47 protein-coding genes and 1 tRNA gene (2 of these 48 only partly in view) are annotated in these 57,671 nt (G+C 72.6%); 17 read left to right on the plus strand and 31 right to left on the minus strand.

Features of this window, described 5'->3' with window-relative positions; genetic code table 11:
- On the plus strand, positions 1–587 hold the 3' portion of the coding sequence (locus ACE4Q9_RS15055; RefSeq protein ID WP_397984745.1) for a glutamate decarboxylase. Its footprint begins 820 nt before the window's first position; only the last 587 of its 1,407 coding nucleotides appear in the window; its start codon lies off the left edge, out of view; the stop codon is at positions 585–587.
- Between the two features lie 55 nt (positions 588–642).
- Here the strand turns inward: ACE4Q9_RS15055 and ACE4Q9_RS15060 are convergent, their stop codons facing one another.
- The 3 genes from ACE4Q9_RS15060 to ACE4Q9_RS15070 all read right to left on the minus strand — a co-directional run bounded on the left by ACE4Q9_RS15060 (position 643) and on the right by ACE4Q9_RS15070 (position 3,658).
- Positions 643–1,185 carry a DinB family protein gene (locus ACE4Q9_RS15060; RefSeq protein ID WP_397984746.1) on the minus strand — a complete coding sequence of 181 codons (543 nt, stop codon included), beginning with the start codon at positions 1,183–1,185 and terminating at the stop codon, positions 643–645.
- A gap of 112 nt (positions 1,186–1,297) precedes the next feature.
- Positions 1,298–2,758: an aldehyde dehydrogenase family protein gene (locus tag ACE4Q9_RS15065; protein WP_397984747.1), complete on the minus strand. Its 1,461-nt coding sequence runs from the start codon at positions 2,756–2,758 to the stop codon at positions 1,298–1,300.
- Positions 2,759–2,833: 75 nt separating this feature from the next.
- Entirely contained in the window at positions 2,834–3,658 is an 825-nt protein-coding gene (locus tag ACE4Q9_RS15070) for a helix-turn-helix domain-containing protein (protein WP_397987223.1), read from the minus strand.
- Positions 3,659–4,003: 345 nt separating this feature from the next.
- Between ACE4Q9_RS15070 and ACE4Q9_RS15075 the strand changes: the two genes are divergently transcribed.
- Positions 4,004–4,501 (plus strand): ATP-binding protein, encoded by a 498-nt coding sequence (locus tag ACE4Q9_RS15075; protein WP_397984748.1) that lies wholly within the window; start codon positions 4,004–4,006, stop codon positions 4,499–4,501.
- Between the two features lie 87 nt (positions 4,502–4,588).
- On the opposite strand, the gene ACE4Q9_RS15080 is transcribed toward ACE4Q9_RS15075, so the two are convergent.
- Positions 4,589–4,858, minus strand: a complete 270-nt coding sequence (locus ACE4Q9_RS15080; protein ID WP_397984749.1) for a DUF397 domain-containing protein — start codon at positions 4,856–4,858, stop codon at positions 4,589–4,591.
- Positions 4,859–5,354: 496 nt separating this feature from the next.
- Between ACE4Q9_RS15080 and ACE4Q9_RS15085 the strand changes: the two genes are divergently transcribed.
- Positions 5,355–5,846, plus strand: a complete 492-nt coding sequence (locus ACE4Q9_RS15085) for a hypothetical protein (protein ID WP_397984750.1) — start codon at positions 5,355–5,357, stop codon at positions 5,844–5,846.
- Between the two features lie 169 nt (positions 5,847–6,015).
- Positions 6,016–6,534 (plus strand): DUF4232 domain-containing protein, encoded by a 519-nt coding sequence (locus ACE4Q9_RS15090; RefSeq protein ID WP_397984751.1) that lies wholly within the window; start codon positions 6,016–6,018, stop codon positions 6,532–6,534.
- Between the two features lie 24 nt (positions 6,535–6,558).
- On the opposite strand, the gene ACE4Q9_RS15095 is transcribed toward ACE4Q9_RS15090, so the two are convergent.
- Positions 6,559–7,698, minus strand: a complete 1,140-nt coding sequence (locus tag ACE4Q9_RS15095) for a DUF2786 domain-containing protein (RefSeq protein ID WP_397984752.1) — start codon at positions 7,696–7,698, stop codon at positions 6,559–6,561.
- A 114-nt stretch (positions 7,699–7,812) separates the two neighbouring features.
- On the opposite strand from ACE4Q9_RS15095, the gene ACE4Q9_RS15100 reads away from it, so the two are divergent.
- Together ACE4Q9_RS15100 and ACE4Q9_RS15105 are read left to right on the plus strand one after the other, a co-directional pair.
- Complete coding sequence (locus ACE4Q9_RS15100; protein ID WP_397984753.1) at positions 7,813–8,556, plus strand: Clp protease N-terminal domain-containing protein; 744 nt, start codon at positions 7,813–7,815, stop codon at positions 8,554–8,556.
- A gap of 48 nt (positions 8,557–8,604) precedes the next feature.
- Positions 8,605–10,311, plus strand: a complete 1,707-nt coding sequence (locus ACE4Q9_RS15105; RefSeq protein ID WP_397984754.1) for a bifunctional 3'-5' exonuclease/DNA polymerase — start codon at positions 8,605–8,607, stop codon at positions 10,309–10,311.
- Positions 10,312–10,633: 322 nt separating this feature from the next.
- On the opposite strand, the gene ACE4Q9_RS15110 is transcribed toward ACE4Q9_RS15105, so the two are convergent.
- Both ACE4Q9_RS15110 and ACE4Q9_RS15115 read right to left on the minus strand, forming a co-directional pair.
- Positions 10,634–13,810: a BTAD domain-containing putative transcriptional regulator gene (locus ACE4Q9_RS15110; protein WP_397987224.1), complete on the minus strand. Its 3,177-nt coding sequence runs from the start codon at positions 13,808–13,810 to the stop codon at positions 10,634–10,636.
- Between the two features lie 660 nt (positions 13,811–14,470).
- Positions 14,471–15,364, minus strand: coding sequence for a glycosyltransferase family 2 protein (locus tag ACE4Q9_RS15115; protein WP_397984755.1), 894 nt, complete (start codon positions 15,362–15,364; stop codon positions 14,471–14,473).
- 311 nt (positions 15,365–15,675) lie between these two features.
- Here ACE4Q9_RS15115 and ACE4Q9_RS15120 point away from each other — a divergent pair, with 311 nt between their 5' ends.
- Positions 15,676–16,161, plus strand: a complete 486-nt coding sequence (locus tag ACE4Q9_RS15120; protein WP_397984756.1) for an aldo/keto reductase — start codon at positions 15,676–15,678, stop codon at positions 16,159–16,161.
- Positions 16,162–16,412: 251 nt separating this feature from the next.
- Here ACE4Q9_RS15120 and ACE4Q9_RS15125 read toward each other — a convergent pair.
- The 11 genes from ACE4Q9_RS15125 to bldG all read right to left on the minus strand — a co-directional run bounded on the left by ACE4Q9_RS15125 (position 16,413) and on the right by bldG (position 33,202).
- Positions 16,413–16,486 (minus strand) — tRNA-Thr (locus ACE4Q9_RS15125).
- 108 nt (positions 16,487–16,594) lie between these two features.
- On the minus strand, positions 16,595–18,205 hold the full coding sequence (locus tag ACE4Q9_RS15130) for an alpha/beta hydrolase (RefSeq protein ID WP_397984757.1): 1,611 nt from the start codon (positions 18,203–18,205) through the stop codon (positions 16,595–16,597).
- A gap of 224 nt (positions 18,206–18,429) precedes the next feature.
- Positions 18,430–19,635 carry a DNA polymerase III subunit delta' gene (locus tag ACE4Q9_RS15135; RefSeq protein ID WP_397984758.1) on the minus strand — a complete coding sequence of 402 codons (1,206 nt, stop codon included), beginning with the start codon at positions 19,633–19,635 and terminating at the stop codon, positions 18,430–18,432.
- Positions 19,636–19,781: 146 nt separating this feature from the next.
- Positions 19,782–23,144: a dTMP kinase gene (tmk, locus tag ACE4Q9_RS15140; RefSeq protein WP_397984759.1), complete on the minus strand. Its 3,363-nt coding sequence runs from the start codon at positions 23,142–23,144 to the stop codon at positions 19,782–19,784.
- Between the two features lie 113 nt (positions 23,145–23,257).
- Positions 23,258–26,092, minus strand: a complete 2,835-nt coding sequence (gene topA / locus ACE4Q9_RS15145; RefSeq protein ID WP_397984760.1) for a type I DNA topoisomerase — start codon at positions 26,090–26,092, stop codon at positions 23,258–23,260.
- 268 nt (positions 26,093–26,360) lie between these two features.
- Complete coding sequence (locus ACE4Q9_RS15150) at positions 26,361–26,558, minus strand: hypothetical protein (RefSeq protein WP_397984761.1); 198 nt, start codon at positions 26,556–26,558, stop codon at positions 26,361–26,363.
- A gap of 407 nt (positions 26,559–26,965) precedes the next feature.
- Positions 26,966–28,486: a methyltransferase gene (locus ACE4Q9_RS15155; protein WP_397984762.1), complete on the minus strand. Its 1,521-nt coding sequence runs from the start codon at positions 28,484–28,486 to the stop codon at positions 26,966–26,968.
- 154 nt (positions 28,487–28,640) lie between these two features.
- Positions 28,641–29,273 (minus strand): small secreted protein, encoded by a 633-nt coding sequence (locus tag ACE4Q9_RS15160; protein ID WP_397984763.1) that lies wholly within the window; start codon positions 29,271–29,273, stop codon positions 28,641–28,643.
- A 217-nt stretch (positions 29,274–29,490) separates the two neighbouring features.
- Positions 29,491–31,902 (minus strand): sodium-translocating pyrophosphatase, encoded by a 2,412-nt coding sequence (locus ACE4Q9_RS15165; protein WP_397984764.1) that lies wholly within the window; start codon positions 31,900–31,902, stop codon positions 29,491–29,493.
- 317 nt (positions 31,903–32,219) lie between these two features.
- The gene (locus tag ACE4Q9_RS15170) at positions 32,220–32,657 is read right to left on the minus strand and encodes an ATP-binding protein (RefSeq protein WP_397984765.1); all 438 of its coding nucleotides are present in this window, start codon (positions 32,655–32,657) and stop codon (positions 32,220–32,222) included.
- 203 nt (positions 32,658–32,860) lie between these two features.
- Positions 32,861–33,202: an anti-sigma factor antagonist BldG gene (gene bldG, locus ACE4Q9_RS15175; protein ID WP_010986038.1), complete on the minus strand. Its 342-nt coding sequence runs from the start codon at positions 33,200–33,202 to the stop codon at positions 32,861–32,863.
- Positions 33,203–33,283: 81 nt separating this feature from the next.
- Between bldG and ACE4Q9_RS15180 the strand changes: the two genes are divergently transcribed.
- A complete protein-coding gene (locus ACE4Q9_RS15180) occupies positions 33,284–35,878 on the plus strand; it encodes a DEAD/DEAH box helicase (protein ID WP_397984766.1) in 2,595 nt (864 codons plus the stop codon).
- Between the two features lie 12 nt (positions 35,879–35,890).
- Here ACE4Q9_RS15180 and ACE4Q9_RS15185 read toward each other — a convergent pair whose 3' ends face one another.
- From ACE4Q9_RS15185 to ssd, 7 genes are all read right to left on the minus strand, one after another.
- Complete coding sequence (locus ACE4Q9_RS15185) at positions 35,891–36,307, minus strand: Rv3654c family TadE-like protein (RefSeq protein ID WP_397984767.1); 417 nt, start codon at positions 36,305–36,307, stop codon at positions 35,891–35,893.
- Between the two features lie 80 nt (positions 36,308–36,387).
- Complete coding sequence (locus ACE4Q9_RS15190) at positions 36,388–36,726, minus strand: TadE family type IV pilus minor pilin (protein ID WP_397984768.1); 339 nt, start codon at positions 36,724–36,726, stop codon at positions 36,388–36,390.
- Between the two features lie 22 nt (positions 36,727–36,748).
- The gene (locus ACE4Q9_RS15195; protein WP_397987225.1) at positions 36,749–36,886 is read right to left on the minus strand and encodes a DUF4244 domain-containing protein; all 138 of its coding nucleotides are present in this window, start codon (positions 36,884–36,886) and stop codon (positions 36,749–36,751) included.
- A gap of 128 nt (positions 36,887–37,014) precedes the next feature.
- A complete protein-coding gene (locus ACE4Q9_RS15200) occupies positions 37,015–37,797 on the minus strand; it encodes a type II secretion system F family protein (protein ID WP_397984769.1) in 783 nt (260 codons plus the stop codon).
- 34 nt (positions 37,798–37,831) lie between these two features.
- Positions 37,832–38,677 (minus strand): type II secretion system F family protein, encoded by an 846-nt coding sequence (locus tag ACE4Q9_RS15205; RefSeq protein ID WP_397987226.1) that lies wholly within the window; start codon positions 38,675–38,677, stop codon positions 37,832–37,834.
- Between the two features lie 7 nt (positions 38,678–38,684).
- On the minus strand, positions 38,685–39,914 hold the full coding sequence (locus ACE4Q9_RS15210) for a TadA family conjugal transfer-associated ATPase (protein ID WP_397984770.1): 1,230 nt from the start codon (positions 39,912–39,914) through the stop codon (positions 38,685–38,687).
- A gap of 56 nt (positions 39,915–39,970) precedes the next feature.
- Positions 39,971–41,068: a septum site-determining protein Ssd gene (gene ssd / locus ACE4Q9_RS15215; RefSeq protein WP_397984771.1), complete on the minus strand. Its 1,098-nt coding sequence runs from the start codon at positions 41,066–41,068 to the stop codon at positions 39,971–39,973.
- 601 nt (positions 41,069–41,669) lie between these two features.
- On the opposite strand from ssd, the gene ACE4Q9_RS15220 reads away from it, so the two are divergent.
- A complete protein-coding gene (locus ACE4Q9_RS15220; protein ID WP_397984772.1) occupies positions 41,670–42,500 on the plus strand; it encodes an HAD family hydrolase in 831 nt (276 codons plus the stop codon).
- Between the two features lie 396 nt (positions 42,501–42,896).
- On the opposite strand, the gene ACE4Q9_RS15225 is transcribed toward ACE4Q9_RS15220, so the two are convergent.
- Positions 42,897–43,721 carry an oxidoreductase gene (locus ACE4Q9_RS15225; protein WP_397984773.1) on the minus strand — a complete coding sequence of 275 codons (825 nt, stop codon included), beginning with the start codon at positions 43,719–43,721 and terminating at the stop codon, positions 42,897–42,899.
- 101 nt (positions 43,722–43,822) lie between these two features.
- Between ACE4Q9_RS15225 and ACE4Q9_RS15230 the strand changes: the two genes are divergently transcribed.
- Positions 43,823–44,878 carry an ATP-binding protein gene (locus ACE4Q9_RS15230; RefSeq protein WP_397984774.1) on the plus strand — a complete coding sequence of 352 codons (1,056 nt, stop codon included), beginning with the start codon at positions 43,823–43,825 and terminating at the stop codon, positions 44,876–44,878.
- Positions 44,879–44,946: 68 nt separating this feature from the next.
- On the opposite strand, the gene ACE4Q9_RS15235 is transcribed toward ACE4Q9_RS15230, so the two are convergent.
- Complete coding sequence (locus ACE4Q9_RS15235) at positions 44,947–46,218, minus strand: hypothetical protein (RefSeq protein ID WP_397984775.1); 1,272 nt, start codon at positions 46,216–46,218, stop codon at positions 44,947–44,949.
- A 358-nt stretch (positions 46,219–46,576) separates the two neighbouring features.
- Between ACE4Q9_RS15235 and acs the strand changes: the two genes are divergently transcribed.
- The 5 genes from acs (at position 46,577) to ACE4Q9_RS15260 (ending at position 52,018) form a co-directional block, all read left to right on the plus strand.
- Entirely contained in the window at positions 46,577–48,535 is a 1,959-nt protein-coding gene (acs, locus tag ACE4Q9_RS15240; protein ID WP_397984776.1) for an acetate--CoA ligase, read from the plus strand.
- Positions 48,536–48,739: 204 nt separating this feature from the next.
- The gene (nhaA, locus tag ACE4Q9_RS15245) at positions 48,740–50,182 is read left to right on the plus strand and encodes a Na+/H+ antiporter NhaA (RefSeq protein ID WP_397984777.1); all 1,443 of its coding nucleotides are present in this window, start codon (positions 48,740–48,742) and stop codon (positions 50,180–50,182) included.
- A gap of 99 nt (positions 50,183–50,281) precedes the next feature.
- A complete protein-coding gene (locus tag ACE4Q9_RS15250; protein WP_397984778.1) occupies positions 50,282–50,770 on the plus strand; it encodes a phage holin family protein in 489 nt (162 codons plus the stop codon).
- Entirely contained in the window at positions 50,767–51,699 is a 933-nt protein-coding gene (locus ACE4Q9_RS15255) for an alpha/beta fold hydrolase (protein WP_397984779.1), read from the plus strand. The genes ACE4Q9_RS15250 and ACE4Q9_RS15255 overlap by 4 nt, the downstream gene beginning before the upstream one ends.
- Before the next feature lie 139 nt (positions 51,700–51,838).
- Positions 51,839–52,018 carry a hypothetical protein gene (locus ACE4Q9_RS15260; protein ID WP_079174927.1) on the plus strand — a complete coding sequence of 60 codons (180 nt, stop codon included), beginning with the start codon at positions 51,839–51,841 and terminating at the stop codon, positions 52,016–52,018.
- Positions 52,019–52,034: 16 nt separating this feature from the next.
- Here ACE4Q9_RS15260 and ACE4Q9_RS15265 read toward each other — a convergent pair whose 3' ends face one another.
- From ACE4Q9_RS15265 to nth, 3 genes are all read right to left on the minus strand, one after another.
- Positions 52,035–53,234 (minus strand): MarP family serine protease, encoded by a 1,200-nt coding sequence (locus ACE4Q9_RS15265; protein WP_397984780.1) that lies wholly within the window; start codon positions 53,232–53,234, stop codon positions 52,035–52,037.
- A gap of 122 nt (positions 53,235–53,356) precedes the next feature.
- Positions 53,357–54,052, minus strand: a complete 696-nt coding sequence (locus tag ACE4Q9_RS15270) for an NUDIX hydrolase (protein ID WP_397984781.1) — start codon at positions 54,050–54,052, stop codon at positions 53,357–53,359.
- A 55-nt stretch (positions 54,053–54,107) separates the two neighbouring features.
- Positions 54,108–55,214, minus strand: coding sequence for an endonuclease III (nth, locus tag ACE4Q9_RS15275; protein ID WP_397984782.1), 1,107 nt, complete (start codon positions 55,212–55,214; stop codon positions 54,108–54,110).
- A gap of 324 nt (positions 55,215–55,538) precedes the next feature.
- Here nth and ACE4Q9_RS15280 point away from each other — a divergent pair, with 324 nt between their 5' ends.
- Together ACE4Q9_RS15280 and ACE4Q9_RS15285 are read left to right on the plus strand one after the other, a co-directional pair.
- Positions 55,539–56,213: a Crp/Fnr family transcriptional regulator gene (locus ACE4Q9_RS15280; protein WP_014674022.1), complete on the plus strand. Its 675-nt coding sequence runs from the start codon at positions 55,539–55,541 to the stop codon at positions 56,211–56,213.
- Between the two features lie 118 nt (positions 56,214–56,331).
- Positions 56,332–57,162, plus strand: a complete 831-nt coding sequence (locus ACE4Q9_RS15285; protein WP_397984783.1) for a nucleotidyltransferase domain-containing protein — start codon at positions 56,332–56,334, stop codon at positions 57,160–57,162.
- A gap of 35 nt (positions 57,163–57,197) precedes the next feature.
- Here ACE4Q9_RS15285 and ACE4Q9_RS15290 read toward each other — a convergent pair whose 3' ends face one another.
- Positions 57,198–57,671, minus strand: the 3' portion of a protein-coding gene (locus ACE4Q9_RS15290; protein WP_397984784.1) for an MBL fold metallo-hydrolase. The gene runs 357 nt beyond the window's last position; 474 of the gene's 831 nt are visible here — the last part of the coding sequence; the start codon falls outside the window, past its right edge; it ends in the stop codon at positions 57,198–57,200.

The raw sequence follows: 57,671 nt of genomic DNA on the forward strand, positions 1-57,671 counted from the left end.
CCATCAACACCTCGGGGCACAAGTACGGACTGGTGTATCCGGGTGTCGGCTGGGCCCTGTGGCGGGACGCGGAGGCGCTGCCCGAGGAACTGGTCTTCCGGGTCAACTACCTGGGCGGCGACATGCCGACCTTCGCCCTCAACTTCTCCCGTCCCGGCGCGCAGGTCGTCGCGCAGTACTACACCTTCCTGCGCCTGGGCCGCGAGGGCTTCCGCGCGGTCCAGCAGTCCACCCGTGACGTGGCCCGCTCCCTCGCCGACCGCATCGAGGGCCTCGGCGACTTCCGGCTGCTGACGCGGGGCGACGAACTCCCGGTCTTCGCGCTGACCACGGCCGACCATGTCACGGCGTACGACGTCTTCGACGTCTCCCGCCGCATGCGCGAGAGCGGCTGGCTGGTCCCGGCGTACACCTTCCCGGCCAACCGCGAGGACCTCTCCGTGCTGCGCGTCGTCTGCCGCAACGGCTTCTCGCACGACCTGGCCGACCTCTTCCTGGCCGACCTGACCCGCCTCCTGCCGGAACTGCGCGGTCAGCAGCAACCGCTGACACGTGACAAGGGGGCGGCGACGAGCTTCCACCATTAGGAGAGCAGGGCCCCACAGGGGGGGTACGACGGCCGCCGTACCTCCCGGTCTCCGGTCAGCCCCCCGCCCGCGCCAGGGCCACCAGCTCGAACGCGGTCTTCCCGTCGAGGGACTCCCGGATGATGTCCGCGTGGCCGGCGTGGCGGGCGGTCTCGCGGATCAGATGGAGGCAGAGCCAGCGCAGGGAGACGCGGCCTTCCGGCGGGAACCAGGGGTCCGGCGGGAGCGGGAAGGTGTCGTCCAGGCTCGGGGCGGAGCGGATGAACTTCTCCGTCTCGGCGGCGATCCGCTCCCAGTGGGCGAGCTGCGAGGCCACCGTCTCCTCGCCGACCAGCTCGAAGCTCTCGTGCCAGTTGGACTGGTCCCGGCGCACCGGCGGCTCCTCCTGCCGGGCCCGCGCGAGCCACATCTGCTCCACCTCGGCGGCATGCTTGAGCAGCCCGCCCAGCGACAGCTCGCTCGCGCTCGGCCGGGTGCGGGCCTGCTCCTCGCTCAGCCCGAGCACCGACCGGCGGATGCCGGCGCGCTGCTCCTCGATGAACGCCAGCAGCGCTCCCCGCTCGTCGCCCCGCTCCTCCGCGGGCACATGCGTGACCATGACCGGCCGCCTTTCCTCGGTTCGCCGGGGCCCTCGCCCCGACACCGGAAAGCTACGGGCCCTCTAGGCCACATCCTGTCCTAAAGGGCCCGGCGGTACGCGGAAGGGGAAATCAGAACGGGAAGCCGCTGCGGCCGTGCTGGACGGAGATCCACTTGACCGTGGTGAACGCCTCCAGCGTCGTCTCGCCGTTGAGCCGGCCGACACCGGAGTGCTTCTCGCCGCCGAAGGGCACGATCGGCTCGTCGTGCACGGTGCCGTCGTTCACATGGAACATGCCGGTGTCGATCCGCTTGGCGAAGGCGACGCCCCGCTCGATGTCCCCGGTGTGGACGGCGCCGCTGAGGCCGTAGGGCGTGTCGTTGACGATCCGCACCGCCTCCTCCTCGCCGTCGAAGGGGACCAGGAAGACGACCGGTCCGAACACCTCCTGCTGGAGCAGCGGGGAGTCGGCGGAGACGCCGGTGAGGACCGAGGGCTCGACCAGGTTGTTGGTCGTGCCGCCGCGCACCAGCGCCGTCGCGCCCTCGGCGAGCGCCTGCTCGACCACGCCCGAAAGGGCGTTCGCCTGTGCGGAGTTGATCACCGGGCCGATGACGGTCTCCGGGTCGCGCGGGTCGCCCACCTTGAGGGTGCGCACCTTGGCGACGAACTTCTCGGTGAACTCGTCCGCGACCGAGCGGTCCACCAGGACCCGGTTGGCGGCCATGCAGACCTGCCCCTGGTGCACGAACCGGCTGAAGACCGCCGCGTCCACCGCGTAGTCGAGGTCCGCGTCGTCCAGCACCACCAGCGCGCTGTTGCCGCCCAGTTCGAGCACCGAGCGCTTGAAGTTCGCGGCGCAGACGGTGGCGACGTGCCGGCCCACCTGGTCGGAACCGGTGAAGGAGATGACCTTGGGGACGGGGTGCTCGATGAACGCGTCGCCGATCTCGGCGATGTCGGTGACGACGACGTTGAGCAGCCCGCCGGGCAGCCCGGCCTCCTCGAACAACTTGGCGATCAGGGTGCCGCCGGCGATCGGGGTGTTCTGGTGCGGCTTGAGCACCACGCCGTTGCCGAGCGCGAGCGCCGGGGCCACGGACTTCAGCGACAGCAGGAAGGGGAAGTTGAAGGGGCTGATCACGCCCACCACGCCCACCGGCACCCGGTAGACGCGATTCTCCTTCCCCTCGCCGGGAGACGGCAGGATCCGGCCCTCGGCACGCAGCGCCAGATGGATGGACTCGCGCAGGAACTCCTTGGCGAGGTGCAGCTCGAAGCCGGCCTTCACCCGCGTGCCGCCCAGCTCCGCGATGATCAGGTCGGCTATCTCCTGCTCGCGGTCCTCGACGAGTCTGAGCACCCGCTCGAACACCGTGCGCCGTGCGTACGGGCTGGTGTCGGCCCATGCCTTCTGGGCGCGCTCGGCGGCCCGGTAGGCCTGGTCGACCTCCTCGACGGTGGCCACGGTGATCGAGGCCAGCTTCTCGTCGTCGTACGGGTTGAAGTCGATGACGTCCCAGGAACCGCTGCCCGGTCGCCATTCGCCGTCGATGTACTGCTGGGCCAGGTCGCTGAAACAGGACGACATGTGATCCCTCAATCGCTAGCGGAGCCGGATTCCGGCCACGGTCTGAGTCTGATCAGGCGTCATCCTACTTGCGGGTCAGGAGAGTTGAAGTAGTCCCCTCAGAACATCCCGGCTCTCGTCGGGACCCGGACTGTCCTGCTGCAACTCCTTCAGAGCCTGTTCGTACTGGGCGACGTCCTCGCGCTTGTCGAGGTACAGCGCACTGGTCAGCTGCTCCAGGTAGACGACGTCGGAGAGGTCGGACTCGGGGAAGCTGAGGATGGTGAAGGCGCCGCTCTCGCCGGAGTGCCCGCCGAAGCTGAACGGCATCACCTGGAGCCGTACGTTCGGCCGCTCGGAGACGTCGATGAGGTGCTGGAGCTGGCCGCGCATCACCTCGCGGTCGCCGTAGGGGCGTCGCAGGGCGGCCTCGTCCAGGACGATGTGGAACTCGGGGGCGTTGTCGGAGAGCAGGTACTTCTGGCGCTCCAGGCGCAGCGCGACCCGCCGTTCGACGTCGCCGGCGCTCGCGCCCTTCATGCCGCGCCGGACCACCGCGCGGGCGTACTCCTCGGTCTGGAGCAGGCCGTGCACGAACTGCACCTCGTAGACGCGGATCAGGGTTGCGGCGCCCTCCAGGCCCACGTAGGTGGGGAACCAGTTGGGCAGGACGTCGCTGTAACTGTGCCACCAGCCCGCCACGTTGGCCTCGCGGGCGAGGGACAGCAGTGACTGGCGCTCCGCCTCGTCCGTGATGCCGTACAGCGTCAGCAGGTCTTCGACGTCCCTCGTCTTGAAGCTCACCCGGCCCAGCTCCATCCGGCTGATCTTGGACTCGGACGCCCGGATGGAATACCCCGCCGCCTCGCGCGTGATCCCCCGTGCTTCACGCAGTCGCCTGAGTTGCGAGCCGAGCAGCATCCGCCGCACCACCGATCCGGGCTCTCCCGCGCTCACCTTCGCCAGCCTCCCCAACCGTCTTCAGGGCCCGCAGTCTGCCACTAAAACGCTCCGGGCAGTACTCGTACGGTTACGGAAACGGAGAGATCGGGCCCGTTTCCGGCAGGCAGGGCGAGGGCAGAGGTCCGGACCACTGGCGGGAACTGTCATGAAGATGGCAGAAAAAATGGCCAAGAAGTGGTACGGGCCTATCCATTTCGGTCGCGTGCACGTGCATCTGCCCTTGCATCTGCCCTTCCCATCCGAAACCATGGTCTCGCGCCACCGCTGCATCGCAACGACCGCGAATTCCCGGGAGTGCCTCGCATGGGAACGAATGGATCGACCATGCTCAAGCCGTTACGGCAGGGCCTTCCGCCATTGGACCCCGCGGCCGTGTCCAGCGCCGCGTCCTGCGCTCTGCCTGCGCGGTACGAAGCGGTGCGCGAGGCCCGGCGGTTCACCCGTGACACCCTCGACAAGTGGGGTGCGGGCGAGCGCTTCGACGATGTCTGCCTGGTCGTCTCCGAACTCGTCACCAACGCGCTGCGGCATGCGCTGCCGGGCGGGCGCGGCTGCCCCGGGGAGCAACTCGCCTCGGTACGGCTGCACTTGATGCGCTGGGACGAGCGGCTGGTCTGCGCGGTGCGGGACCCGAGCCACGAGACGCCCGCGCCGCGGGACTCCGACGACTTCTCCGCGGAGTCGGGGCGGGGCCTCTTCCTGGTCGACTCCTTCGCGGACAGCTGGGGCTGGCAGCCGCTGGCCGGTCCGCTGGAGGGGAAGGTCGTCTGGGCGATGTTCCGCGTGGAACAGCCTGCCTGAACGTCTACGCGCGTCGCCGCGGGGGCGCCGCGCCTCGGACCGAGCGAGGGGTCGGGCACACGCTGCCTGGTGCCGGCCCCGTACCGCTCAGCCGGCGATCAAGTGGTCGAACTCGCCGTCCTTGACCCCCAGCAGCATCGCCTCTATCTCGGCCCGCGTGTACACCAGGGCCGGACCGTCCGGGAAGCGCGAGTTGCGCACGGCCACGTCACCGCCCGGCAGCCGCGCGAACTCCACGCAGGACCCCTGCGAGTTGCTGTGCCTGCTCTTCTGCCAGGCCACTCCGTCCAGCTGCGTGGCAGCCATGCCGTTGTACACGTCGTACCCCCCGAACACGCCGTCAACGTCGCGGTCCACAGGTCGCTCCCCGGTGTGCACTGGCTGGTGAGGCCATAGATGCGGTGGTCAACTGACCTGGATCATAACCTCCGCCTCACGTGCAACCGCACGAGCAGATGCACGTGCACGGCGAGTGGTCCCGTCGTTACAGCCTTGACGCGCGCTTTACCTGACGATGCCCGGCCGTATGCCGCCGTTTCCCCGCAGCCGTCCCGTTGCCTGCCCCGGAGCGGCCGTCGCATGCCCTTTCCGCCTTCCGCCCATGATCACCCATGCCGTCGGCCGGGCCGGAGCGCCGAGCCGGATTCCTCCTGGGCCCGGATCCCTCCTGCAACAGAAGAGGCGTGTTCCCCCGCCCTTCCTGTTCCAGCCCGGACGGGGAAGTCCCGGCGCACGGAAGGCCCCGGCAGAGGGCTGCTGATAGCTTGCTGCGGGCCGTCCGGCCGAGGGCGGCGGACGCATACAGCTTGGGGAGCCTGACGTGACTTCGGCGACTGCTTCGACCACTACACGGGTGGCCACTACACGGGTGCGGATCGCGGCCCTGGCCGCGGGTCTGGTCGGCGCGCTGGCGCTGACGGCGTGCGGCGGCGGTGGCGGCGACACCCACCCCGCCACGAGCCCGTCGGGCGCGGCGGACACCGGCTCCGCGCCCTCCTCGTCCGCCGGCGGCTCCGGGGTGAGCGGCGCCTCCGGCAAGCTCCAGGGCAGCTGGCTGGCCACCCGCGGCGGCACCATCGTGGCCCTGGTGATCAACGGCAAGCAGGCCGGGATCTTCGCGACCGGCGGGACGGTGTGCAGCGGCACCGCGGGCGACGAGTCCGGCATGCAGATGATCCATCTGACCTGCGCCAAGGGCAGCAAGGACCGCACCACCGGGATGGTCGACTCGGTCGACGGCACGTCCATGAAGGTGACCTGGTCGGGCAAGGTGGGCCAGGAGACGTACACCAAGGCGGAGGGCGGCAAGCTGCCGTCCGGACTGCCGACCGCCGCCACGCGGTGACGCCTTCTTCCCGGCGTTGACGCCCCGTGCGCCGCGGTGGCGCCCCCGCGGCGCGGTGCGGTCCGCCGGGAAGCACCTGAAGCGGTGATTCGCGAGGGGTGCGCGAACGATGCCGCCGTCCAGGCGCGATGATGCTGGAGCACCGTCACGACCTCGATGGGACCTGCTCATGCGCGCCTTTCCGCTCACCGTCACCGCCGTTGCCGCCGCCCTGCTGCTGACCGCCTGCGGGGGCGGCGGGAACAGCGGCAGCGGCGGCAAGAACAGCTCGGCCTGCCAGCTCGGCGGGGTGTCCCTCCAGGTCGGGGCGGCGAGCGTGGCGCCGGCGGCGGGCGACACCGGCGAGGTGCCGGTCAGCATCACCAACCAGAGCAAGACCTGCACGCTGGAGGACTTCCCGGGCGTCACCCTGAGCAAGAGCGGCGCGAGCGCGAAGCTGCCCGCCCAGAAGGGCGCGAAGGCACAGACGCTGAAGCTCGCCAAGGGCGACGCCGCGTCCTTCACCATCACCTACGTGCGCGGCAAGGACGGCGACGCCACCAGCCTCGCGGCCACCGAGCTGAAGATCGCCCTGCCGGGCGGCGACACGGTGCAGAGCTTCCCCTGGAAGTACGGCCCGATCGCCGGCCAGGGCTCGGCGACCAAGCCGAACGCCTCCGTCAGCACCTTCCAGCAGGCCGGCGACTGAGCCGCGGGGCGTCCGGTCCGCGCCTCACCCCAGCCGTGGCCGCGCCCTGACCTGGGCGCGGTCGGCGGCGGCCGCGCCCTCCGTCCAGCCGGCCTCGTCGCTCACCCCGCGCAGCCGGGTGGTGGTGGTCTCGGGGAACATCCGCTCCAGGCGGCCGGTGACGGCCGTCTCGCGCGTGGCCAGCACGGGCAGCAGATCCCGGCTGACCTGGCTCTCGGCGGCGGCCGCGAGCCGGGCGCCGACCCGGTGGGCGTAGGCGGCGAGGAAGGACTGCCGGAAGGTCTTGGTGCGCTTGCGTCCGGCCGCCCGCTGGCCCGCCTCGGCCTTGGTCATGGCGTGCGTGGCCTGCACCAGCAGCGAGGTGTAGAGCAGTTCGACGGCTTCCAGGTCGCCCTCGAAGCCGACGACGGTGGAGAAGCAGAGCGGTTCGTTCCACACCGCGCGGCAGTGGTTCGCGGTGGCCACGGCGTCCAGCAGGACGGCCTTGGCCTGTTCGTACGGCGGCTCGACGCCTATCCGGCAGGCGCCGGGCGCGTCCGGTGCGGGAGCCGCGGCGGCGAGCAGCGCCTCGTCCACGCTGTGCCGGGCCATCAGCTCCTGCGCCTTGGCGGTCAGGGCCTCGGCCTCCTCCGGGTAGCCGGTCGCCTCGGCCTTGGCGAGCAGCGCGCGGATGCGGCCGAGGAGCCGGGCGGCGGCGGGGTCGTGCGGGCGGCGGGTCTCCTCCTCCAGGGGTTCCAGGGTGGGCAGGCGCAGCAGCAGGCGGTACAGCTCTAGGACTGCGGTGGCATGGGAGAAGCGGTCGGTTCCGTGCGCGGGGCCCTCGGGCAGTTCGTCGAGCTGGGCGGTCCAGCGGCGCCCGCGCGGCCGGTCACCGCCGGACTGGGCCCGGATCAGCGCAGCGGCCAGGTGCACATGCGGCGGCTCCAGCTCGCGCCGCACCAGCCGTACGACGTCGGCGGGCGCCCAGCCGCGCCGCCACGCGGTCGCCACGAACTCCTCGCCGCGCCGGGCGAGTTCGGCGTCCGCGGCGGGGTCGGCGGCGAGCAGGGAGGCGCCGGTGTCGAGGCCGGTGTCGGTGTCTTCGTAGAGCGCGGCCCGGAAGGCCCGCTCGACCGTGCTGGCAGAACTGGTCACATCGCCGATCGTGCCACGCCCCGCCGACATCACGCCCAGAGGCGTCCACAGCCTGTGGATAAGTCTGCGCCGCCGTCGCGACCGCACCCGACCCACTGTCAACCATCGGTTGACAGTGAAGGGGGCGCAACCTACGGTTGACATATGGCGACCAACCCGAACATCACGGCATCCGTGCGCCTCGACGACCTCATCGAGGCCATCAAGAAGGTTCATCCCGAACCCCTCGACCAGCTCCAGGACGCGGTGATCGCGGCCGATCACCTCGGCGATGTGGCGGACCATCTGATCGGGCACTTCGTGGACCAGGCCCGCCGCTCGGGCGCGTCCTGGACCGAGATCGGCAAGAGCATGGGCGTGACCCGGCAGGCGGCACAGAAGCGGTTCGTACCCAAGGAGTCCGCCGACCTCGACCCGAGCCAGGGCTTCAACCGCTACACCCCGCGCGCGCGGGACGCGGTCATGGCCGCGCACAACGAGGCGGTGGCCGCCCGGAACTCGGAGGGCCGGCCCGAGCACCTGGTCCTCGGGCTGCTGTCCGAGCCGGAGGGCCTCGCCGCGAAGGCGATCACCGCGCAGGACGTCCCGCTGGACGCCGTACGCCAGGCCGCGACCGCCGCGCTGCCGCCCGCCGCCGAACAGGTCCCCGACCTCGTCCCCTACGGACCCGAGGCCAAGAAGGTCCTGGAACTCACCTTCCGCGAGGCCCTGCGGCTCGGGCACAACTACATCGGCACCGAGCACCTCCTGCTGGCCCTGCTGGAGCACGAGAACGGCACGGGCGTCCTCAGCGGGCTCGGCATCACCAAGGCCGCGGCCGAGGAGTACGTCGACAAGGTCCTCGCACCGTTTATCGAGAAGCGCGCGCAGACCCCCACCGAGGGCTGAAACCGCAGGTCACAGCGATTGTCAGTGGCGCCTGCCACACTCGCAGTCATGGCCGACCGGTGGGCACTCGCTCCGGCCGAGGACGGTGGCGTGGACGTCGCCCCCCTCGGCCCGGACGGGCTGCCCGCCGGACCGGTGCGGCGGGAGAAGAACCCCGCCGGGGCGGTGCGGAGCCGCCCGGAGGTGACGCGCTGGGTGTGGCGGTCGACCGCCGACGTCTACCCGCGTCTGCTCGCCACGGGGGTGCGAGTGGAGCGGTGCTACGACATCGAGGCCGCCGAGACCCTGCTGCTGGGCCACGAGGGGCGGTACGGCGAACCACGCTCGGCCGCCGCCGCCCTGGCCCGCCTCCGGGGCGGCCCCGTGCCGCCCGATCCTCCCCAGCGGGCGGCCGAACCGGGCGCACAGTCCCCTCTGTTCGAACCCTCCGGCAGCGCGCTCCCCCTGGCCGACCTCCTCGCCGTCTACGCCGACCAGCAGCGGCGGCACGAGAAGGCGGCCGACCCGGCGCGGATGCGGCTGCTGACCGCCGCCGAGTCCGCCGGCACCCTGGTGGCCGCCGAGATGAACCGGTCCGGGCTGCCCTGGAGCGCCGAGGTCCACCGTGAGTTGCTGCGCGACCTGCTCGGCGAGCGGTATGCGGGCGGGGGCGAGCCGCGCCGCCTCGCGGAGCTGGCGGACGAGATCTCCGCGGAGTTCGGCCGCCGGGTCCGCCCCGATCTGCCGGCCGATGTGATCAGGGCCTTCGCACAGGCCGGGATCAAGGTGAGGTCCACCCGCCGCTGGGAGCTCCAGTCCGTCGACCACCCGGCCGTCGCACCGCTCCTCGAATACAAGAAGCTGTACCGCATCTGGGTGGCCCACGGCTGGTCCTGGCTTAAGGACTGGGTGCGCGAGGGCCGCTTCCGCCCCGAGTTCCAGGCCGGCGGCACGGTCACCGGGCGCTGGGTGACCCATGGCGGGGGCGCCCTCCAGATCCCCAAGGTGATCCGGCGGGCCGTGGTCGCCGACCCCGGCTGGCGGCTGGTGGTGGCCGACGCCGACCAGATGGAGCCGCGGGTGCTGGCCGCGATCTCCCGCGACCCCGGCCTGATGGAGGTCGCGGGCCGCGAGAGCGATCTCTACCAGGCGGTGTCCGACCGCGCCTTCTCCGGCGACCGCGACCAGGCCAAGCTGGCCGTGCTGGGCGCGGTCTACGGCCAGACCTCCGGCGACGGCCTGAAGAACCTCGCCGCGCTGCGCCGCCGCTTCCCGAAGGCCGTCGCCTATGTCGACGACGCGGCGCGGGCGGGCGAGGAGGGCCGGCTGGTGCGCACCTGGCTGGGCCGCACCTGCCCGCCGGCCGCGGGCACCGGCGAGGACACGGCGGAGGAGGCGGGCATCCCCGTAGGGCCCGCGGAGGACGAGGCGGAGACACCGGCCGACGGCCAGGCCGCCTGGGTGCCGGGTTATGCCTCGACCAACTCCCGTGCGCGGGGCCGCTTCGCGCGCAACTTCGTCGTCCAGGGCAGCGCCGCCGACTGGGCCCTGCTGCTGCTCGCCGCGCTGCGCCAATCCTGCGCCGGGCTGCGGGCCGAGCTGGTCTTCTTCCAGCACGACGAGGTGATCGTGCACTGCCCCGCCGAGGAGGCCGACACCGTGGTGGCCGCCATCCGCGAGGCAGCCACCCTCGCCGGCCGCCTGACCTTCGGCGAGACACCGGTGCGGTTTCCCTTCACGACGGCGGTGGTGGAGTGCTATGCGGACGCCAAGTAGGGCGGGACGCGGGGCGGCTGCGGGCCCACGGTGTGGCGTCCGGCCGCCATCCGACGTACGGGCGCCTCCGGCGTGCGGACCTGTGCCGGATGACCGCGTGTCACTGCAGGGGTATGAGCGGGTTGACCGGCCGCCGCTGGGTGGGGCGGTGCGGGGCTCGTGGGAGCTGATGCCCGAGGACCTGCCGCCGCGTGGGCCGGCTCGGGACGACCGACCGCCGGCGCGGGCGGACGCGGGCCGGATTCGGGCGAACGCCCTCCGTCGCATGGGCCGCTGGGCCCCGTGTGGGGCCACGGCGAACAGGCACCCGTCGTACGGCGGTTCACTCGGCCAGGAGTTGTCGCAGCTCGGTCACCACGGTCTGTTCGTCGGTGCCGGTCAGCGCGGTGAGGGCGGTCTGCCAGGCGGTGCGGGCTTCCGGGTGGCGGCCCTGCGCGTGCAGCAGCAGGCCGTGCTGGTGGCGGGCCAGGCCGCCCGTGTAGCGGTCGGCGCGGGCGTCGGCGCGGCGCAGCAGCTCGCCGCACTCGCTGTACGCCCGCTCGTCCTCCCCCAGTTGCCGCAGCGCGCGGACCAGACCGAGCCGGGTCCGCGCCTCGCCGTGCCAGTCGCCGTGGCCGCCGAGGATGCCGAGGCTCTGCTCGAAGTGCCGTGCGGCGGCGGCCGGTTCGCCCAGGGCGAGGTGGGCGTAGCCGATGTTGCAGTGCGCGAAGTGGCGCACGATGGCCGCGCCGGCCGCCTCCCCGAGCGCCAGCGAGCGCCGGTGCTGCTCGATCGCGGCGCGCGGATCGGTGTGTTCGTACAGATTGCCGAGATGGCTGTGGGTGATGGCCTCGCCGACGGGGTCGTCCAGCAGCCGCGCGTAGGACAGGCTCTGCCGCAGCGCCTCCTCGGACTCCGCGAACCGGCCGAGCCCCTCCAGCAGCAGCCCCCGGTCGTTCAGGCAGCGCCGGACGCGGCTGGGCACGCCGAGCCGCCGCCAGCTCTCCAGGCAGCGGTCGGTCAGAGCGAGAGCGTCGTTGTACCGGCCGGTCAGGAAGTGCAGGCCCGCGAGATCGCCGAGCGCGTACGCCTGCGCCTCCGGGTCGCCGAGTCGCCGCGCCGCCCCGAGCGCGGCCCGCCCGAGCACCTCCATCTCCGCGACCCGGCCGCTGCGCTGCACATACGGGAACAGCAGGCGGACCAGCACCGAGAGGTGGGCCAGCCCGCGGGGATCGGCGGAGTCGGCGTTGCGCGCCACCAGCGCGACCACGTTCTCCAGTTCCGTCTCGCCCCAGGCGAACGCCTGCCCGGCCGATTCGAAGGACGCCAGCGCGGCCACCTCCGCGGCGTGTTCCGCCGGCTGCGCGGAGGTCGGCCGCCGCCGGTCGTCCAGATCGAGGCCGGGCTCGACGATGGCGACGAGCACGCGCTCGGCCACGGCGGCGTACCAGCGCAGGGCGACGAGGTCGGGGGACGCGTCGTCGTCGCGGGTACGGGCGTGAGCCCCGTCGGCGGTGGCCGTGGGCGGGGCGGAGGCAGCGGTCGTACGGGACTCGGCCCCGCCGTCGGCCAGTTCGCGGGCGAACTCGCGGACCAGGTCGTGCGGAGTGCAGCGGCCGTAGGCCGTCTCCTCCAGGAGGGCCACGTCGACGAGGCGGTCCAGGGCGGCCTCGGCGCGGCGCGCGTCGATGCCGGTCAGGCGGGCGAGGAGCGGGGCGCCGTAGGCCGGCAGGTCGAGCGCGCCGATGTGGCGCAGGAGGAGGGCCGCGTCCCGGTCGGCCTCGCGCTCGGCCGCGGCGAGGGCGTCATGGGCGACGGCGAGGGAGCGCCGGACGCTGAGGTCGTCGTACTCCAGTTGCCGCAACCGCCCCCCGCTGGCGGCAAGTTGACCGGCGAGCACGTCAGGGGTGAGCGCGCGCCGGGCGGCGAGCCGGGCCGCGACCACGCGCAGGGCCAGCGGCAGTCCGCCGGTCAGCTCGACCAGGGCGTGGCCGGCGTCCAGCCCCGGCCGGCCGCTCAGCGCGCGGAGCAGGGCCGCGCTGTCCTCGCCGGTCAGCGGGGTGAGCGGGAAGCGCCGGGCGCCGTCGAGGGTGGTCAGCGGGGAGCGGCTGGTGACGATCACCGCGCAGCCGGGGCCGGCCGGGAGCAGGGGCCGTACCTGGGCGGCGTCGGCCGCGTCGTCCAGGACCAGCAGGACGCGGGCTGGGGCGAGCAGAGAGCGGAGCAACGCGGCGGCCGCGTCCGGGAGTTCGGGTACCTTGCGGGGCTCGACTCCCAGGTCGTGCAGCAGGGCGGCGAGCGCCTGCGCGGGGCCGAGCGGGGGCATGCCGGGGGTGGCACCGTGCAGGTTGACGTAGAGCTGGCCGTCGGCGAAACGTTCCCGCAGCTCATGGGCGACGTGCAGGGCGAGGGCGCTCTTGCCGACCCCCGCCATGCCGGAGACCACGGCGACGGCCGGCCCCGGCGCGGGCGGCTCGGTCAGCGCGTGCCGCAGGGCGCGGTGGACGGAGGTGCGGCCGGTGAAGTGGGCGGGGACGGGTGGGAGTTGGGCGGGGGGTGGGGGAAGTTGGGGGGTGTGGGGTCGGGGTGGGGGTGACGGCAGTGGCGAGGGTGACGGGGGTGGCGGGGGTGCGTCGCCTTCGCGGGCGTCCTGGTGCGAACCCACGGAAGTGACCGGGTTCGGCTCGTTTCCGTCCCCGTTCCCGTCTCCGTGCCCTTCGTCCTGCCGGTCTGCGTGCCCTTCGTCCTCCCGGTCGGCGTTCCCTTCGCTTTCTTCGTCCTTCCTGTCGTGCTCGTCATCCTCGTCGTCCTCGTCATCCTCGTCCTCTTCGTCCTCCACGGGCCTCGCGTCACCACCGTCGCTCCCGCGCAGCACCTCGACGTGGGCCTCGCGGATCGCGGGGCCGGGTTCGACGCCGAGTTCCTCGATCAGGCGGGCGCGCAGATCGCGGTGGACGGCGAGGGCCTCGGCCTTGCGTCCGGTGCGGTGCAGGGCGAGCATCAGCTGACGGTGGTACGCCTCGCGGAGCGGATGCTCGGCGACGAGGGCCGACAGCTCGGGGACGAGTGCCGTCAACCACGTTCCGCCGAGGGCGAGTTCGGCGTCGTACCGCCATTTCAGCAGGATCAGCCGCGCCTCCTTGAGGCGTGGCACCAGGGTGCTGCCGGCGAGGTCGGGCAGTCCGCTGAGCGGGGTGCCGCGCCACAGCGCGAGCGCGTTCGTGCAGGACCGTACGACGGCCGGCCAGTCCTGCCGGGCGTGGGCGGCGCGCGCGTCGGCGACCAGGGAGTCGAACACGTCCACGTCCAGCTCGCCCCGTTCGACGCGCAGCAGGTAGCCCGGCGGCACGGACCTGAGCCGTTCGGGATCGTCCAGGAGCCGGCGCAGCCTGGTGACGTGGTTGTGCAGCGACGCCTGCGCGGAGGCCGGCGGCGCCCCGCCCCACAGCGCGTCCTTCAGCGACTCCACCGACACGACCCGGCCGCGCTCCAGCAGCAGCGCGGCGAGGAGGGCGCGCATCTTGGGGCTGCCGATGGCGCGGACAGCGGCGTCGGGGGTCGCGCGGCCGAGGGCGGGACGGTCGGAGGTGGTGCGGTCGGTGGTGGCGCGGTCGGAGGTGGCGCGGTCGGAGGTGGTGCGGTCGGGGACGGCGTACGGCCTTTCGTACGCCCCCGCCCCGCTCGGGTCGTCGCACGACGGGCGGTCATAGAGGACCAGTGGACCCAGCAGTCCGAACCGCAGCTCGCGCCGTCCTTTCACGCCGCTCCACTGCCTTCCCGCGCGGTCGGGGCCGACCGTGCTCCGCGACGGGCGCCTGCCCGCCGTACTCCTGGCGGAAATCCGCCCGGACGGCGACGATTTCCCGCCATCTTCCGCGACCGGCCATCCGCCCGATCATCGGCCTTCCACCGCTGGCGGTGGGCGAGTTCCGGTCATCTGCCTTGCCGGTCGCCGACCCGCCATTGGCCACATGTTAGCGATCCGTTGGTGAGACTTGATGTGATCATTCCATCGGAGCCGTCCGACGGCGCGCGCGTCAGTCGCGTAACTCGGGGGAGTGTCGCCGCAGGTCGGGTCCGGGGACGTGGGTGGTCCCGGTCGGCGGAGGTGACCGACCGGGACCCCGTCCCGCCCCCGCGCCCGCGCGTACGCCCGCGTGCGCCTCGGATCACGTGCCCCTCAGATCACCGGCGGGCGCCCCAGCCGGGTCAGGCGCCACACCGTCCGCCAGCGCATCGGGCGGCGCTCACCGGCCGGCTCGCGCACCCCCTCCACGAACCCGCCGAACCACGCCTTGAGCCCGGCCGCGGAACGGGTGCGGGCGAGGGTGAGCAGCGTCCACACCCCGAGGTGCACCGGGATCAGCGGCAGCGGCAGCCGGCGCCGTACGAGCCAGACGCGGTTGCGGGCGTTGACCCGGTAGTAGATGGCGTGCCGGGCCGGGGAGGTCTTGGGGTGCTGGAGCAGCAGTTCGGGTGAGTAGCGGATCTTCCAGCCGGCGTCGGCGGCGCGCCAGGCCAGGTCGGTCTCCTCGTGTGCGAAGAAGAACTCGGCCGGCCAGTCCCCGGTCTCGGCCAGCATGGCCATGCTCAGGGCGTGCCCGCCGCCCAGGAACCCGGTGACGTAGCCGCCGCGCAGCGGGTCGGAACGGCCGATCCTGGGCACGTGCCGCTGCTGGGTCTCGCCGTGCTCGTCGGCGATGCGGAAGCCGACGATGCCGAGGCGCGGGTCGGCGGCATACAGGTCCCGTACCCGACGCAGCACGTCGGCGTCGACGAGCAGCCCGTCGTCGTCCAGTTCCACGACGACGTCGACGTCCCCGAACTCGCGCAGCCGGGCGAGGGCGACGTTGCGGCCGCCCGGGCAGCCCAGGTTCTCCGGCACGTCGATGGTAGTGACCTCGCCGGGCAGGGAGAGCCGGCGGGCGAACTCGGGGAGCCGGCAGCCGTTGCCGACGATCACGATCCTGGCGGGGGCGAGGTCCTGCTTGGCCACGGACTCCAGGAGGGCGTCGACCTCGGCGGGCCGGTTGCCCATCGTCACCACGGCGACGGCGATCCTCGGCTCCACCACGTCCCACACCCCATCCGGCCGGCAGCGGCGGCGCGTTCCTGACCGCGCGCCGCCCATCGTTCACCAAGATGTTGTCCCACCTCCGCTGGTTCGCCCTCCACCCATCGCCTTTACATCCTTTTTGCGGCGCTTTGCCGGGTGCGGAGAAATCGGAGTTCCGGGCATGACCGAGGGGAGGGGGCGGGGTGGCGGGTGGTGGGGTGTCGGGGTGGCGAATCGGTGAGTCGGCGTCAAGGGCCGGTGCGGTGAGCCCTTTCGGCCTCACTGGAGTGGGGCCGGTGTCCAGGTTACGGTGATCATCATCTCGCGGCGTGTCGCCGGAACCCTCGCCCGAGCCCTGGCCGCATACGGCCGGGACACCTCCGGTCGACGGCAGGCCCGAGCACCTCAAGCGTGCCTGTGAGGGCTCGCTCAAGCGGCTCGGCGTCGAGGCGATCGGCCTCTACCAGCTGCGCAAGCCCGACCCGGCGGTGCCGTTCGGCGATTCCGTCGGCGCGCTGGCCGAACTGGTCACCGAGGGCAAGATCCGCAAGGCCGGTCTCTCCAATGTGACCGTGGACCAGGCCCACGAGGCCCGCGCGATTCTGGGCGACGACCTGGTCTCGATGCAGAGCGAGTTCTCCCCCTCGGTCCGCGACAGCGAGCCCCAGCTGCGCCTGTGCGCCGAACTCGGCATGGCCTTCCTCCCCTGGAGCCCGCTCGGCGGCATCTCCCGCAGCTCTCTGGACGACCCCTCGGCGCCGACGCCCCGCCACGGTTCGCCGGATTCCATGAGCTGGCCGCGGAGAAGGGCGTGAGCCCGCAGCAGATCTGCCTGGCCTGACATCTGCACCCCTCCCCCACCGTCATCGCGATCCCCGGCTCCAGCCGCCCCGAGACGATCCGACCCGCCAGCTCCTTGGAACCTCGTCTTCGCCCTGGAAGGCGGCTCCTGACTCCCCCTCCGGCAGGGCGACCGCCCTCTCCCCGGCACTCGGCCAGGCGACGTGGCACCCCTCGAAACAACAAAAAAGCCAGGTCACGGATTATGTGACCTGGCCTTTGCCGGAGCCGCTTTCGGGATTCGAACCCGAGACCTACGCATTACGAGTGCGTTGCTCTGGCCATCTGAGCTAAAGCGGCGTGCTGCGTGCACCTAGGGTGCGGTCGGCAACGTCGGTAAGTCTACACAGTTTCCGGGGGTGCTTCGTACCGGCCCCGGGAGCGGAGGACCGGGGCCGGTACGAAGGTCTAGGGGCAGCGTTTGCCGGTGGGGGGCGGGGTGCCGTGGAGGAGGTAGGTGTCGATGGCGGAGTCGACGCAGGTGCTGCCGCGCAGGAAGGCGGTGTGGCCGTCGCCGGCGTAGGTCAGGAGGTGGCCGGAGGAGAGCTGGCCGGCCAGGGACCGGGCCCAGCGGTAGGGGGTGGCCGGGTCGCGGGTGGTGCCGACGACCACGATCGGGGCCGCGCCCCGCGCCGTGATGCGGTGCGGCTCGCCCGTGGCCCGCACCGGCCAGTACGCGCAGTTCAGCGAGGTCCAGGCCAGGCCCTCGCCGAAGACCGGGGACGCTTTCTCGAACGCGGACTGCGCCTGCCGCAGCTGCTCGGGGCCGGTGAAGGCGGGCGGCAGGTCAAGGCAGTTCACCGCGTTGTTGGCCATCATCAGGTTGCTGTAGTGGCCGTCGGCGTCGCGCTCGTAGTAGCTGTCGGAGAGGGCGAGCAGCGCCGCGCCGTCGCCCTTCGTCGCCGAGGTCAGCGCCGCACGCAGCTGCCCCCAGGCGCCCTCGTCGTACATCGCCGCGATCACGCCGGTGGTGGCCAGCGCCTCGCCGAGCTTGCGGCCGTCGCGGTCGCCCGTCGGGGCGGGGTGGCCGTCGAGCTTGCGGAAGAAGCTCCTGAGGTGGTCGGCGGCCTGTTTCGGCGTCGTACCCCTGCGTCCGAGCGGGCAGTCGGTGCGCCGCAGGCAGTCCTCGGTGAAGGCCTGGAACGCCGTCTCGAAGCCCTCGGCCTGCTCCAGGTTCACCGTGCGGGAGTCGAGGGAGGGGTCCAGCGCGCCGTCCAGGACCACGCGGCCCACCCGGCTCGGGAAGAGGCCGGCGTAGGTCGCCCCGAGGAAGGTGCCGTACGACGCCCCCACGTAGTTCAGCTTCGGGTCGCCCATCGCCGCGCGGAGGATGTCCATGTCACGGGCCGCCTCGACGGTGGACACGTGCCGCAGCAGCCGCGCCGAGCGCGCCCCGCAGGCCTGCGCGAACTTCTGGTCCGCCGCGACCACCGCGTTCTGCTCGGCCCGGTCGTCGGGGGTCACGTCGGTCTGCGTGTACGTGTCCATCTGACGGTCGTCGAGGCACTGGACGGGCTCGCTGCGGGCGACGCCGCGCGGGTCCATCGCCACCATGTCGTAGCGGGCGCGGACCTCGGCGGGGTAGCCGAGACCGGCGTACTGCTGGAGGTAGGCCACCGCCGAGCCGCCCGGTCCGCCCGGATTGACCAGCAGCGAACCGAGCCGCTTGCCGCCGCCGGTCGCGGCCTTGCGGGACACCGCGAGCCGTACGTCGCCCGCACCCGGCCGCTCGTAGTCCAGCGGCGCCCGCATCGTGGCGCACTGGAAGCCGGGGGCGCCGCAGTCGCGCCACGTCAGCCGCTGCGTGTAGTACGGCGCCAGCGCGGCCGGGATCGCGCGCGGCAGCGGGGCCAGGTCGGGGACGCTCGCCGCGCCGGTCCGCGCCGACGCCGCCGAGGACGGCCTGATCGAGCTGCTGCCGGGGGAGCACGCGGACACGAGGAGGGCCGCGGTCACCAGGGCGGCGGCCGTGAGCCGTGCCGTGGTCCGGGAGCGGGGCGGGGAGGACCTGGTCTGCATCCCGTGAGAGTAACGCTGGGCGATGCGGTGGACGCGGGGAGTTCCGATTGTCGACCCCGTACGGGGGACGGGGTGGCCATGCGGCCGGTTTCAGCCCGCCCGGAGTGCCATCGCCAGTCCGCTGCCCACAGTGCCGACCTCAGGACGCCCGCGTGCCAACGTCAGCCCGCCACCCACGTCAGTACGCCCGCAGTGCCGTCGTCAGCACACCCCCAGCGCCAGCGTCAGCCCGCTCGCAGCGCCATCGTCATCGCCTCCACCGCGAGCAGCGGCGCCACATTGCGGTCCAACGCCTCGCGGCACGCGGCGATCGCCTCGATGCGGCGCAGGGTGGACTCCGGGGTGCTGGCGCGGGCCAGCTGGTCCAGGGCGTCCTGCGCGTCGGCGTTGGCGATCGCCACGCGGGAGCCGAGCTGGAGGGCGAGGACGTCGCGGTAGAAGGTGGTGAGGTCGCCGAGAGCCACGTCCAGGCTGTCGCGCTGGGTGCGGGTCCTGCGGCGCTTCTGCATGTCCTCCAGGTCCTTCATCACGCCCGCCGTGCCGCGCGGCAGCCGGCCGCCCTGGGCCGCGCCGAGCGCCGCCTTCATCTCCTCGGCCTCTTTGCCGTCCGTCTCCTCGGCGAGCTGCTTGGCGTCCTCGGCGGCCGCGTCGACCAGTTCCTGGGCGGCCCGCAGGCAGGCGCCGACCTCCTCCAGGCGCAGCGGGAGTTTCAGGACGGCGGCGCGGCGCTCGCGGGCCGCCGGGTCGGTGGCCAGGCGCCGGGCGCGGTCCACATGCCCCTGGGTGGCGCGGGCCGCGTCGGCCGCGGCTCCCGGGTCCACGCCGTCGCGTCGTACGAGCATGTCGGCGACCGCGGCCACGGACGGAGTGCGCAGGTTCAGGTGGCGGCAGCGGGAGCGGATGGTCGGCAGGACGTCCTCGATGGAGGGGGCGCACAGCAGCCAGACCGTGCGCGGGGCGGGCTCCTCGACGGCCTTGAGCACGGCGTTCGCCGATTTCTCGTTCAGCCGCTCGGCGTCCTCGACCAGGATGATCTGCCAGCGGCCGCCCGCCGGCGCGGTGAACGACTTGCGGACCGTGTCCCGCATGTCCTTCACCAGGATCTCGGCGCCGACCGCGGCGACCGTGGTGACATCCGCGTGGGTGCCGAGCAGCGCGGTGTGGCAGCCGTCGCAGAAACCGCAGCCGGGGGCGCCGCCGAGGGCACGGTCGGGGCTCACGCACTGGAGGGCGGCGGCGAAGGCCCGCGCCGCCTGGTTGCGGCCCGCGCCGGGCGGTCCGGTGAACAGCCACGCGTGCGTCATCCGGGACGACTCCGGCGGCGGCTCGTCGGCCGCGGCGGCGGTGACCAGGGCGTCGGCGTCCCGCGCGGCGGCGCCCAGCACCTCGCTCACCTTCTCCTGCCCGACGAGGTCGTCCCACACGGTCATGGGTCACGCCGCCCTTCCGTCACACTCCGCGTTCCGACCTCCATTGTGCGGGCGGGGTCTGACAACCGGGACCACACCGGGAACGCCGAACGGCGCCCGCCCCCGCTCCGGCAGGGCGCGAGCGCCGCTCTCGACGGGGACCGGGGTCAGCCCCGGCGCCTCCTGCGGGGCTCGTCCTGGTCGTCGTACGACCCCAGCAACTCGTCGGCCAGCGACGGCAGATCGTCCAGCGGGGTCTCCTCGGCCCAGTCCGGGCGCGGGCGGCGGCGGGCGCTCTCGGTGCCGGGCTGGGGCATCTCGCGGGTGCGGTCCTCGGAGCCGTCGGGGTCCGCGGGCCGCTCGTCGCGGAAGAAGCCGCGCGGCATCCGGTCGGCCGGGGCGTCGTCGCGCACGGGCGGCAGTACGGCCGTCTCGTCCGCGCCGAACTGCGGCAGAACGGCGGTCTCCTCCGCGGCGCTCGCGGGCACCTGCGGCAGTACGGCGGTCTCCTCGGCGGCGCTCGCCGGCACCTGCGGCAGTACAGCCGTCTCGTCCGCGGCACCCGCGACGGCGGGCGGCTGGGGCAGCTCGGCGGTCGTCTCGGCCTCGGAGAACGGGTTCCGGGCGCCGCGGGCGGACGGCTCGTCCCGGCCGGGCGAGACGACCGGTGTGGGCACCGTCTCCTCCACGCCCCGGCCCGCCCCCTCGGCACCCCGGCCCGGCGCCTGCGCACCGCTGCCCGTCTCCGCCGTACCGCGGCCCGGCGACACCGCCGGAGTGGCGACCGTGGCCGCGTCCGAGGTCACGCCGGGGGCCTTCGGCTGGGGGCCGCCGGGCCTGCGGGCCGCCGCGTCGGCGGCCGCCGCGGCCTCGGCGGCACGGCGGCGTGCCTCCTCCGCACGGAGCAGGGCCTCCTCCGCCTTGCGCTGCGCCTCCAGCCGCCGGGCCTGCTCCTCGGCGCGCTCCTTGGCCAGCCTGGCCTCCTCCTCGGCGCGGATCCGGGCCTGGCGGGCCTCCTCCTCGGCGCGCAGCCGGGCCTCTTCCTCGGCCTGCTCGCGGCGGCGCTCCTCCTCGGCCCTGCGGCGCGCCTCCTCCTCGGCGCGGGCCTTCTCCTCGGCGAGCAGCCGCTGCCGCTCCTCCTCGGCGCGCCGGGCCGCCTCGGCCGCCCGCTGCCGGGCCTCCTCCGCCTGCCGCTCGGCCTCGCGGCGCTGCGCCTCCTCCAGCTCGCGGCGCTTGCGCTCCTCCTCCTCGGCGCGCAGCCGGGCCAGCTCCTCCTGGCGCTCACGCTCCAGGCGCTCCTCCTCGGCCTTGCGCGCGGCCTCTTCCTCGGCCTTGCGGCGCGCCTCCTCCTCGGCCTTCCTGCGCGCCTCCTCGCGGGCCTCGATCTCGGCCTGGGACAGCGGCAGCACGGTGTCGAGGCGGTGCCGGATGACGGTGGTGACGGCCTCGGGCTCCTGCCCGGCGTCCACCACCAGGTAGCGGCCGGGGTCGGCGGCGGCCAGGGTGAGGAAACCGGAGCGCACGCGCGCGTGGAACTCCGCGGGCTCCGACTCCAGCCGGTCCGGCGCCTCGGTGAACCGCTCGCGGGCGGCCTCCGGAGCGACGTCCAGCAGCACGGTCAGGTGCGGCACCAGACCATCGGTCGCCCAGCGGTTGATGCGGGCGATCTCGGTCGGGGACAGGTCGCGACCGGCGCCCTGGTAGGCGACGGAGGAGTCGATGTAGCGGTCGGAGATCACCACCGCGCCGCGCTCCAGGGCGGGGCGTACGACGGTGTCGACGTGCTCGGCGCGGTCGGCGGCGTACAGCAGCGCCTCCGCGCGGTGCGACAGACCGGCCGAGGAGACGTCCAGGAGGATCGAGCGCAGCCGCTTGCCCACCGGGGTGGCGCCCGGCTCGCGGGTGAGCACGACCTCGTGGCCCTTGGCGCGGATCCACTCGGCGAGGGCCTCGGCCTGGGTGGACTTGCCGGCGCCGTCGCCGCCCTCCAGGGCGATGAAGAAGCCGTTCGCGGCCTGCGTCTCGACCGGGTCGTCGCCGCCGAGCAGCGCGTCCCTGAGGTCCTGGCGCAGCGGGATGCCGGAACGGTCGTCGACCTTGGCGAGCACCAGCGCGGCCACCGGCAGCAGCAGCGCGCCGACCAGCATCAGCGTGAACGAGGCGCCGCCGTGCGCGAAGACGAACCGGCCGTTCTCCAGGCGGTGCCGGCCGATCAGCCCGGCGATCACCGGGGCGATCACCGCGCCGAGCGCTATGAAGACGCGGACGACGGCCTGGAGGTGCTCGGTGACCCGCGCCCTGCGGTAGTCCTCGGTCTCCTGGTCGAGCAGCGCGTGCCCGGTGTTGGCCGCGATGCCCGCGCCGAGACCCGCCAGGGTGAGGATCAGCACCACCGTGGTGACGTCCGGCACCAGCCCGGCGGCCAGCAGCGCGATGCCGGTGAAGGCGATCGCCAGGGCCAGCAGCCGGCGGCGGGACAGCGAGGGCAGCAGCGCGGGGGCCGTACGGATGCCGATGGCGACGCCACCGGTCAGGCCGAGCACCAGCAGGCCGAACAGGACCGGGCCGCCGCCCAGGTCGGTCGCGTGCAGCACGCACACGGAGACGGCGGCCGCGATGACACCGGCCACGGCGGCGCAGGCGGGGACGAGCAGCGGGATCGCGCCCGTGCGCCCCTTGTCGACACCGGCGCCGGTGCGCGGCCGGCGCAGGCCCTCCAGCGGTGACCGGGGGCGCGGGGTGCGCGTGCCGGGCAGCTCCAGGGCGGTCAGCAGGGAGAGGGAGGCGGCGAACAGGCCCGCCGCCACGTACGACGCGAGGGCCGCGTGGTGCTGGTCGAACCACGGCACGCCGGTGGCCAGCAGGTTGTTGAACAGGGCGGCGACGACCAGGACGGCGGCGGCCAGCGGTACGGCGAGGAAGGCGGTGCGCAGCGCGAGGCGGCGCAGGGCGTCCATGTGGTCCGGCAGCGGCCGCACGGTGGCGCCCTCCGGCGGCGGGGCGGGCAGCAGGGCCGGCGCCGCGCTCTCCCGGCACACCGTCCACAGCCGCTCGGCGACGCCGGTGACGAAGGCGGTGACCAGCAGCACGGCCGGTGCGTTCGCCGGGGTCCAGTCGATCCACAGGGGGGCGACGATCAGCAGCGCGGCGCGCAGGCCGTCGGCGCCGACCATGGTCCAGCGACGGTCCAGCGGTCCGTCCTCGGCGGTGAGCGTGGTCAGCGGCCCGAGCAGGACCGCGCCGAAGATCAGCGCGGCGAGGCCGCGGGCGGCGAAGACCGTCGCGACCGCGAACGCCACACCCCGGTAGCCGCCGCCGAACGCCCCCTGGGCGATCGCCGCCTGGAGGACGAGGACGACCAGGACGAGGAGGGCGAGGGTGTCGCCGACTCCGCTCACCAGCTGCGCGCTCCACAGGCGCCGCAACTGCGGTCGGCGCAACAGGGAACGTACGGCGCGCTCGCGGGAGTCCGCGACCAGGGCGTCGTCCGGTTCTGGAGTGTGGGCCGTTGGCTGCTCGGCTCGCGTCATGCGTTCAGCCTATCCGCAGCCGCCGACACCACACCTCGCACTCCTGGCATGCACACGCCCCGACACCAAAGTGATGCCGGGGCGTGCACGGGGCGAGACGAGACTCCCGGGACTCAGTCCTCGGAGCCGGAAGCCGCGGACTTGGCCGCCGTCGCCTTCTTGGCGGTCGTCTTCTTCGCCGCCGTCTTCTTCGCGGCGCTCGCCGTGGTCTTCTTCGCCGCCGTCTTCTTGGCGGCGGTCTTCTTGGCCGGCGCGGTCTTCTTGGCCGGTGCCTTCTTCGCGGTCTTCTTGGCGGGGCCCTTCGCGCGCTTCTCGGCAAGAAGTTCGAAGCCGCGCTCCGGGGTGATCGCCTCGACGCTGTCGCCGGAGCGCAGGGTCGCGTTGGTCTCGCCGTCGGTGACGTACGGCCCGAAGCGGCCGTCCTTGACCACGACCGGCTTCTTGGACACCGGGTCCTCGCCCAGCTCCTTCAGCGGCGGCTTGGCGGCGGCCCGCCCACGCTGCTTCGGCTGGGCGTAGATCGCCAGCGCCTCCTCCAGCGTGATCGTGAAGATCTGGTCCTCGGACTGGAGCGAGCGCGAGTCCGTGCCCTTCTTCAGGTACGGCCCGTAGCGGCCGTTCTGGGCGGTGATCTCCTGGCCCTCGGCGTCGGTGCCGACGACACGCGGCAGGGACATCAGCTTCAGCGCGTCGTCCAGCGTCACCGTGTCCAGCGTCATCGACTTGAAGAGGGAGGCGGTGCGCGGCTTGACCGCGTTCTTGCCGGTCTTCGGGGTGCCCTCGGGGAGGACCTCGGTGACGTACGGCCCGTAGCGGCCCTTCTTGGCGACGATCTGGTGGCCGGTGGCCGGGTCGGTGCCCAGCTCGACGTCGCCGCTCGGCTCGGCCAGCAGCTTCTCGGCCAGCTCCTCCGTCAGCTCGTCCGGCGCCAGGTCGTCGGGAATGTCGGCGCGCTGGTGCTCCTCGGTGTCCTTCTCGCCGCGCTCGATGTACGGCCCGTAGCGGCCGACCCGGAGCACGATGCCGTTGCCCACCGGGAAGGAGGACACCTCGCGGGCGTCGATGGCGCCCAGGTCGGTGACCAGTTCCTTGAGGCCGCCGAGGTGGTCCCCGTCGCCGTTGCCCGCGTCGGCCGCGGCGCCGCTGATGGTGCCCTCGCCGAAGTAGAAGCGCTTGAGCCACGGCACGGCCTGGGCCTCGCCGCGGGCGATGCGGTCGAGGTCGTCCTCCATCTTGGCGGTGAAGTCGTAGTCGACCAGCCGGCCGAAGTGCTTCTCCAGAAGGTTTACGACGGCGAAGGACAGGAAGGACGGCACGAGCGCCGTGCCCTTCTTGAAGACATAGCCGCGATCGAGGATCGTGCCGATGATCGACGCATAGGTCGACGGGCGGCCGATCTCGCGCTCCTCCAGCTCCTTGACCAGGGAGGCCTCGGTGTAGCGGGCCGGGGGCTTGGTGGCGTGGCCGTCGACCGTGATCTCCTCGGCGGACAGCGCGTCGCCCTCGGCGACCTGCGGCAGCCGGCGCTCGCGGTCGTCCAGCTCGGCGTTCGGGTCGTCGGCGCCCTCGACGTACGCCTTGAGGAAGCCGTGGAAGGTGATGGTCTTGCCGGAGGCGCTGAACTCCACGTCCCGGCCGTCGGCGGCGGTGCCACCGATCTTCACGGTCACGCTGTTGCCGGTCGCGTCCTTCATCTGGGAGGCGACGGTCCGCTTCCAGATCAGCTCGTACAGCTTGAACTGGTCGCCGGTCAGGCCGGTCTCCGCGGGCGTGCGGAAACGATCACCCGAGGGGCGGATCGCCTCGTGCGCCTCCTGCGCGTTCTTCACCTTCGCCGCGTACGTCCGCGGCTGCGGGGGCAGGTAGTCGGCGCCGTACAGCTGCGTGACCTGGGCACGGGCGGCCGCGATGGCGGTCTCGCTCAGCGTCGTGGAGTCCGTACGCATGTACGTGATGTAGCCGTTCTCGTACAGCTTCTGGGCGATCTGCATCGTCGCCTTGGCGCCGAAGCCGAGCTTGCGGCTGGCCTCCTGCTGGAGCGTCGTCGTACGGAACGGCGCGTACGGCGAGCGGCGGTACGGCTTCGACTCCACCGAGCGCACGGAGAAGCGGGTGTTCTCCAGGGCGGCGGCGAGGGCGCGCGCGGTCGCCTCGTCCAGGTGCAGGGTGTTCGCGGACTTCAGCTGCCCGACGGAGTCGAAGTCACGGCCCTGCGCGACACGCCGTCCGTCGACGGTCTGCAGCCGCGCGACCAGGGTCGACGGGTCCGAGGGGTCGCCCGCGCGGCCGGTGCCGAAGGTGCCGGTGAGGTCCCAGTACTCGGCGGAGCGGAAGGCGATGCGCTCGCGTTCCCGCTCGACCACGAGCCGGGTCGCGACGGACTGCACGCGGCCGGCCGACAGCCGGGGCATGACCTTCTTCCACAGCACCGGGGAGACCTCGTAGCCGTAGAGGCGGTCGAGGATGCGGCGGGTCTCCTGGGCGTCGACCAGCTTCTGGTTGAGCTGGCGCGGGTTGGCGACGGCCTCGCGGATCGCGTCCTTGGTGATCTCGTGGAAGACCATCCGCTTGACCGGGATCTTCGGCTTCAGGACCTCCTGGAGGTGCCAGGCGATGGCCTCGCCCTCCCGGTCCTCATCGGTGGCCAGGAAGAGTTCGTCGGAGTCCTTCAGCAGGTCCTTGAGCTTCTTGACCTGTGCCTTCTTGTCCGCGTTGACCACGTAGACCGGCTGGAAGTCGTGCTCGACGTCCACGCCGAGGCGGCGCACCTCGCCGGTGTACTTCTCGGGCACCTCCGCGGCGCCGTTGGGGAGGTCGCGGATGTGCCCGACGCTCGCTTCGACTACGTAGCCGGGGCCGAGGTAGCCCTTGATCGTCTTCGCCTTGGCAGGCGACTCGACGATGACGAGTCGGCGGCCGCCCTCTGCGGTCTCGCTGGTCGGGGACAACTTCGCTCTTCTCTCCGGTCGACGCTGTGGCCTCCCCAGGCCTTGGTCCCGGGGTCGCAACGTACTGCTGGCACGTGTGACGCTGCGGAGTGTGACGGTACATCCCGCCCCCGTGTCAAACGGGAAAAGCCCACAACGGCCACTCGAACGGTAACCCGACTACCGGCATTCCTGCCGCCCGGACTGCCGGGTACCCCGTCCGGGTCTGTCCGGAGCGTGACGCTCCTCTTACTCTCGTGGCACACCGGCGGGCCGGCACCCGCCGATGTCACAGGCGGGTGAGGCAGTAGCCGCCGAGGGCCAGCGCGAGGATTCCGGCCACGCTCGCGAGGGTGGCCGATGCGACCCGGTTCACACCGAGGGCCACCGCCTCACCCCGCCGCAGCCGTACCCCGGTCCACACCAGGAGAGCCCCTCCGAACAGGACAAACACCGCCCCCACGAACGCCGCCGGCCCCTGCTCCATCCCCCGCCCACCCCTTCCGACTCCACCCGGCGCGGCGAGACTGACACGCGGGGGCGACGGGCGGGCGACGACGGGGTGAACGGCGGACCACCGGCACACCGCCCGACCGGGCCGGGAATCATGGTCCGGCCTGTCCGGCTCGCGACAGATATTTTTCCGGCCGTTTTGCAATCGGGGGGCGCGTGGGGGTGCGGACGGCATGGGCGGGGAGTGCGGAGGCGGGGGCTGCTGCCGCGTCCGGGGCCCGCTGGGAGCGGGGCTGCCCGCGCGCGGGGGCGGGCTGGGCGCGGGGCCGGGGGCGGGCCTGGGCCACGGCCTGCGTCCGAGGGCCCGCACGAGAAGCCACCCCACCCCGCGCGCCGGCCCACCCGGCCCCCGTCCTCACGGACCCCTGCCGAGCCGTCCCCTCAGTTCACCGGCTCCAGGAAGCCCTGCTCCACCAGGAGGCGGATCTGGGCGGGGGTCTGGTCGCGGAGGCGGATGGAGTCCTCGCCCATCAGCTGGGCGATGGCGTCCAGGATGCGGCCCGCGCTCAGGGTGCCGTCGCAGACGCCCGCGAAGCCCGCGCCGACCGTGTCCACCTTGGTGGCCCGGCGCATGCCGCGGTGCTGGCGCAGCACGACGTGCTCGGGGTCCTCCGCGCCGGGCAGCCCGACCTGTTCCTGCACCACCTCGCCGACCAGCCGGAAGTGGTGGGCGAGCAGCGCCGCGTCGTCGTGCTCACGCAAATAGTCGACGCGCTCGAAGTGCGCCCGGACGGTGTCCCCGAGCGGCTGCTCCACCGGATGCGGCCACTCCTCCACCGTGATGGACGGCTCGGCCGCCTCGCTCCTGCGCAGCGTGATCCAGCCGAAGCCGACCGCCTTGACCTTGCGCGCCTCGAACTCGTCGAGCCAGGCGTCGTACCGCGCCTGGTACTCCGCCGGGTCCCCGCGGTGGTCCCCGGCGTCCCGCAGCCACAACTCGGCGTACTGCGTGACGTCCTGGACCTCGCGCTGCACGATCCACGCGTCGCATCCGCGCGGCACCCACGACCTGAGCCTGTCCTGCCAGTCCTCCCCCGCGACGTGCTGCCAGTTGGCGAGGAACTGCGCGTACCCGCCCTCGGTCAGCCGTTCCCCCGCCTGCTGGACCAGCGAGCGGCACAGGTCGTCCCCGCCCATGCCGCCGTCGCGGTAGGTGAGCCGGGCACCGGGGGAGATCACGAAGGGCGGGTTGGAGACGATCAGGTCGAACTTCTCGTCCTCGCGCACCGGTTCGAACAGTGAACCCTCGCGCAGTTCGGCGGCGGGGGCGCCGGAGAGCGCCAGCGTGAGCGCCGTGATGTGCAGCGCGCGGGGGTTGAGGTCGGTCGCCGTCACGCGCGTGGCGTGCCGGGAGGCGTGCAGCGCCTGGATGCCGGAGCCGGTGCCGAGGTCCAGGGCGGCGGCGACCGGGGTGCGCACGGTGATGCCGGCGAGCGTGGTGGACGCCCCGCCGACCCCCAGCACGACACCCTCGGCCCGCTGCCCGATGCCCCCCGCGCCGCCGACCGCGCAGCCGAGGTCGGACACGATGAACCAGTCCTCGCCGCCGGGGCCGCCGTACGGCCGTACATCCACCGTGGCGGCCACCTCGTCGCCGCCCACCCGCACCAGCCACCCGGCCTCGACCGCCTCCTCGACGGGGAGTACGGCGGCCACCCGCGCTTGGGGCACGGGCTGCTGGAGCAGGAGGAGCCGTACGAGGGCCTCCAGCGGCGTGTCGCCACGGGTGGCCCGCAGCGCGGGCACGGTCTCGCTGCGGGCCAGCGCCGCGTACGCGGGGGCGCCGAGCAGTTCGAGCAGTCCGTCGGCGGTGAAGGAGGCGGCCAGCAGCGCGTCCCGCAGGCGCGCGGCGGCCTCGGGACGGTCGGCGGCGGGCAGGGGGGCGAGTGCGGAGTCAGTCACGGTCCCATTGTGTCCCGCGCGGGCCGAGGGGGACGGCGCACACAACCGGCGCACGCCACCGTCCCCCGACCGCACCGGGCGTGGTCAGCCCACCGCGGACGTCATGCCTCGGGGGCTGGTCAGCCCGCCGTCGACGTCATGCCTCGGGCGCCGGTCAGCCTGCCGTGGACGCCGCGGAGGGCGAGGACGACGCCGCGGAGGCGACCTTCTTGCAGCTGGGCTGCTGGGCGATGGCGTCCTGGACCTCGCCCTGCTGGAGGGCCTTCAGGGACTCGGTGCCGCTCTGGTGCTTCTTCTCCAGCTCGGTCATCTGCTGGGCGACGTCGTGCAGCCCGGAGGCGAACTTCGCCTGGTCCTTGGTGTCCAGGCCGTCGACCTGCTTCTTCAGGTCGGCGTAGGAGGCCGAGAGGCTGTTGAAACTCTTCACGACATCGCCGAGCCGCTTGGCGCCGCCGTCGACACCGGGGGGCGCGCCGGCCTCGCTGACGGCGGTCGCGATCGCCTTGTAGCCGTCGGCCATGTCCTGGAATGCCTTGGAGTCGGTCTTCTGGAGCGTCTCGGGCTTGGCCGTGTCGGCCGCCGTCGTGGAGATCGCCGCGTTGGCCGCCTTGATCTTCGCGTCCTGCGCGGGTACGGCGTCGCACACCGACTTGGCCCAGGAGACCAGCTTGGGGTCGGGCCCCTTGGGGGCGCTGTTGCTGCTGCATCCCGACAGCGCAGCCACCAGTACCGCACCGCCGGACAGTGCGGCCGCGAGCTTCTTGTTCACCGGATTGGTCCCTTCCATGGCTCTCGGGCCCCGGACCCTACACGGCGGACGCACACCCTCCGCACACCGATCGCCCCCTAAGTACCTTTTATTACTTTTTGCGCGAGAGAAGGCTCACGACGGGGCCGCACCCGTACACACGACGGGACCCGTGCCCGCACACGCGAACGGGCGGGCGGCGCGCCCCAGGGAACGCACCGCCCGCCCGCTCTTTGCGCAGGCTCTCTCCTGAAACCTACGAAACCACCGCCGCGTCGGCCGAGTTGGCGACCCGTTCGGCGCTCTCCTCTTCCTCGTCCCCGACGGCGATGCCGCGCCGCTTGGAGATGTACACGGCCGTGCCGATCACCAGCAGCGCGAGGATCGCGACCCCGATCCGCACGCCGAGGTTCTTGTCGTGGCCGTAGGAGAACTTGATCACCGCGGGCGCGATGAGCAGCGAGACCAGGTTGATGACCTTCAGCAGCGGGTTGATCGCCGGCCCCGCGGTGTCCTTGAAGGGATCGCCGACCGTGTCGCCGATCACCGTGGCGGCGTGGGCCTCGCTGCCCTTGCCGCCGTGGTGGCCGTCCTCCACCAGCTTCTTGGCGTTGTCCCAGGCGCCGCCGGAGTTGGCGAGGAACACCGCCATCAGCGTGCCCGCGCCGATCGCGCCGGCGAGGTAGGAGCCGAGCGAGCCGACGCCGAGCGTGAACCCGACGAAGATCGGCGCCATCACGGCGAGCAGACCGGGCGTGGCCAGCTCCCGCAGGGCGTCCTTGGTGCAGATGTCGACGACCTTGCCGTACTCGGGCTTCTCCGTGTAGTCCATGATTCCGGGCTTCTCCCGGAACTGCCGCCGCACCTCGAACACCACCGCGCCCGCCGACCGCGACACGGCGTTGATGGCCAGTCCGGAGAAGAGGAAGACGACCGCGGCGCCCGCGATGAGCCCGACCAGGTTGTTGGGCTGCGAGATGTCCAGGGACAGGCTCAGCGGCGCGCCGGGCCCGCTGAGCTTCTCCCCGACGTCCTGCACATTGGTGGTGATCGCGTCGCGGTACGACCCGAAGAGGGCCGACGCCGCGAGCACCGCGGTGGCGATCGCGATGCCCTTGGTGATCGCCTTGGTGGTGTTGCCGACCGCGTCCAGGTTGGTGAGCACCTGCGCGCCCGCGCCCTCGACGTCGCCGGACATCTCAGCGATGCCCTGGGCGTTGTCGGAGACCGGCCCGAAGGTGTCCATGGCGACGATCACGCCGACCGTGGTGAGCAGGCCGGTGCCGGCCAGCGCGACCGCGAACAGCGCGAGCATGATCGACGTACCGCCGAGCAGGAACGCGCCGTACACGCCGAGCCCGATGAGCAGCGCGGTGTAGACGGCGGACTCCAGGCCGACCGAGATGCCGGACAGGACGACGGTGGCGGGACCGGTCAGGGAGGTCTTGCCGATGTCGCGGACCGGGCGCCGGTTGGTCTCGGTGAAGTACCCGGTCAGCTGCTGGATGACGGCGGCGAGCAGGATGCCGATGGCCACCGCGACCAGGGCGAGGACCCGCGGGTCGCCGTCCTTGCCCTTGATCGCCGCGTCCGTCACTCCGCTGAGGCCGGCGTAGCTCGACGGCAGGTAGACGAAGACGGCGACGGCGACCAGGACGAGGGAGATCACCGCGGAGATGAAGAAGCCGCGGTTGATCGCGGTCATGCCGCTGCGGTCGGCGCGCCGGGGGGCGACCGCGAAGATGCCGATCATCGCCGTGAGCACGCCGATGGCGGGCACCAGCAGCGGGAAGGCGAGCCCGGAGTCGCCGAAGGCGGCCTTGCCGAGGATCAGCGCGGCCACCAGGGTGACGGCGTACGACTCGAAGAGGTCGGCCGCCATGCCCGCGCAGTCGCCGACGTTGTCGCCCACGTTGTCGGCGATGGTGGCGGCGTTGCGCGGATCGTCCTCCGGGATGCCCTGCTCGACCTTGCCGACCAGGTCGGCGCCGACGTCCGCGGCCTTGGTGAAGATGCCGCCGCCGACCCGCATGAACATGGCGATCAGGGCGGCGCCGAGGCCGAAGCCCTCCAGGACCTTCGGCGCGTCGGCGGCGTAGACCAGCACCACGCAGGAGGCGCCCAGCAGGCCGAGGCCCACCGTGAACATGCCGACCACACCGCCCGTGCGGAACGCGATCTTCATCGCGATGTGCGAGACGGTCGTGAGGTCTTTTTCGGGTTCGCCCTCGCCCGGAGTCGCCTCCCGTGCCGCGGCGGCGACCCGCACATTGCTGCGTACCGCGAGCCACATGCCGATATAGCCGGTGGCGGCCGAGAACACCGCACCGATCAGGAAGAACACCGAGCGCCCGGCACGCTGATTCCAGTCGTCCGCGGGCAGCAGCAGGAGCAGGAAGAAGACGACGACGGCGAATACGCCGAGTGTGCGCAGCTGCCGGGCGAGATACGCCTTGGCGCCTTCCTGGACCGCTTCGGCGATCTTCTTCATGCTGTCGGTGCCCTCGCCCGCGGCGAGTACCTGGCGCACCAGGATCCCCGCGACCACCAGCGCGGCGAGGGCCACCGCCGCGATGACGGCCACGATGACCCTGTTGCCGTTGGTGAGCACCGCGGCCGCGAGGTATGTGGGGTGGTCAAACTCAGAGGGGTAAGAAAGCCCCGCCATTCGTCCTCCTTGACGCTTGGGCTGAGCTCAAGATGTGGACGGATTGTAGGTACCCCTGGGTGATGCCAAAAGAGCACGGTAAACGGAAATGGCCTGCATGCACCGGTGACCGACTTCGAAAGAGGTAATGCCTCAAAAGCATTGACGGACGCCGTCGATCCCATGGAATCTTGATCGAATGATACGGCTATTGATCGTGAATTCCTTCACTAATTCCGGGAGGCGCCGGAAATGATCTGCCTGAAACGCGATCAGGGCCCTGCTGAGCAGGGCCCTGATTCGGTCGCGTGTTCGGGTTGTCGCGTGGTGGGGCTTCCTCAGCCGACGGTGACCGTCGGCGAGGCGGCGGGCCAGGTCATGCGGATCAGTCCGCCGTTCGCCCCGGTGGTGACCTCGACGTCGTCCACGAGGCCGCTGATGACCGCGAGGCCCATCTCGTCCTCCTCGGCCTCCACGTCAGCGTCCGCGGCGGCGCCATGGGTCACCTGCTCGGCCGGGACCGCGTGCGGAGCCTCGTCGCCGACCTCGATGGAGAACTGTTTCTCCTCCTCGATCAGCGCCACCTTCACCGGCGCGTCGATGCCGCCGGTCTGGTGGAGCCCCACGGCACGGGAGCACGCCTCGCCCACGGCGAGCCGCACCTCGTCCAGAACGGCCTCGTCCACTCCGGCCCTGCGTGCCACCGCGGCCGCCACCAGGCGGGCGGTCCTGACGTGCTCGGGCAGCGCGCTGAAGCGGAGTTCGACGGTGGCCATGCATCCCCCTCACGACTACGGGACTGCGATCGGGCGGGCTCGCCGGGCCCGCCCCTCATGAACTTCGATACCCGGATCCACCCGGACGCACCCGGCACGGCCCCCTACGGGGCGCGAGACAGGGCCTGACGGCCGGAACCGGGCACGACCCACCGGCGGCCCCGCCGCGGGCAGACGCCGGCGGCAGGGTCGGCCGGATCGGGTCAGTCGGTGGCCGCCACCGCTTCCTCGACCGAGGTGTGGATCGGGAACACCTTGGTGAGGCCGGTGATACGGAAGATCTTGAGAATGCGCTCCTGGTTGCAGACCAGGCGCAGCGAGCCCTCATGGGCACGCACTCGCTTCAGGCCGCCGACCAGCACGCCGAGTCCGGTGGAGTCGAGGAAGTCCACGCCCTCCATGTCGACGACAAGGTGGAAATTGCCGTCATTCACCAGCTCGACCAGCTGCTCGCGCAGCTTGGGCGCGGTGTATACATCGATTTCGCCACCGACCTCGACGACCGTACGATCGCCGACGGTACGGGTCGACAGGGACAGGTCCACGGATCCTCCAGCACCTTGCTATCGAGCGGTCGCCCCTCGGGCATCTTGACGTGCGGCCCTCGGGACGCAACGCCAGCCGCGATGGCATTCAATCACTTACCGGCGTGCGTGTACGACGCCTTGACTCCATTGTCCGTCACGCCAGTGACACACTCGGTGCCGATGGCCAAGAATCACCGATCCGATCGACCCGTGCCGGACCCGGCGTCCCGCCCGTTGCCGGGCGCTGTCCTGGACAGGCTCGCCTCCGGTCCGAGCCGGGCTGCGCGCATCACTCATACGGAGCACTTGCCCCCGCGCACGGGCCGCCATGCCGTCTGGCCTGACCGGATTCGGTCCGAGGTGATCGCGGCCGTACAGGAGTGCGGCATCGAGCATCCCTGGGCGCACCAGGCGCTGGCCGCCGAGCACGCCTTGGACGGCGATTCGGTGGTCGTCGCCACCGGCACCGCCTCCGGCAAGTCCCTCGCGTACCTCGTGCCCGTGCTGTCCACCCTTCTGGAGGGTTCCGGAGCACCCACCCGATGGACACAGCAGCGCGAAGCGCTCGCCGGGGGTGGTGACGGGCGACGGGCAGACGGCCGAGGGGCCACCGCGCTGTACCTCTCCCCCACCAAGGCACTCGCGGCGGACCAGTGCCGGGCGGTGAAGGAACTTTCACAACCGCTGGGCAGCGCGGTCCGCCCCGCCGTGTACGACGGCGACACCCCGTACGAGGAACGCGAGTGGGTACGCCAGTACGCCAACTACGTCCTCACCAACCCCGACATGCTGCACCGCGGGATACTGCCCGCCCACCCGCGCTGGGCCTCCTTCCTGAAGTCGCTGAAGTACGTCGTGATCGACGAGTGCCACACCTACCGGGGCGTCTTCGGCTCGCACGTCGCCCAGGTGCTGCGCCGGCTGCGCCGCGTCTGCGCCCGTTACGGCTCCTCCCCGGTCTTCCTGCTGGCCTCCGCGACCGCTGCCGAACCCGCCGTCGCCGCCCGCCGGCTGACCGGTCTGCCGGTGGTGGAGGTCGCCGACGACGCCTCCCCGCGCGGCGAGCTGGTCTTCGCCCTGTGGGAGCCGCCGCTCACCGAGCTGCACGGCGAGAAGGGCGCGCCGGTACGCCGCACCGCCACCGCCGAGACCGCCGATCTGCTGACCGACCTGACCGTGCAGGGCGTGCGCTCGGTCGCGTTCGTACGTTCCCGGCGCGGCGCCGAGCTGATCTCGGTGATCGCCCAGGAGAAACTGGCCGAGGTCGACCGCTCCCTGGCCCGGCGGGTCGCGGCCTATCGCGGCGGCTACCTCCCCGAGGAGCGGCGTGCCCTGGAACGTGCCCTGCACTCCGGGGAACTCCTCGGGCTCGCCGCCACCACGGCCCTGGAGCTGGGCGTGGACGTCTCCGGGCTGGACGCGGTGGTGATCTGCGGCTATCCGGGCACGCGCGCCTCCCTGTGGCAGCAGGCGGGGCGCGCGGGCCGCTCCGGGCAGGGCGCGCTCGCGGTCCTCGTCGCGCGGGACGATCCGCTGGACACCTTCCTCGTCCACCACCCGGAGGCCCTGTTCGACCGGCCGGTGGAGTCGACCGTCCTCGACCCCGACAACCCCTACGTCCTCGCCCCGCACTTGTGCGCCGCCGCGTCGGAACTCCCGCTGACCGAGGAGGATTTCGTCCTGTTCGGTCCCGCCTGCGCGGACGTGCTGCCGCAGTTGGAGGCCGCGAAGCTGCTGCGCCGGCGGACCCGCGCCTGGCACTGGACCCGCCGGGAACGGGCCGCCGACCTGACCGACATCCGCGGCGCGGGCGGGCGCCCGGTGCAGATCGTGGAGGAGGGCACCGGGCGCCTGCTCGGCACGGTCGACGAGGCCGCCGCGCACTCCACCGTCCACGAGGGCGCGGTCCACCTCCATCAGGGCCGCACCTATCTGGTGCGCTCCCTGGACCTGGAGGAGTCGGTCGCCCTGGTCGAGCAGGCCGAGCCGCCGTACTCCACGGTCGCCCGCGACACCACCGCCATCTCCGTCCTGGAGACCGACACCGAGATCTCCTGGGGCGCGGGCCGGCTCTGCTACGGCTCCGTCGAGGTCACCAACCAGGTGGTCTCCTTCCTGCGCCGGCGCCTGATCACCGGCGAGGTACTGGGCGAGACGAAACTCGACCTCCCTCCTCGTACGCTGCGCACGCGCGCGGTGTGGTGGACGGTCACCGAGGACCAGTTGGACGAGGCCCGGATCAGCCCGGAGATCCTCGGCGGCGCCCTGCACGCCGCCGAGCACGCCTCCATCGGCATGCTGCCGCTTTTCGCGACCTGCGACCGCTGGGACATCGGCGGCGTCTCCGTACCGCTGCATCCCGACACCCTCTTTCCGACGGTCTTCGTGTACGACGGCCACCCCGGCGGCGCGGGATTCGCGGAGCGCGCCTTCCACACCGCCCGCGCCTGGCTCACCGCCACCCGCGAGGCCATCGCCTCCTGCGAGTGCGACGCCGGCTGCCCCTCCTGCATCCAGTCCCCCAAGTGCGGCAACGGCAACGACCCCCTCCACAAACGCGGTGCCGTCCGACTCCTGACGACCCTGCTGCGCGACGCACCACAACCACCGGAGGAGAAGCCGGAGCCAGAAGCCTCACCGGGGGAACCGGCGCCGGCTTCGGGGCGGGGGGCAAGGGCCGACGCCGGGGCGTGACGGACCGAGGGTTCACGAGCCGGATGCCGACAAGCCGGAAGACGGCGGGGCGGGCGTCGGCGGGGCGGGCGACGGCGGGGCGGGGGTCGGTGGGCCTGCCGGGCCGGCCTTGGAGCGGACCTCCGCCGTGAAGGGGACGCTTCCCGAGGCCGCGGTCACGTCCGCGATCTCGCCCTCGACCGCGCAGCGCACCAGCCGTACCCCCTGGGCCGACGCCACCCGGCCGGCTCGGGCGCAGGCCGGGCCGCCGCCCTCGGCCCAGTGGTCCGCGGCCGCGAGTGCCGCCAGGTCCGCGCCGCCGGCCGCCCGGTGCCGGACGGTGACGGCGTGCCCGAGCGCCAGCACCGCACCGAACACCACGCACAGCACCGCGATCGCCCCGAGCCCCCAGACGGAGGCGGAGCCCCGGTCGGAGCCGCACCGGCCCACCGCCCGCCGAGCCGGAGCCCGGTCCCAGCTCCGGCCCCGCGCCCGATTCCGGCGACTCCATGCCCGCGCCCCCTGCCGCCTCACGGCACCGCTCCCCTCTCCCCGACCGTCTCCTCCGCCAACGCCACGGCTTCCTCACGGAGTTCGAAGGGCAGCCCGCTGAGCACCGGCGGTCTCGCGACCACCCTCACCCGGACCTGGTCGCCCTCCCGGCCGACCGTCACGCGGGCCCCGCGCGGCGCCGCCTCGCGGGTCACCGACAGCACCGCGGCGGGCGGGTCCTGGCGGGCGGCAGCCCGTGCGCCGGTACGGGCCGCGTCCACGCACCGGATCTGCGCCGCCGCCACGAGCAGCCCCCAGACCAGCGCCATCGTGAACGCCACCAGCACGCACAGCACCATGGCCGCCTCCGCCGTCACGAACCCACCGTCCGAGCCCCGTTCACATCCGCGCACTGAGGGCCTTCTTCACGATCGACTGGAGCTCCGCCCGCACCTGGCCGCTGGTGACGACCTCGTAGAGCAGCAACGCGAATCCGACGGCCGCGATGATCCCCATCGCGTACTCGGAGGTCACCATCCCGGAGTCCCGACGGCACACCCGCCGCACCCCCGCCAGCACCTTGACGATCTTCCTCTTCACTTCAACTCCCTTGTCCCAAAAGCACTTTCCGGTCGGTCGTCTTCCACGGCGTCCACCGCCGCCCCTCACCTCCCCGCCATCACCCCGCCCGCCAGTCCGATCACCACGGGCAGCACCCCGAGCGCGACGAAGGCGGGCAGGAAGCACAGCCCCACCGGCGCGGAGATCAGTACGGCCGCCCGGCGGGCCCGTGCCGTCGCGGCGCGGCTCCACTCCGCGCGGGTGTCCGAGGCGATACGGGCCACCGGAGCGGCGGCGGGCAGCCCCGACTCGTCGGCCCGTTCCAGCAGCCGTGCCAGGGCGCCCGCGCGCGGCAGCGCGGCCAGGTCGCGCCAGGCGTCCGCTGGTGGGCCGCCGAGCCGCACCTCCGCCGCGCCCCGCGCCAGCGCCCGCCCCGCGGGACCGCCCAGGGCCTCCCCCACCGCCTGCGCGGCGACCACCGGCCCGGCACCGGCCGCGATGCAGGCCGCCAGCAGATCGGCGGCGAGCGGCAGTTGGCGCGCGGCCTCGGCGGTATCGACGGCCGTCGCCCCGCCCCCGGCCACCTGACGGACCCGCCAGCGCCAGAGCACGGCACCGATGCCGACTCCGAGCAACGCCCCGACGACGCCGCCGACCAGCACCCACACCCCGCCCGCCGCGCCCACGGGCGGCAGCCATCGCCGGACCGCGTCCATGACGGGCCATGGCGGCGGCTTCTCCGACCCGGCCCCCGGCGCCAGCAGCCCGGCCGCCCGCTGCCGCGCCCGGCGTCCCCGCCGGGCCGACACCACCAGCCGGCCGCCCCAGCCGAGCGCCAGCGCCAGGACCGCGGCCGTCCCCAGCCTGTGCACAGCATCCCCGCTCACGCCCTCACCTCTCTCCGCGTCCCGGACCAGCCGCTCACGCCGCCCCCGCTCCCCGCACGATCCGTGCCGACCACCACAGCCCGGCCGTCTCGAACACCGCGCCGATCAGCAGGCAGCCGAGGCCGGGGCCGCTGTGCAGGAGGACCCGCAGCGGGGCGGCGCCCATGGCCGCGCCGAGCAGGAGGCCGAGGGCGGGAAGGGCTGCGAGCAGGACGGCGGTGGCCCTGGCGCCCGCCAGCTGGGCGCGCAGGTCCGCGCGTTGGTCCCGCTCGGCACGCAGGGCGCCGTCCAGCCGGTCGAGGCCGGCCGCGAGCCCCGCGCCCTGGTCGACGGCCACCCGCCAGCACGCGGCCAGCCCGAGCAGCCCCTCGGCGCCCGGCTGCCGGGCCGCCGCGGCGAGGGCGCCGGGCACGTCCCCGCCGAAGCGGGCCGCCGCGACCACGGCCGCCCCTGCCTCGCCGAGCCCGCCCGAGTCCCGCGCCGCCCGCAGCAGCGCCTCACCGGGCTGCCGTCCGGCCCGCACCTCACCGGCGAACACCCCGCACAGGGCGATCACCCGGTCCACCCGCTGCTCCCGGTCACGTCTCGCCTCCCCGGCCAGCCGCACCCGGCGCAGCACGGGCACCCCGGCCGCTCCCGCGACGACCGGAAGCACCGAGGCGCCCAGCAGGGCGAGCAGCAGCCCGGCGGCCAGAGCCCACCACTCGACTCCCCAACGGGCGCGCAACCGCCGTAATGCCGCCACGAGTTGGTCCTGTACCGACGGACCGGCCCCCGGTCCCCCGCCCGCGGCCAGCAGCAGCCGCGCCCGCCGCGTCCCGTGGTGCCGCTCGCACAGCAGCCATCCCAGCGCGCCGAGGCAGATCAGCGCGGCCCCCATCGACATCTCACCCGTCACCTTCGCCACCACCGAACCCGTCACCCTCGCCACCACCGAAGCCGTCACCGAACCCGTCCTCGAACCCGCCCGCCCCACCCAGCAGCCGTGCTAACCGCCCCCACCCCTTCTCCCGCACGAACGCCCGCTCGCCCCACCGCAACGCGGGCACCGTCCGCACCAGCCCCGTGGCGTCCCGCTCCAGGACGTGCACCTCCGCGATCCGGCGCCGTCCGGACCGGTCCCGCACCAGGTGGAGCACCACGGACAGGGCCGCCGCCAATTGGCTGTGCAGGGCGGCGCGGTCGAGCCCCGCGGCCGTGGCCAGCGCCTCCAGGCGGGCCGGTACGTCCCCGGCCGTGTTGGCGTGGACCGTGCAACAGCCGCCCTCGTGGCCCGTGTTGAGCGCGGCCAGCAGATGGACGACCTCGGGCCCGCGCACCTCTCCGACAACCAGCCGGTCCGGCCGCATCCGCAGGGCCTGGCGCACCAGGTCCTCGAGGGTGACCAGGCCCGCGCCCTCCTGGTTGGCGGGCCGGGTCTCCAGCCGGACGACATGCGGATGGTCGGGTCTCAGCTCGGCGGAGTCCTCGGCGAGCACGATCCGCTCATCCGCGCCGACCAGGCCCAGCAGGGCGCTGAGCAGCGTCGTCTTGCCGCTGCCGGTACCCCCGCTGACCAGGAAGGACAGCCGGGCGGCCAGCAGGGCGCGCAGGATCCGGTCGCCGCCGGGCGGGACCGTGCCGGCCGCCACCAGTTCGGCGAGGGTGAAGGCCCGCGGTCGTACCACCCGCAGGGCCAGGCAGGTACAGCCGACGGCGACCGGGGGCAGCACCGCGTGCAGCCGGGTGCCGTCGGGGAGCCGGGCGTCCGCCCACGGCCGGGCGTCGTCCAGCCGGCGTCCGGCCACCGCGGCGAGCCGCTGCGCGAGGCGTCGTACCGCCGCCGCGTCGGGGAAGGCCACCGGCGTCAGCTCCAGGCCGCCGCCCCGGTCCACCCACACCCGATCCGGCGCCGACACCAGCACGTCGGTGACCTCGGGGTCCGCGAGCAACGGCTCCAGGGGCCCGGTGCCGACGAGTTCGGATCTCAGCCGCTCGGCCACCTGGAGGATCTCGGCGTCCCCGAGCACCCGCCCCTGTGCGCGCAGCGCCTGCGCGACCCGCGCCGGGGTGGGTTCGCCGCCGCTCTCGGCGAGCCGCCGGCGCACCCCGTCGAGCAGGGCGGCCTGGTCGGGCACGTCGAAGCTCGCCCCGCGTCCAAGGACCCCGTTCGTCTCACGCCCCCGGCCCGCGCTCACCTCGCACCCCCGGACTCCACCAGCGCCCGCTCCCAGAACCCCGTGCAGAACCGGGCCAACGGGCCGCGTCCGCTCGCGCCCGGCGGTTTCGCGCCGCCCCTCGGCCGCAGCAAGCCGGGCTCCACCGGCACCTCCCCGGCGAGCGGCAGGCCGAGCAGGCGGGCCACCTCGCGGTCGTCCAGACCGGGCGCGTACGGCCCGCGTACCGCGACCCGCAGATCGCGGACGACCATGCCGACGGCGGTGGCGATCCGGCCGGCCGCGGCGAGTGCCCGCAGTTCGGCGGGGACGACGAGGAGGGTCAGGTCGAGCTGGGCGAGGACCTCGCCGACCCCGTCGTCCAGGCGGCGCGGCAGATCGACCACGACGGCACCGCCGCGGCGCCGGGCGGCGGCGAGCACCGCGCGCACGGCCTGCGGCGGCACGGCGACACAGTCACCCCGGTCCCAGCTGAGCACCCGCAGGGAGTGCAGCGCGGGCAGCGACTCCTCCAGGGCGCCGCCGCCGACCCGGCCGCGGGACGCGGCGAAGGCCGGCCAGCGCAGGCCCTCGGCGCCCTCGCCGCCGAGCAGCACATCGAGGCCGCCGCCGAGCGGATCGGCGTCCACGAGCAGGGTGCGCAGCCCCTCGCGGGCGGCGGTGACGGCGAGCGCGCAGGCCAGGGTGGACGCGCCGGCCCCGCCCCGGCCGCCGATCACGCCGACGGTGAGGGCCGGGCGGCCGACCCCCTCGGCGACATCGGCGATCCGGTCGACCAGCCACTGCTCGCCCTCGGGGAGGATCAGCACATGATCGGCGCCGATCTCCATGCCGCGCCGCCATACGTCCGGGTCCTCCTTGTCCCGGCCGATCAGCACCACCTGGCGCCGGCGCGCGGCCCCGAGCAGCCGGTGGACGGCGTCGTCCCCGACCAGCACGAGCGGGGCCGCCGCCCAGGTGTCGCCCTGGTCGGGGACACCGTGGTGCACCTCGGGCGTCGCGCCCGCGGCCGCGCACAGGCGCAGCAGGTCGTCCAGGAGCACGGCGTCCTCGGTGACGATGAGCGGACCGCCGCCGCGGGCGGCTGGCGGGTCATGGGTGATGGTTCCGGACACGGTGTTCCCCCTTCGCGGCGCGGCCCCGCGGCCACGCGATTTCCCGACATGTGGAGAACCGGTGGGCGGCTTCCATATGAACGGCGTGAACAGCGACATGAACGGCCGACCGAAATCGGCCATACGCCTCCCGCAAACGGAACCGGCCGTGAACTCGCCGCGGCGGGAGGCGTGGGAATCACCGTGCTCCGATCCGCGAAATCGTGTGGATCTTGGTCGAAAACCGTGGACAACTCAGGCCCTGTGAATAACCGCGTCACCCGAACCGGTGACGCCGGTACCGACCGCTGTGCGGCATCCACAGCGCAGCCCTACGATTACCCGGAGTAACGAATCATGGGCAGGCGAAAGCGGCGGTCACGACGCGGAGGCGCCGGCCGCTCGGCCGTGCGAGGGAAGGGAAAAAGGCGGGAAAACCCGTCCGGACATGCGACGACCCCCGCCGGGGGGGAGAGCGGGGGTCGTCCCCACGGCCGACTCGGGGGGGGAGGAGCCGGACCGGGTTAGCACGGTCGCGAACGATCCGTGACTTCCATGGTGTACCCGAGAGCCTTCTCAGGCAAACCCACGCGCCCCACCTTACGCCGAATGGTGGGCGCCTATGCTCAGGGGCGTGGAAAACCACTCCTTGCCCCGCGCGGCGGCCTTCTTCGACCTGGACAAGACAGTCATTGCGAAGTCCAGCACACTCACCTTCGGCAAGTCCTTCTACCAAGGCGGGCTGATCAACCGCAGGGCCGCGTTGCGCACCGCCTATGCCCAGTTCGTGTTCCTGGCCGGCGGTCTGGACCATGACCAGATGGAGCGGATGCGCGCCTATCTCTCGGACATGGTCCGGGGCTGGAACCAACAGCAGGTGCGGGAGATCGTGGCCGAGACCCTGCACGACCTGATCGATCCGATCATCTACGACGAGGCCGCCTCGCTCATCGAGGAGCACCACACGGCCGGCCGGGACGTGGTGATCGTGTCCACCTCCGGTGCCGAGGTGGTCGAGCCGATCGGTGAACTCCTGGGCGCGGACCGGGTGGTGGCCACCCGCATGGTCGTCGGCGAGGACGGCTGCTTCACCGGCGAGGTGGAGTACTACGCCTACGGCCCGACCAAAGCGGAGGCGATCCGCGGACTGGCCGCCTCCGAGGGCTACGACCTCGACCGCTGCTTCGCCTACAGCGACTCGGCGACCGACCTGCCGATGCTCCAGGCGGTCGGGCACCCGCACGTCGTCAACCCGGACCGCGCGCTGCGCCGCGAGGCCGTCGCCCGCAACTGGCCGGTCCTGGAGTTCCGCCGCCCCGTCCCGCTCAAGAAGCGGCTGCCCACCCTCTCCGTACCGCCGCGCCCCGCACTCGTCGCGGCGGCGGCCGTGGGAGCGGCGGCCGCGACGGCCGGCCTCGTCTGGTACGCCAACCGGCGCCGGGGCGCCGTATGACGAGCCCCGGCTGACGGCACGTACCGCGCGCCCCTGAGCGCCCTTTTCGCCCCTGCTTGCACCCGAAAGTAAAGAAGTGCGGGCAGGGGTTCCGCTTGTCCGCATCGCGCGGTACAAAGAAATCAGCGGCCCGCGCGACCATGGACATCCGAGAGGATCCCCAGTCACTACGCAAATGGCCCACGGACCACCGCATGAACACCGGGCACCCACGCGACGTCGACCCGTCGATTACGGGCCAGCCGCACCAGGTACGGGCAAAGTCCCCGTCCTGATGGGCGAGTTATCGAGGACGCTTGGTAACCGGGCGTTCATGCCAGCGGCGGTACGAGCACTCGTACCGCCGCATCTTCGTCCGCACCCGGCCGGCCTCTGTCCGCATCCAGCCGCGAAACCTCAGGCCGCGCCGCGCTGAAGCGCCTCGCACACCGCCGTCGACTCCCGCGCCCCGAACTCGACCGCGCGCCCGCAGTGCGCGATCCAGGCCGCCATGCCCTCGGGAGTGCCCGAGACATAGCCGTCCAGCGCCGCCAGGTACTCGGCGCGCCCCTGTTCGGCGTGGCCGACCTCGGCCGGACAGATCGCCTTGGGATCCAGGCCGCTGCCGATCAGCACGATCCGCTCGGCGGCGCGCGCGACCAGCCCGTTGTGCGAGGCGAAGGGGCGCAGCGCGAGCAGTTCGCCGTGCACCACGGCCGCCGTCACCAGGGCCGGGGCGGAGCTGCCCGCGATGATCAGGTCCGCGAGTCCGTCCAGCCGCCCGGAGACCTCCCGCGCGTCCGGCAGCGGCAGCTCGACCAGCGGCTCGTCCACCGCCTCGCCGGCCTGGCGCGGCCGGCCGACCCGGCTCTCGTCGCTCGCCGCGGCCACCAGATGCAGCCGGGCCAGCACCCGCAGCGGCGACTGCCGCCAGATGGACAGCAGTTGGCCCGCCTCGGCCGTCAGCCGCAGGGCCGCGCCCATGACCCGCGCCTCGTCGTCGGTGCCGAAGTCGGTGCGCCGCCGCACCTCCTCCAGCGCCCAGTCGGCGCCGGAGAGCGCCGCCGAGCCGCGGGCGGCGCGCAGGGCGGCCTCGGAGGTGATCTCGTTGCTGCGGCGCCGCATGATCCGGTGCCCGTAGACCCGGTCCACGGCCTTGCGCACGGACTCCACGGACTCGGCCACGCCGGGCAGTGCGCCCAGGGCCGCGAGCGGATCGGCGGTCGCGCCTGTCGTACTCATGAGTACGACCCTACGCACCCGACCGGCAGACCCCACGAAGGAGTGGTCTTCTTCACTCAGTCATGCCACATACAGCTATCATTCAACTACGCTTGGTGAACATGAAAATTGCTTTCGTCGGGAAGGGCGGGAGTGGCAAGACCACACTCTCCTCCCTTTTCATCCGCCATCTCGCCCGGGCCGAGGCCGCCGTCGTCGCGATCGACGCGGACATCAACCAGCACCTCGGCCCCGCGCTCGGCCTGGACGAGGCCGAGGCGGCCGCGCTGCCCGCCATGGGCGAGCGGCTGCCGCTGATCAAGGACTATCTGCGCGGCGGCAACCCGCGCATCGCCTCCGCCGCCAGCATGATCAAGACGACCCCGCCGGGACGGGGCTCGCGGCTGGTGCGGGTGCGCGAGCCCAACCCGGTCTACGACGCCTGCGCGCGCCCGGTGGAGCTCGACGGCGGCGCCGTCCGCCTGATGGTCACCGGCCCCTTCACCGACGCCGATCTCGGCGTCGCCTGCTACCACTCCAAGACCGGAGCGGTGGAGCTGTACCTGAACCACCTCGTCGACGGCCCCGACGAGTACGTGGTGGTCGACATGACCGCGGGCTCGGACTCCTTCGCCTCCGGCATGTTCACCCGCTTCGACATGACGTTCCTGGTCGCCGAACCGACCCGCAAGGGCGTCTCCGTCTACCGCCAGTACAAGGAGTACGCCCGCGACTACGGCGTCGCCCTGAAGGTCGTCGGCAACAAGATCCAGGAGCAGGACGACATCGACTTCCTGCGCGCGGAGGTCGGGGACGACCTGCTGGTCACGGTCGGGCGCTCGGACTGGGTGCGGGCCATGGAGAAGGGCCGCCCGCCGCGGTTCGACCTCCTGGAGGAGGCCAACGCCCGTGCGCTCGCGACCCTGCGGGCCACCGCGGACGCCATGTACGAGCGGCGGGACCCGGAGCGCTACATGCGCCAGATGGTGCACTTCCACCTGAAGAACGCCGAGTCGTGGGGCAATGAGCGCACCGGGCTCGACCTGGCGGCGCAGGTCGACCCCGGCTTCGTCCTCGGCGAAGGCATCCGAGAGGACCTCGAAGCGGGCGTCGCGGCGGGCGGCGTAGAGGCCGGCGTCGCGGCGGGTGCCGAGGCCGGCGTGTCGACGCCCGCCTGACAGCTCCCGCCCGACATCCCCGACCGACAGCCCCCGCCCGACAGCTCCTGCCAACTACCGCCCGACATCTACCCCTTGACGGCCGGCGCTCCGGGGACTCCCTTGGGCGCCGGGGCCGGGCGGCCGGAGAGGAAGGACGCCCAGCCCTGCTTGGGGGCCTCGCCCACCTTCAGACTCCGCAGCTTCTCCAGCGTCTTGGGGTCCTGGGCGTCCAGCCAGTCGGCGAGCTGGTGGAAGGAGACACAGCGCACCTCGGGCTTGTTGCAGACCTTCTTCACCACGTCCTCGACGGCGCGCATATACGTGCCACCGTTCCAGGACTCGAAGTGATTGCCGATGACCAGGGGCGCACGGTTGCCGTCGTAGGCCCGGTCGAAGCCCTGGAGGAGGCTGTCGCGCACCTGGTCGCCCCAGGCGTCGAACTTGTCGGGGTCTCCCTGGGTCTGGGTGCCCGACTGGTTGATCATGTAGTTGTAGTCCATGGTCAACTCTTCGAAGTTGTGTCCGGGGAAGGGGACCAGCTGCATCGACAGGTCCCACAGGCCTTCCTTCTTCTTCGGCCAGAGCTGGTTGTCGACCCCGCTGGAGTCGTAGCGGAAGCCCAGCTGGCGGGCCGCCTGCACGAAGTTCTTCTGGCCCTCCAGGCAGGGGGTGCGGCCGCCGATCAGCTCCTTGTCGTAGTCGAAGGGCAGCGGGGCCGCGTTCTTCATGCCGGAGTTCGTCTTCCAGTTCTCCACGAACTGCTTGGCCTGGGCGATCTCGCTCTTCCACTCGTCCACCGACCAGGTGCCGACCCCGCCGTCGGGCCCGCAGAAGTGGCCGTTGAAGTGGGTGCCGATCTCGTTCCCGTCCAGCCAGGCGAGCCGGGCCTGCTTGACGGTGTCGCTGATCCCCTGCTGGTCGTTGAAGCCGATGTCGGAGCTGCCCGGCGAGTGCTGCGGGGGCTTGTAGAGGTCGCGTTTGTCCTCAGGCAGCAGATAAACACCGCTGAGGAAGAACGTCATATTGGCGTTGTTCTCCTTGGCGACCTTGCGGAAGTGCGAGAACAGCTTCTGACTGTCCTCGCCCGCGCCGTCCCAGGAGAACACGACGAACTGCGGGGGCTTCTGACCGGGCTTCAGCCGCTCGGGCCTGGGCAGATGGGGCTGCGCACCGGTGTACGCGGTCGATCCGTCGCCGATCAGCCGGAGCGCGCTCTTGGGCGCGGGTGCCGCGGGCGCCCCCTTCCGCGGGCCGGATGTCTTCTCCTGCACGCCATGGGTGCCGGTCCCGCACGCCGCGAGCGAGACAGCACAGGCCGCGGCGACCACGCCGACGGCGATCCTCTGGTTGGCGGCCATGTTCCGCCCACCTTCTTCCTTCTCTCAGACGAACGCTGACGAGGGCTTTTTGTGGTGATCCGCCGGGTTTGAACCGACGGCACCGCCCAAGATCACACGGACCCGAGGAGGAATAAGGATGACAAGCCGATCAAATGATTTATTCACCATTGCGAGGGATCGCCTAGACCATTTGCCCCGGAATGTTATGAACGATCTTTACGTGGCATTACCCGCCCTTTGCGAATCGTTGCTCCACTCTCTCCCTTCCGGTCCGCACAGGTCTAAACCAATTTTCCCGTCGACCCTTGTCACCGGCCCCTCACGTCTGATGAGCTGTGGGCTGGGACACATCGGACACCCTCGAAAGGCGGATGTCGTGAGCAATGAGAGCCTGGCCAACCTGCTGAAGGAAGAACGCAGGTTCGCGCCCCCCGCCGACCTGGCCGCACACGCCAACGTCACGGCGGAGGCGTATGAGCAGGCCAAGGCTGACCGGCTCGGCTTCTGGGCCACCCAGGCCCGGCGACTGACCTGGGCCAAGGAACCGACCGAGACGCTGGACTGGTCGAACCCCCCGTTCGCGAAGTGGTTCAAGGACGGCGCGCTCAACGTCGCCTACAACTGCGTGGACCGGCACGTCGAGGCCGGCCACGGCGACCGCGTCGCCATCCACTTCGAGGGCGAACCCGGCGACAGCCGCGCCCTCACCTACGCCGAACTCAAGGACGAGGTCTCGCGCGCCGCCAACGCCCTCCTCCAGCTCGGCGTGCGCAAGGGCGACCGGGTCGCCGTCTACATGCCGATGATCCCCGAGACCGCCGTCGCCATGCTGGCCTGCGCCCGGATCGGCGCCGCCCACTCCGTCGTCTTCGGCGGCTTCTCCGCCGACGCGCTGGCCACCCGCATCAAGGACGCCGACGCCCGCGTCGTCATCACCTCCGACGGCGGCTACCGCCGGGGCAAGCCCTCCGCCCTCAAGCCCGCCGTCGACGAGGCCGTCGAGAAGGCCGGCACCGTGGAGCACGTCCTCGTCGTCCGCCGCACCGGCCAGGACGTCGCCTGGGACGACACCCGCGACGTGTGGTGGCACGACCTCCTCGCCGCCCAGCCGACCGAGCACACCCCCGAGGCCTTCGACGCCGAACACCCCCTGTTCATCCTGTACACGTCGGGTACGACGGGGAAGCCCAAGGGCATCCTGCACACCTCCGGCGGCTACCTCACCCAGGCCGCCTACACCCACTGGGCCGTCTTCGACCTCAAGCCCGAAACCGACGTCTACTGGTGCACCGCCGACGTCGGCTGGGTGACCGGCCACTCGTACATCGTCTACGGGCCGCTGGCCAACGGCGCCACCCAGGTGATGTACGAGGGCACCCCCGACACCCCCCACCAGGGCCGCTTCTGGGAGATCGTCCAGAAGTACAAGGTGTCCATCCTCTACACCGCGCCCACCGCGATCCGCACCTTCATGAAGTGGGGAGACGACATCCCCGCCAAGTTCGACCTCAGCAGCCTGCGCGTCCTCGGCTCGGTCGGCGAACCCATCAACCCCGAGGCGTGGATCTGGTACCGCAAGCACATCGGCGCCGACCGCACCCCGGTCGTGGACACCTGGTGGCAGACCGAGACCGGCGCCATGATGATCTCGCCCCTGCCCGGCGTCACCGACGCCAAGCCCGGCTCCGCCCAGCGCCCGCTGCCCGGCATCAGCGCCACCGTCGTGGACGACGAGGCCAACGAGGTGCCCAACGGCGGTGGCGGCTACCTGGTGCTCACCGAGCCGTGGCCGTCGATGCTGCGCACCATCTGGGGCGACGACCAGCGCTTCAAGGACACCTACTGGTCTCGCTTCGAGGGCAAGTACTTCGCCGGCGACGGCGCCAAGAAGGACGAGGACGGCGACATCTGGCTCCTCGGCCGCGTGGACGACGTGATGCTGGTCTCCGGCCACAACATCTCCACCACCGAGGTCGAATCCGCCCTCGTCTCGCACCCCGCGGTCGCCGAGGCGGCGGTGGTCGGCGCGGCCGACGAGACCACCGGCCAGGCCATCGTCGCCTTCGTCATCCTGCGCGGTACGGCGTCGGCGGACGACGAGTCCCTGGTCGGCAGCCTCCGTGACCACGTCGGCGCCACCCTCGGCCCCATCGCCAAGCCCAAGCGGATCCTCCCCGTCGCCGAACTCCCCAAGACCCGCTCCGGCAAGATCATGCGCCGCCTGCTGCGCGACGTCGCCGAGAACCGCCAGCTCGGTGACGTGACGACGCTGACCGACTCCAGCGTCATGGACCTCATCCAGTCCAGGCTCCCCGCCGCCCCCAGCGAGGACTGACCCGGTACGACGTGAAGGGGCGTCCGGCACCCGCCGGGCGCCCCTCGCGCATGTCAGGGCCCATCCGTCCCGCTTGTCTTTCCCTCGTCGGAGAAGTTAGGTAAAGTAACCAAAGCGTCAAGAACTCAACAAGATCCATCCGAGGTGCGCCGGGAAGTCTGGTCGGCAGGCAAGCCGTCCTGCCCACTCCCGGAGGTCCCCACCGTGACCGCGCCCCGCGCCCCGCACCCCGTCCGCAAGGTCTTCGGACGCCTGTCCCTGCCCGAGCGGACCTACGTCGCGGACGCCCTGCGCACGGAGACCGTCGGCGGAGTGCTCCTGCTCATCGCCGCCGTGACCGCCCTGATCTGGGCGAACGTCCCGGCACTGCGCCACAGTTACGAAGCGGTCAGCCACTTCAGCTTCGGCCCCGCCGCCCTCGGCCTGGACCTGTCGGTCGCCCACTGGGCCGCCGACGGCGTCCTCGCGATCTTCTTCTTCGTCGCCGGCATCGAGCTCAAACGCGAACTGGTCGCCGGTGACCTGCGCGACCCCAAGGCGGCCGTGCTCCCCGTGGTGGCCGCGCTGTGCGGCATGGCCGTACCCGCGCTCGTCTACACCGTCACCGCCCTCACCGGCCACGGCTCCACCCAGGGCTGGGCGGTGCCCACCGCCACCGACATCGCCTTCGCGCTCGCCGTCCTCGCGGTGATCGGCACCTCGCTGCCCAGCGCCCTGCGCGCCTTCCTGCTCACCCTCGCCGTCGTGGACGACCTCTTCGCGATCCTGATCATCGCGATCTTCTTCACCGACCGGCTGAACTTCGCCGCGCTCGGCGGCGCCTTCCTCGGCCTCGCCGTCTTCTGGCTGCTGCTGCGCAAGGGCGTGCGCGGCTGGTACGTCTACGTGCCGCTCGCCCTCGTCAACTGGGCCCTGATGTACAACAGCGGCGTGCACGCCACCATCGCCGGCGTGGCCATGGGCCTGATGCTGCGCTGCACCACCCGCGAGGGCGAGCAGCACTCGCCCGGCGAGCGCGTCGAGCACCTGGTGCGCCCCCTGTCGGCCGGGTTCGCGGTACCGGTGTTCGCGCTGTTCAGCGCCGGTGTGCTGGTGTCCGGGCGGGCCCTGGGCGACCTGTTCACCCGACCGGAGACCCTCGGCGTGGTGCTGGGCCTCGTCGTCGGCAAAGCGCTCGGCATCTTCGGCGGCACCTGGCTGACCGTCCGCTTCACCCGCGCCTCCCTCAGCGAGGACCTCGCCTGGGCCGACGTCTTCGCCGTGGCCTCGCTGGCCGGCATCGGCTTCACGGTCTCGCTGCTCATCGGCGAGCTGGCCTACGACGGGAACGCGCTCCTGACCGACGAGACCAAGGCCGCCGTCCTCGCCGGCTCCCTGATCGCCGCGGCCTGTGCCACCGTGCTGCTGAAGATACGCAACGCCAAGTACCGGCGGCTGTGCGAGGCCGAGGACCGCGACGACGACCTCGACGGCATCCCCGACATCTACGAGGAGGGCGACCCGGCGTACCACCTGCGCATGGCCGCGATCCTGGAGCGCAGGGCCGCCGAACACCGGCGGATCGCCGCCGAGCGGACGGCCGCGGCGGGCGACGGGCGTGCGGAAGTACCGGGCGGGGCAGGCGAGGAGGGCGGCCGTCCGGCATGATCTGACGAGACGGTACAAATCAAGACGGTGACCCAGGGGCCGGGCGGCCGCCCGCCGTGAGGCCCGAGGGACACGAGAGAACTCGTAAGGGAGACCGCGATGAGCGCACCCGACGGCAGCCCGGTCGGCGCCGAACGCAGCATCGGCCAGCTGTTCGCCTCGGCGACGACCGAATTGTCGGCGCTGGTGCACGACGAGATCGCGCTGGCCAAGGCGCAGCTCAAGCAGGATGTGAAGCGCGGCGCGACCAGCGGCGGCGCGTTCTCGATGGCGGGCGCGGTCCTGGTCTTCTCCCTGCCCATGCTCAACTTCGCCCTGGCGTACGGCATCCGCACCTGGACCCACTGGAACCTGGCGATCTGCTTCGTGCTGTCCTTCGCGGCGAACGTGCTCGTCGCCGGTCTGCTCGCGCTGATCGGCGTGGTGTTCGCGAAGAAGGCCAAGCAGGGCCGGGGCCCGCAGAAGGTCGCCGCGTCCATGAAGGAGTCGGCGAGCGTCCTCGGCAACGCCAAGCCGCACCCGCGCCCGGAGCTTCCCGAGGATCGCAGCCCCGCGGCCATCGAGGCTGTGGCACGCTCGTCCTCATGACGGACCCCGCTCAGCCCTCGCTGGTACGGCTCGATCTGCCCGGACACCGGGTGATCCACCGGGACGTCGCCGCCAACGGCGCCCGCTTCCACATCGCGGAACTCGGCGACGGCCCCCTGGTGCTGCTGCTCCACGGCTTCCCGCAGTTCTGGTGGACCTGGCGGCACCAGCTGGTCGCGCTCGCGGAGGCCGGCTACCGGGCGGTGGCCATGGACCTGCGGGGCGTCGGCGGCAGCGACCGCACACCGCGCGGTTACGACCCCGCCAACCTCGCCCTGGACGTCACCGGCGTCATCCGCTCCCTCGGCGAGCCGGACGCCGCGCTCGTCGGACACGACCTCGGCGGCTATCTGGCGTGGACGGCCGCGGCCATGCGCCCCAAGCTGGTGCGCCGGCTCGCGGTGGTGTCGATGCCGCATCCGAGGCGCTGGCGCGCGGCGATGCTGCGGGACGCCCGGCAGACGGCCGCCAACTCCTACATCTGGGGCTTCCAGCGGCCCTGGGTCCCGGAGCGCCAACTCACCGCCGGCGACGGGGAGCTGGTGGGTCGTCTGATCCGGGACTGGTCCGGGCCGCGCCCCCCGGAGGACGAGGCGGTGCGCACGTACCAGCGGGCCATGTGCATCCCCTCCACCGCGCACTGCTCCGTCGAGCCGTACCGCTGGCTGGTGCGCTCCCTGGCCCGCCCGGACGGCGTGCAGTTCTACCGCAGGATGAAGCGGCCGGTGCGGGTGCCCACGCTGCATCTGCACGGTTCACTCGATCCGGTGAGCCGCACCCGCAGCGCCGCCGGTTCCGGGGAGTACGTCGAAGCGCCGTACCGCTGGCGGCTGTTCGACGGACTCGGCCATTTCCCGCACGAGGAAGACCCGGTGACGTTCTCGGCGGAGCTGGTCAGCTGGCTGAAGGATCCCGAGCCCGACCGGTGACGACGCGGCGGCGGAACCGGTGCGGGCGGTGTCCGGTTCCCCGCCACTTGTCACCCGTTCGGCCACATGCCCGCCGCATACGCCAATTGGCCGCCGTCCAAGCGGTTATCGACCTTGGGCCGGGGGCACACGCAGGGGTATGGGCTGGACGCACGACTACAGTGACGCACCCCGCAACCGCCGCTCGGCCACGGGCCTGAGCACGCCTCAGCGAGGCACTCCGCAACTCGCGGAAGGCGAGCTGCGGGTGGGGATTCCGCGCATCCTGCGCCGCCGGGCCCGCTGGGTCTCGGTGCGCCTGCGTCACCCGCGCAACTGAGCCGCCGCCTGACGGCTCACAGCGCGCAGCTGTCCGTACCCACCTGTTCGTTCGCCGTGCGACCGCGGGCGATGTCCGGCCGGATCTCGTCCGCGGTCAGCGCGTAGCCGGTCTCGGCGTCGTCCAGGGACTTGGCGAACACCACCCCGTAGACCCTGCCGTCCGGGGTGAGCAGGGGTCCGCCGGAGTTTCCCTGGCGGACGGTCGCGTACAGCGAGTACACATCGCGGCGCACGCTGCCGCGGTGGTAGATGTCCGGGCCGTTGACCGAGATGCGCCCGCGCACCCGCGCCGCCCGCACGTCGTACGCGCCGTTCTCCGGGAAGCCGGCCACGATCGCGCCGTCGCCCCCGGCCGCGTCCGGCGCGGAGAACTTCAGCGCGTCCGCCTCCAGGTCCGGTACGTCGAGTACCGCGATGTCGCGCTTCCAGTCGTACAGCACCACCTTGGCGTCGTACCGCCGGCCGACCCCGCCTATCTGCACGGTCGGCGCGTCCACCCCGCCGACGACGTGCGCGTTGGTCATCACCCGGCGGTCGGCGAAGACGAAGCCGGTGCCCTCCAGGACCTTTCCGCAGCTCTGCGCGGTGCCGGTGACCTTGACGATGGAGCGCTGGGCGCGGGTGGCGACCGGGCTGCCGGCGAGGGCCGGGTCCGGCGGCTGGACGTCCTTGATCGGCTCGTCGGAGAACGGGCTGAAGACCTGCGGGAAGCCGTTCTGCGCGAGGACGGAGGAGAAGTCCGCGAACCAGCTGTCGGCCCGTGCGGGCAGCGCGCGCGAGACCCCGAGCAGCACCTTGGAGCCGCGCACCTGCTTGCCGAGGGTGGGCAGGGTGGTGCCGGCCAGGGCGGAGCCGATCAGCCAGGCGACCAGGAGCATCGCCACCACGTTGACCAGCGCGCCGCCGGTGGCGTCCAGCGCGCGGGCCGGGGACCAGGTGATGTGCTTGCGCAGTTTGTTACCGAGATGGGTGGTCAGGGCCTGGCCGACGGAGGCGCAGACGATGACGACGACCACGGCGACGACGGCGGCGGTGGTGTTCACCTCCGCGTTGCCGGTCACCGCGTCCCAGACGACGGGCAGCGCGTACACCGCCGCGAGGCCACCGCCGAGGAACCCGATCACCGACAGAATGCCCACGACGAAGCCCTGGCGGTAGCCCACGACCGCGAACCACACGGCCGCGACCAGCAACAGGATGTCCAGCACGTTCACCGCTTCAGGCCCTCGCCTACTCCATTCCGCTTCCCGCGGCACGGACGAGGCGTCCGGCCCGACCCCATGGGGACGGCGGGACCCTGCGTCCCCGGGAAAGAGACAGCACGGGGATCACCCTGTCATGAGCTCCAGTCGAGCGGGGCCAGCTTCTCCCGGTCCCAGGGGCGCTCCCAGCCCGCGTAATGCAGCAACCGGTCGATCACCCCGGCCGTGAAACCCCACACAAGGGCCGATTCGACCTGGAATGCCGGGCCCCTGAATCCGCTGGGGTGGACGACGGTGACGCGGTTGGCGGGGTCCGTGAGATCCGCCACGGGGACGGTGAACACCCGCGCCGTCTCGTTCGGGTCCACCGCGCCGACCGGGCTGGGCTCGCGCCACCAGCCGAGGACGGGTGTGACGACGAAGCGGCTGACCGGGATGTACAGCCGGGGCAGCACGGCGAACGGCTGCACCCCACGGGGGTCGAGCCCGGTCTCCTCCTCGGCCTCGCGCAGGGCGGCGCGCAGCGGGCCCTCGCCGAGCGGATCGCCGTCCTCGGGGTCGAGGGAGCCGCCGGGGAAGGACGGCTGGCCCGCGTGCGAGCGCAGCGTGCCGGCGCGCTCCATCAGCAGCAGCTCGGGGCCGCGCTCGCCCTCGCCGAACAGGATGAGCACGGCGGACTGGCGGCCCTCGCCGTTCTCCGGCGGCAGGAAGCGGCTGAGCTGGAGGGGTTCGATGGTCTCGGCGGCGCGGGCCACCGGGGTCAGCCAGTCCGGCAGTCCCCGGCCGTCCAGCGCCACCACGTCGCGTCGTGCCTCGCCGGCCCGCGTCATTGCCCACCCCCGTCGCTCTGTGTCGTCCAACGCCGGGGGCACCGGGTTCGTTCCGTCACGCGGCCCCCAGCGGCGGCGCGGGCCTGCCGCCCGCGTCCAGGTAGGCCTGCGGCGGGTTGAGCCGCTGGCCGGGCAGGCCACCCTTCTCGTACTTCAGCAGCTTCTTGGCCTTCTCCGGGTCGGTCTCGCCCTCGCCGTAGGCCGGGCAGAGCGGGGCGATCGGGCAGGCGCCGCAGGCGGGCTTGCGGGCGTGGCAGATGCGCCGGCCGTGCCAGATGACGTGGTGGGACAGGTCGGTCCAGTCGCTCTTGGGGAACAGCGCGCCGACCGCGGCCTCGATCTTGTCCGGGTCGGTCTCCTCGGTCCACCGCCAGCGCCGCACCAGCCGCTGGAAGTGGGTGTCCACGGTGATGCCGGGGCGCCCGAAGGCGTTGCCGAGCACCACGAAGGCGGTCTTGCGGCCGACGCCGGGCAGCTTGACCAGGTCCTCCAGCCTTCCGGGAACATCGCCGCCGAAGTCCTCCACCAGCGCCTTGGAGAGCCCTATGACCGACCTGGTCTTGGCCCGGAAGAAGCCGCAGGGGCGCAGGATCTCCTCGACCTCCTCCGGGTTGGCGGCGGCCAGGTCCTCGGGGGTGGGATAGCGGGCGAAGAGGCCGGGGGTCGTCTGGTTGACGCGCAGGTCGGTGGTCTGGGCCGACAGGACCGTCGCGACCAGCAGTTGGAAGGGATTCTCGAAGTCCAGCTCCGGGTGCGCGTACGGGTACACCTCGGCCAGCTCGCGGTTGATCCGGCGGGCCCGGCGGACCAGGGCGGTCCGGGACTCCTTGCCGGACGGCTCGACGGCGACCTTCCTGGCGGGCGCGGCCTTCTTCACCGCGACCGCTCCATCGGCGGCCACGGCCTTCTCGGCGGGGGCGACCTTCCTGCCCGAGACGGCCTTCTTCGCCGTCGCCGACTTCTTCACCGGGGCGGCCTTCTTCACCGGGGCGGCCTTCCGGGCGGAACCGGACTTCCCACCCGAGGCCGCCTTCTTCTCGGAACCCGGTGTCTGCTTCTTCGCGGAACCCGGTGTCGCCTTCTTCGCGGAAGGTGCCTTCGCGGCAGATCCGTCTTCCCCGGCAGAAGCCGCCTTGCCCGCCGAACCCGCCCCTTCCGTCATGTCAGCCTTTTTTCTACTTTTCCTACTGCCTCCGGGGCCCTGTTCGCCCACAGCGGAATCGCGACGTACAACCACCCGCTAAGCCCCCTTGGCCTGTGCTCTCACCGGTGATTTGGACACCCGGCCAGCCTAGAGCCCGGCACCGGCATCCGCCCCGGACCCCGAAGATCGGCCCCCGATTGGACCCCTGACGCTTACCCCGGCACACCGGTGCGGCATCCTTGTGACAGATCACACTGTTTGGACCGTCCGGCAAAATGAGAACACGGTCCCTGGCACGCAGGGGAGCAAGATCCCCTGAGCAGGTCGACAAGGAGAGAACTCGTGGACGACGTTCTGCGGCGCAACCCGCTTTTCGCGGCGCTCGACGATGAGCAGGCCGCGGAGCTTCGCGCCTCGATGAGCGAGGTCACCCTCGCTCGCGGCGACTCCCTGTTCCACGAGGGCGACCCGGGCGACCGCCTGTACGTCGTCACCGAGGGCAAGGTCAAGCTGCACCGCACCTCCCCCGACGGCCGCGAGAACATGCTCGCCGTCGTCGGTCCCGGCGAGCTGATCGGCGAGCTGTCGCTGTTCGATCCGGGCCCCCGCACGGCCACCGCGACCGCGCTGACCGAGGTCAAGCTGCTCGGCCTCGGCCACGGCGACCTCCAGCCCTGGCTGAACGCCCGCCCCGAGGTGGCCGGCGCCCTGCTGCGCGCCGTCGCCCGCCGGCTGCGCAAGACCAACGACGCCATGTCCGACCTGGTCTTCTCCGACGTCCCCGGCCGTGTGGCGCGCGCCCTGCTCGACCTGTCGCGCCGCTTCGGCGTGCAGTCCGAAGAGGGCATCCACGTCGTCCACGACCTCACCCAGGAGGAGCTGGCCCAGCTGGTCGGCGCCTCCCGCGAGACCGTCAACAAGGCCCTGGCCGACTTCGCCCAGCGCGGCTGGCTGCGCCTGGAGGCGCGCGCGGTCATCCTGCTGGACGTGGAGCGGCTGGCCAAGCGTTCGCGCTGACGCGCGGTCCTTCTCCGGTACGACATCCAGGGCGCGGCTCCGCGGGGGCCGCGCCCTGAGGCGTCCCTGCGACCAAAATCGGCTGCGCCGGCCCCCGGCTGCCCGGCACAGTGGCCCCATGCCCGAGCCACCCCGCCCCCACGGCCTCGATCCCGACGGCCATTTCGTCCGCGAAGGCTCCCTCACCCGCGTGCCCGACGCCTTCCGGCCGGTCGTGGCCGCCGTACGGGAGCGGTTGCCGCAGGTCCTCGGGGCGCGGCTGGACGGGGCGTACCTCTACGGGTCGATCCCCCGCGGCACCGCGCGCGCGGGCCGCAGCGACCTGGACCTGTTCGTCGTCCTGCGCGCGGAACCGACCGCCGCCGACCGCGCCGCCCTCCAGGCCCTCGGCGACGCCCTGGACCGGGACTTTCCGCAGATCGACGGGGTGGGGCCGCTGCTGTACGGCCGGGAGCGGCTGCTCGGCGCGGCGGAACGGTACGACCTGGGCTGGTTCCTGGCCTGCCTGTGCACACCGCTGCTCGGCAACGACCTGGCCGAGCTGCTGCCCCGGTACCGCCCCGACTCCCTGCTGGCCCGCGAGACCAACGGCGACCTCGCCCGGCTGCTGCCCCGCTGGCGCGAGCGGATCGCGGCGGCCGGGTACGACGAGGCGGCCCTGCGGCGCCTGGTGCGCTTCACGTCCCGCCACCTGGTCCGCACGGGCTTCACGCTCGTCATGACCCGCTGGAACGGCTGGACGAGCGATCTGCGCGAGATGGCCGAGGTCTGCGGGGCGTACTACCCCGAGCGGGCCCCGCAGCTGCGCGCCGCGGCCCGGTACGGCCGGGAGCCCGTCGCCGACCATGGCGTGCTGCGCGGCTACGTGGACGACCTGGGCCCCTGGCTCGCCGCCGAGTACGCGCGGGTGCACGGCGTGAAGGCCCCGCGCCCCGAGGACGCCCCTTAGGGCCTGTCGTTCGGATCGCGCCGGGCCGTACGGCCTCAGATCAGGCCGTGTTCGCCGAGGTACTCCAGCTGGGCCCGGACCGACAGCTCCGCCGCCGGCCACAGGCAGCGGTCGACGTCGGCGTAGACATGGGCGACGACCTCGGCCGCGGTGCGGTGGCCGTTCTCGACGGCCGTCTCCACCTGGGCGAGCCGGTGGGCGCGGTGGGCCAGGTAGAACTCCACGGCGCCCTGCGCGTCCTCAAGGACCGGACCGTGGCCCGGCAGCACGGTGTGCACGCCGTCGTCCACCGTGAGGGAGCGCAGCCGGCGCAGCGAGTCCAGGTAGTCGCCGAGGCGTCCGTCGGGGTGCGCCACCATCGTCGTACCGCGCCCGAGGACCGTGTCGCCGGTCAGCACCGCCCGGTCGGCCGGGAGGTGGAAGGAGAGCGAGTCCGAGGTGTGGCCGGGGGTCGGTACGACCCTCAGTTCGAGCCCCCCGGTGGTGATCACGTCGCCCGCGGCCAGCCC

This window comes from Streptomyces sp. AM6-12, assembly GCF_044327085.1.
Classification (GTDB): domain Bacteria; phylum Actinomycetota; class Actinomycetes; order Streptomycetales; family Streptomycetaceae; genus Streptomyces.

Excerpts from the sequence above, each read along its gene's own strand:
- ACE4Q9_RS15230 (WP_397984774.1), top strand. The coding sequence starts at position 43,823 with ATGAAAATTGCTTTCGTCGGGAAGGGCGGGAGTGGCAAGACCACACTC.
- ACE4Q9_RS15260 (WP_079174927.1), top strand. The coding sequence starts at position 51,839 with ATGGGCTGGACGCACGACTACAGTGACGCACCCCGCAACCGCCGCTCG.
- ACE4Q9_RS15270 (WP_397984781.1), bottom strand. The coding sequence starts at position 54,052 with ATGACGCGGGCCGGCGAGGCACGACGCGACGTGGTGGCGCTGGACGGC.
- ACE4Q9_RS15255 (WP_397984779.1), top strand. The coding sequence starts at position 50,767 with ATGACGGACCCCGCTCAGCCCTCGCTGGTACGGCTCGATCTGCCCGGA.
- ACE4Q9_RS15090 (WP_397984751.1), top strand. The coding sequence starts at position 6,016 with ATGCGCGCCTTTCCGCTCACCGTCACCGCCGTTGCCGCCGCCCTGCTG.
- ACE4Q9_RS15060 (WP_397984746.1), bottom strand. The coding sequence starts at position 1,185 with ATGGTCACGCATGTGCCCGCGGAGGAGCGGGGCGACGAGCGGGGAGCG.
- ACE4Q9_RS15250 (WP_397984778.1), top strand. The coding sequence starts at position 50,282 with ATGAGCGCACCCGACGGCAGCCCGGTCGGCGCCGAACGCAGCATCGGC.
- nth (WP_397984782.1), bottom strand. The coding sequence starts at position 55,214 with ATGACGGAAGGGGCGGGTTCGGCGGGCAAGGCGGCTTCTGCCGGGGAA.
- ACE4Q9_RS15070 (WP_397987223.1), bottom strand. The coding sequence starts at position 3,658 with ATGCTGCTCGGCTCGCAACTCAGGCGACTGCGTGAAGCACGGGGGATC.
- ACE4Q9_RS15110 (WP_397987224.1), bottom strand. The coding sequence starts at position 13,810 with ATGCGCGCCCTCCTCGCCGCGCTGCTGCTGGAGCGCGGCCGGGTCGTG.
- ACE4Q9_RS15100 (WP_397984753.1), top strand. The coding sequence starts at position 7,813 with ATGGCGACCAACCCGAACATCACGGCATCCGTGCGCCTCGACGACCTC.
- ACE4Q9_RS15235 (WP_397984775.1), bottom strand. The coding sequence starts at position 46,218 with ATGGCCGCCAACCAGAGGATCGCCGTCGGCGTGGTCGCCGCGGCCTGT.
- ACE4Q9_RS15170 (WP_397984765.1), bottom strand. The coding sequence starts at position 32,657 with ATGGCCACCGTCGAACTCCGCTTCAGCGCGCTGCCCGAGCACGTCAGG.
- ACE4Q9_RS15180 (WP_397984766.1), top strand. The coding sequence starts at position 33,284 with ATGGCATTCAATCACTTACCGGCGTGCGTGTACGACGCCTTGACTCCA.
- ACE4Q9_RS15225 (WP_397984773.1), bottom strand. The coding sequence starts at position 43,721 with ATGAGTACGACAGGCGCGACCGCCGATCCGCTCGCGGCCCTGGGCGCA.
- ACE4Q9_RS15150 (WP_397984761.1), bottom strand. The coding sequence starts at position 26,558 with ATGGAGCAGGGGCCGGCGGCGTTCGTGGGGGCGGTGTTTGTCCTGTTC.
- ACE4Q9_RS15105 (WP_397984754.1), top strand. The coding sequence starts at position 8,605 with ATGGCCGACCGGTGGGCACTCGCTCCGGCCGAGGACGGTGGCGTGGAC.
- ACE4Q9_RS15130 (WP_397984757.1), bottom strand. The coding sequence starts at position 18,205 with ATGCAGACCAGGTCCTCCCCGCCCCGCTCCCGGACCACGGCACGGCTC.
- ACE4Q9_RS15135 (WP_397984758.1), bottom strand. The coding sequence starts at position 19,635 with ATGACCGTGTGGGACGACCTCGTCGGGCAGGAGAAGGTGAGCGAGGTG.
- ACE4Q9_RS15165 (WP_397984764.1), bottom strand. The coding sequence starts at position 31,902 with ATGGCGGGGCTTTCTTACCCCTCTGAGTTTGACCACCCCACATACCTC.
- ACE4Q9_RS15075 (WP_397984748.1), top strand. The coding sequence starts at position 4,004 with ATGGGAACGAATGGATCGACCATGCTCAAGCCGTTACGGCAGGGCCTT.
- tmk (WP_397984759.1), bottom strand. The coding sequence starts at position 23,144 with ATGACGCGAGCCGAGCAGCCAACGGCCCACACTCCAGAACCGGACGAC.
- ACE4Q9_RS15065 (WP_397984747.1), bottom strand. The coding sequence starts at position 2,758 with ATGTCGTCCTGTTTCAGCGACCTGGCCCAGCAGTACATCGACGGCGAA.
- ACE4Q9_RS15285 (WP_397984783.1), top strand. The coding sequence starts at position 56,332 with ATGCCCGAGCCACCCCGCCCCCACGGCCTCGATCCCGACGGCCATTTC.
- ACE4Q9_RS15195 (WP_397987225.1), bottom strand. The coding sequence starts at position 36,886 with ATGGTGACCTCCGAGTACGCGATGGGGATCATCGCGGCCGTCGGATTC.
- ACE4Q9_RS15220 (WP_397984772.1), top strand. The coding sequence starts at position 41,670 with ATGCTCAGGGGCGTGGAAAACCACTCCTTGCCCCGCGCGGCGGCCTTC.
- ACE4Q9_RS15095 (WP_397984752.1), bottom strand. The coding sequence starts at position 7,698 with ATGTCGGCGGGGCGTGGCACGATCGGCGATGTGACCAGTTCTGCCAGC.
- ACE4Q9_RS15160 (WP_397984763.1), bottom strand. The coding sequence starts at position 29,273 with ATGGAAGGGACCAATCCGGTGAACAAGAAGCTCGCGGCCGCACTGTCC.
- ACE4Q9_RS15205 (WP_397987226.1), bottom strand. The coding sequence starts at position 38,677 with ATGGGGGCCGCGCTGATCTGCCTCGGCGCGCTGGGATGGCTGCTGTGC.